The organism is Yoonia maricola (genome assembly GCF_002797915.1).
Lineage (GTDB): Bacteria > Pseudomonadota > Alphaproteobacteria > Rhodobacterales > Rhodobacteraceae > Yoonia > Yoonia maricola.
In genome coordinates, this window is record NZ_PGTY01000002.1 from 1 (window position 1) to 57113 (window position 57113).

At 55.7% G+C, this 57113-nt stretch carries 57 protein-coding genes and 1 tRNA gene (1 of these 58 running past the window's edge); 32 read left to right on the plus strand and 26 right to left on the minus strand.

Features of this window, described 5'->3' with window-relative positions:
- Positions 1-142: 142 nt before the first annotated feature.
- From BC777_RS10200 to BC777_RS10225, 6 genes are all read right to left on the minus strand, one after another.
- Positions 143-490: a helix-turn-helix domain-containing protein gene (locus BC777_RS10200; RefSeq protein ID WP_100368100.1), complete on the minus strand. Its 348-nt coding sequence runs from the start codon at positions 488-490 to the stop codon at positions 143-145.
- A 366-nt stretch (positions 491-856) separates the two neighbouring features.
- A complete protein-coding gene (gene yghX, locus BC777_RS10205) occupies positions 857-1744 on the minus strand; it encodes a YghX family hydrolase (RefSeq protein WP_100368101.1) in 888 nt (295 codons plus the stop codon).
- Positions 1745-1823: 79 nt separating this feature from the next.
- The gene (locus BC777_RS10210; protein ID WP_100368102.1) at positions 1824-2996 is read right to left on the minus strand and encodes a YHYH protein; all 1173 of its coding nucleotides are present in this window, start codon (positions 2994-2996) and stop codon (positions 1824-1826) included.
- Between the two features lie 95 nt (positions 2997-3091).
- The gene (locus tag BC777_RS10215) at positions 3092-4450 is read right to left on the minus strand and encodes an efflux transporter outer membrane subunit (protein WP_100368103.1); all 1359 of its coding nucleotides are present in this window, start codon (positions 4448-4450) and stop codon (positions 3092-3094) included.
- 50 nt (positions 4451-4500) lie between these two features.
- Positions 4501-7569: an efflux RND transporter permease subunit gene (locus tag BC777_RS10220; RefSeq protein WP_100368804.1), complete on the minus strand. Its 3069-nt coding sequence runs from the start codon at positions 7567-7569 to the stop codon at positions 4501-4503.
- 49 nt (positions 7570-7618) lie between these two features.
- On the minus strand, positions 7619-8845 hold the full coding sequence (locus tag BC777_RS10225; protein WP_100368104.1) for an efflux RND transporter periplasmic adaptor subunit: 1227 nt from the start codon (positions 8843-8845) through the stop codon (positions 7619-7621).
- 233 nt (positions 8846-9078) lie between these two features.
- On the opposite strand from BC777_RS10225, the gene BC777_RS19620 reads away from it, so the two are divergent.
- Complete coding sequence (locus tag BC777_RS19620) at positions 9079-9207, plus strand: hypothetical protein (protein WP_281251798.1); 129 nt, start codon at positions 9079-9081, stop codon at positions 9205-9207.
- Positions 9208-9266: 59 nt separating this feature from the next.
- Positions 9267-9902, plus strand: a complete 636-nt coding sequence (locus BC777_RS10230) for a TorF family putative porin (protein ID WP_100368105.1) — start codon at positions 9267-9269, stop codon at positions 9900-9902.
- 29 nt (positions 9903-9931) lie between these two features.
- Here the strand turns inward: BC777_RS10230 and BC777_RS10235 are convergent, their stop codons facing one another.
- From BC777_RS10235 to BC777_RS10265, 7 genes are read right to left on the minus strand one after another with little or no spacing between them, the layout of a single operon-like run.
- Positions 9932-10798, minus strand: coding sequence for a dioxygenase family protein (locus BC777_RS10235; protein ID WP_100368106.1), 867 nt, complete (start codon positions 10796-10798; stop codon positions 9932-9934).
- Between the two features lie 12 nt (positions 10799-10810).
- On the minus strand, positions 10811-12115 hold the full coding sequence (locus BC777_RS10240) for a TRAP transporter large permease (RefSeq protein ID WP_100368107.1): 1305 nt from the start codon (positions 12113-12115) through the stop codon (positions 10811-10813).
- Positions 12112-12678 (minus strand): TRAP transporter small permease subunit, encoded by a 567-nt coding sequence (locus tag BC777_RS10245; RefSeq protein WP_100368108.1) that lies wholly within the window; start codon positions 12676-12678, stop codon positions 12112-12114. The genes BC777_RS10240 and BC777_RS10245 overlap by 4 nt, the downstream gene beginning before the upstream one ends.
- Positions 12679-12707: 29 nt before the next feature.
- Complete coding sequence (locus BC777_RS10250) at positions 12708-13781, minus strand: C4-dicarboxylate TRAP transporter substrate-binding protein (RefSeq protein WP_100368805.1); 1074 nt, start codon at positions 13779-13781, stop codon at positions 12708-12710.
- A gap of 41 nt (positions 13782-13822) precedes the next feature.
- On the minus strand, positions 13823-14284 hold the full coding sequence (locus BC777_RS10255; RefSeq protein ID WP_168769135.1) for an OsmC family protein: 462 nt from the start codon (positions 14282-14284) through the stop codon (positions 13823-13825).
- A 10-nt stretch (positions 14285-14294) separates the two neighbouring features.
- Complete coding sequence (locus tag BC777_RS10260) at positions 14295-14960, minus strand: malonic semialdehyde reductase (protein WP_100368109.1); 666 nt, start codon at positions 14958-14960, stop codon at positions 14295-14297.
- Positions 14957-15841: a fumarylacetoacetate hydrolase family protein gene (locus tag BC777_RS10265; protein WP_100368110.1), complete on the minus strand. Its 885-nt coding sequence runs from the start codon at positions 15839-15841 to the stop codon at positions 14957-14959. Before BC777_RS10265 ends, BC777_RS10260 begins: the two co-directional genes overlap by 4 nt.
- Positions 15842-15931: 90 nt before the next feature.
- On the opposite strand from BC777_RS10265, the gene BC777_RS10270 reads away from it, so the two are divergent.
- From BC777_RS10270 to BC777_RS10285, 4 genes are all read left to right on the plus strand, one after another.
- Positions 15932-16318, plus strand: coding sequence for a YciI family protein (locus BC777_RS10270; RefSeq protein WP_100368111.1), 387 nt, complete (start codon positions 15932-15934; stop codon positions 16316-16318).
- A gap of 11 nt (positions 16319-16329) precedes the next feature.
- Complete coding sequence (locus tag BC777_RS10275; protein ID WP_245834299.1) at positions 16330-16992, plus strand: GntR family transcriptional regulator; 663 nt, start codon at positions 16330-16332, stop codon at positions 16990-16992.
- A gap of 77 nt (positions 16993-17069) precedes the next feature.
- Positions 17070-18368 (plus strand): malonyl-CoA decarboxylase domain-containing protein, encoded by a 1299-nt coding sequence (locus BC777_RS10280; protein ID WP_100368112.1) that lies wholly within the window; start codon positions 17070-17072, stop codon positions 18366-18368.
- On the plus strand, positions 18365-19858 hold the full coding sequence (locus BC777_RS10285) for a malonate--CoA ligase (protein ID WP_100368113.1): 1494 nt from the start codon (positions 18365-18367) through the stop codon (positions 19856-19858). Before BC777_RS10280 ends, BC777_RS10285 begins: the two co-directional genes overlap by 4 nt.
- A 1-nt stretch (position 19859) precedes the next feature.
- On the opposite strand, the gene BC777_RS10290 is transcribed toward BC777_RS10285, so the two are convergent.
- The 3 genes from BC777_RS10290 to BC777_RS10300 all read right to left on the minus strand — a co-directional run bounded on the left by BC777_RS10290 (position 19860) and on the right by BC777_RS10300 (position 23316).
- Positions 19860-20441, minus strand: coding sequence for a cupin domain-containing protein (locus tag BC777_RS10290; RefSeq protein ID WP_110590635.1), 582 nt, complete (start codon positions 20439-20441; stop codon positions 19860-19862).
- Positions 20438-22318, minus strand: a complete 1881-nt coding sequence (locus BC777_RS10295) for a TRAP transporter permease (protein ID WP_100368809.1) — start codon at positions 22316-22318, stop codon at positions 20438-20440. Before BC777_RS10295 ends, BC777_RS10290 begins: the two co-directional genes overlap by 4 nt.
- Positions 22319-22383: 65 nt before the next feature.
- Positions 22384-23316, minus strand: coding sequence for a TAXI family TRAP transporter solute-binding subunit (locus BC777_RS10300; protein WP_245834301.1), 933 nt, complete (start codon positions 23314-23316; stop codon positions 22384-22386).
- A gap of 288 nt (positions 23317-23604) precedes the next feature.
- Between BC777_RS10300 and BC777_RS10305 the strand changes: the two genes are divergently transcribed.
- The 11 genes from BC777_RS10305 to BC777_RS10355 all read left to right on the plus strand — a co-directional run bounded on the left by BC777_RS10305 (position 23605) and on the right by BC777_RS10355 (position 35631).
- Positions 23605-24588 (plus strand): YHYH protein, encoded by a 984-nt coding sequence (locus BC777_RS10305; protein WP_100368115.1) that lies wholly within the window; start codon positions 23605-23607, stop codon positions 24586-24588.
- A 428-nt stretch (positions 24589-25016) separates the two neighbouring features.
- Positions 25017-26006, plus strand: coding sequence for a glycosyltransferase family 2 protein (locus BC777_RS10310; protein ID WP_100368116.1), 990 nt, complete (start codon positions 25017-25019; stop codon positions 26004-26006).
- The gene (locus BC777_RS10315; protein WP_100368117.1) at positions 26003-27541 is read left to right on the plus strand and encodes a hypothetical protein; all 1539 of its coding nucleotides are present in this window, start codon (positions 26003-26005) and stop codon (positions 27539-27541) included. Before BC777_RS10310 ends, BC777_RS10315 begins: the two co-directional genes overlap by 4 nt.
- A gap of 52 nt (positions 27542-27593) precedes the next feature.
- On the plus strand, positions 27594-28442 hold the full coding sequence (locus BC777_RS10320; protein WP_133122541.1) for a hypothetical protein: 849 nt from the start codon (positions 27594-27596) through the stop codon (positions 28440-28442).
- 99 nt (positions 28443-28541) lie between these two features.
- Complete coding sequence (locus BC777_RS10325) at positions 28542-29264, plus strand: DUF4129 domain-containing protein (protein ID WP_168769136.1); 723 nt, start codon at positions 28542-28544, stop codon at positions 29262-29264.
- Positions 29261-30571: a hypothetical protein gene (locus BC777_RS10330; RefSeq protein WP_100368120.1), complete on the plus strand. Its 1311-nt coding sequence runs from the start codon at positions 29261-29263 to the stop codon at positions 30569-30571. The genes BC777_RS10325 and BC777_RS10330 overlap by 4 nt, the downstream gene beginning before the upstream one ends.
- Positions 30561-31517, plus strand: a complete 957-nt coding sequence (locus tag BC777_RS10335) for an AAA family ATPase (protein WP_100368121.1) — start codon at positions 30561-30563, stop codon at positions 31515-31517. The genes BC777_RS10330 and BC777_RS10335 overlap by 11 nt, the downstream gene beginning before the upstream one ends.
- 17 nt (positions 31518-31534) lie before the next feature.
- Positions 31535-32812: a DUF58 domain-containing protein gene (locus BC777_RS10340; RefSeq protein WP_100368122.1), complete on the plus strand. Its 1278-nt coding sequence runs from the start codon at positions 31535-31537 to the stop codon at positions 32810-32812.
- Positions 32812-33813 carry a stage II sporulation protein M gene (locus BC777_RS10345; protein ID WP_100368123.1) on the plus strand — a complete coding sequence of 334 codons (1002 nt, stop codon included), beginning with the start codon at positions 32812-32814 and terminating at the stop codon, positions 33811-33813. The genes BC777_RS10340 and BC777_RS10345 overlap by 1 nt, the downstream gene beginning before the upstream one ends.
- The gene (locus BC777_RS10350; protein ID WP_100368124.1) at positions 33810-34727 is read left to right on the plus strand and encodes an RDD family protein; all 918 of its coding nucleotides are present in this window, start codon (positions 33810-33812) and stop codon (positions 34725-34727) included. Before BC777_RS10345 ends, BC777_RS10350 begins: the two co-directional genes overlap by 4 nt.
- 112 nt (positions 34728-34839) lie before the next feature.
- Positions 34840-35631 (plus strand): hypothetical protein, encoded by a 792-nt coding sequence (locus tag BC777_RS10355; protein ID WP_100368125.1) that lies wholly within the window; start codon positions 34840-34842, stop codon positions 35629-35631.
- 68 nt (positions 35632-35699) lie between these two features.
- Here BC777_RS10355 and BC777_RS10360 read toward each other — a convergent pair whose 3' ends face one another.
- The 3 genes from BC777_RS10360 to BC777_RS10370 are packed head-to-tail and all read right to left on the minus strand — an operon-like array spanning position 35700 to position 38489.
- Positions 35700-36353 carry a GntR family transcriptional regulator gene (locus BC777_RS10360; RefSeq protein WP_168769137.1) on the minus strand — a complete coding sequence of 218 codons (654 nt, stop codon included), beginning with the start codon at positions 36351-36353 and terminating at the stop codon, positions 35700-35702.
- Positions 36354-36372: 19 nt separating this feature from the next.
- Positions 36373-37401: a Gfo/Idh/MocA family protein gene (locus tag BC777_RS10365; RefSeq protein ID WP_100368127.1), complete on the minus strand. Its 1029-nt coding sequence runs from the start codon at positions 37399-37401 to the stop codon at positions 36373-36375.
- Positions 37398-38489 carry an isocitrate/isopropylmalate dehydrogenase family protein gene (locus BC777_RS10370; RefSeq protein ID WP_100368128.1) on the minus strand — a complete coding sequence of 364 codons (1092 nt, stop codon included), beginning with the start codon at positions 38487-38489 and terminating at the stop codon, positions 37398-37400. Before BC777_RS10370 ends, BC777_RS10365 begins: the two co-directional genes overlap by 4 nt.
- A 123-nt stretch (positions 38490-38612) precedes the next feature.
- On the opposite strand from BC777_RS10370, the gene BC777_RS10375 reads away from it, so the two are divergent.
- Genes BC777_RS10375 through otnC form a run of 4 tightly spaced genes read left to right on the plus strand, consistent with a single transcriptional unit; the run spans position 38613 to position 41555 of the window.
- Positions 38613-38903 carry a putative quinol monooxygenase gene (locus BC777_RS10375; protein ID WP_100368129.1) on the plus strand — a complete coding sequence of 97 codons (291 nt, stop codon included), beginning with the start codon at positions 38613-38615 and terminating at the stop codon, positions 38901-38903.
- Positions 38900-39697, plus strand: coding sequence for an N-acyl homoserine lactonase family protein (locus BC777_RS10380; RefSeq protein ID WP_100368130.1), 798 nt, complete (start codon positions 38900-38902; stop codon positions 39695-39697). The genes BC777_RS10375 and BC777_RS10380 overlap by 4 nt, the downstream gene beginning before the upstream one ends.
- Entirely contained in the window at positions 39694-40914 is a 1221-nt protein-coding gene (gene otnK / locus BC777_RS10385; protein ID WP_100368131.1) for a 3-oxo-tetronate kinase, read from the plus strand. The genes BC777_RS10380 and otnK overlap by 4 nt, the downstream gene beginning before the upstream one ends.
- Positions 40911-41555, plus strand: coding sequence for a 3-oxo-tetronate 4-phosphate decarboxylase (gene otnC, locus BC777_RS10390; protein WP_100368132.1), 645 nt, complete (start codon positions 40911-40913; stop codon positions 41553-41555). Before otnK ends, otnC begins: the two co-directional genes overlap by 4 nt.
- Before the next feature lie 46 nt (positions 41556-41601).
- Here otnC and BC777_RS10395 read toward each other — a convergent pair.
- The 4 genes from BC777_RS10395 to BC777_RS10410 all read right to left on the minus strand — a co-directional run bounded on the left by BC777_RS10395 (position 41602) and on the right by BC777_RS10410 (position 45172).
- A tRNA-Thr gene (locus BC777_RS10395) sits at positions 41602-41677 on the minus strand.
- Positions 41678-41722: 45 nt separating this feature from the next.
- Entirely contained in the window at positions 41723-43195 is a 1473-nt protein-coding gene (locus BC777_RS10400; protein WP_100368133.1) for a heme biosynthesis protein HemY, read from the minus strand.
- Between the two features lie 11 nt (positions 43196-43206).
- The gene (locus BC777_RS10405) at positions 43207-44367 is read right to left on the minus strand and encodes a COG4223 family protein (RefSeq protein ID WP_100368134.1); all 1161 of its coding nucleotides are present in this window, start codon (positions 44365-44367) and stop codon (positions 43207-43209) included.
- Between the two features lie 94 nt (positions 44368-44461).
- Positions 44462-45172 (minus strand): uroporphyrinogen-III synthase, encoded by a 711-nt coding sequence (locus BC777_RS10410; RefSeq protein ID WP_245834303.1) that lies wholly within the window; start codon positions 45170-45172, stop codon positions 44462-44464.
- A 69-nt stretch (positions 45173-45241) separates the two neighbouring features.
- Here BC777_RS10410 and tsaD point away from each other — a divergent pair, with 69 nt between their 5' ends.
- Genes tsaD through BC777_RS10435 form a run of 5 tightly spaced genes read left to right on the plus strand, consistent with a single transcriptional unit; the run spans position 45242 to position 48431 of the window.
- Positions 45242-46324, plus strand: a complete 1083-nt coding sequence (tsaD, locus tag BC777_RS10415) for a tRNA (adenosine(37)-N6)-threonylcarbamoyltransferase complex transferase subunit TsaD (protein WP_100368810.1) — start codon at positions 45242-45244, stop codon at positions 46322-46324.
- Positions 46321-47283 (plus strand): NAD(P)H-dependent glycerol-3-phosphate dehydrogenase, encoded by a 963-nt coding sequence (locus BC777_RS10420; RefSeq protein ID WP_100368135.1) that lies wholly within the window; start codon positions 46321-46323, stop codon positions 47281-47283. The genes tsaD and BC777_RS10420 overlap by 4 nt, the downstream gene beginning before the upstream one ends.
- A complete protein-coding gene (locus BC777_RS10425) occupies positions 47284-47556 on the plus strand; it encodes a YciI family protein (RefSeq protein ID WP_100368136.1) in 273 nt (90 codons plus the stop codon). It abuts the gene before it with no gap.
- A complete protein-coding gene (locus tag BC777_RS10430; RefSeq protein WP_100368137.1) occupies positions 47556-47975 on the plus strand; it encodes an EVE domain-containing protein in 420 nt (139 codons plus the stop codon). Before BC777_RS10425 ends, BC777_RS10430 begins: the two co-directional genes overlap by 1 nt.
- A 60-nt stretch (positions 47976-48035) precedes the next feature.
- Positions 48036-48431, plus strand: coding sequence for a DUF1761 domain-containing protein (locus BC777_RS10435; protein WP_100368138.1), 396 nt, complete (start codon positions 48036-48038; stop codon positions 48429-48431).
- A 242-nt stretch (positions 48432-48673) separates the two neighbouring features.
- Here the strand turns inward: BC777_RS10435 and BC777_RS10440 are convergent, their stop codons facing one another.
- The 3 genes from BC777_RS10440 to ahcY form a co-directional block, all read right to left on the minus strand.
- Positions 48674-49015, minus strand: coding sequence for a DUF2853 family protein (locus BC777_RS10440; protein ID WP_100368139.1), 342 nt, complete (start codon positions 49013-49015; stop codon positions 48674-48676).
- 146 nt (positions 49016-49161) lie between these two features.
- Entirely contained in the window at positions 49162-49944 is a 783-nt protein-coding gene (locus BC777_RS10445) for an extensin-like domain-containing protein (RefSeq protein ID WP_100368140.1), read from the minus strand.
- Between the two features lie 6 nt (positions 49945-49950).
- Positions 49951-51336 carry an adenosylhomocysteinase gene (ahcY, locus tag BC777_RS10450; RefSeq protein WP_100368141.1) on the minus strand — a complete coding sequence of 462 codons (1386 nt, stop codon included), beginning with the start codon at positions 51334-51336 and terminating at the stop codon, positions 49951-49953.
- Positions 51337-51494: 158 nt separating this feature from the next.
- Between ahcY and adhP the strand changes: the two genes are divergently transcribed.
- The 6 genes from adhP to BC777_RS10480 form a co-directional block, all read left to right on the plus strand.
- Positions 51495-52523 carry an alcohol dehydrogenase AdhP gene (adhP, locus tag BC777_RS10455; protein WP_100368142.1) on the plus strand — a complete coding sequence of 343 codons (1029 nt, stop codon included), beginning with the start codon at positions 51495-51497 and terminating at the stop codon, positions 52521-52523.
- Between the two features lie 66 nt (positions 52524-52589).
- Positions 52590-53186: an HD domain-containing protein gene (locus BC777_RS10460; protein ID WP_100368143.1), complete on the plus strand. Its 597-nt coding sequence runs from the start codon at positions 52590-52592 to the stop codon at positions 53184-53186.
- Positions 53183-53677, plus strand: a complete 495-nt coding sequence (locus tag BC777_RS10465; RefSeq protein ID WP_100368144.1) for a GNAT family N-acetyltransferase — start codon at positions 53183-53185, stop codon at positions 53675-53677. Before BC777_RS10460 ends, BC777_RS10465 begins: the two co-directional genes overlap by 4 nt.
- Positions 53678-53791: 114 nt before the next feature.
- Positions 53792-55831, plus strand: coding sequence for a putative bifunctional diguanylate cyclase/phosphodiesterase (locus BC777_RS10470; protein WP_100368812.1), 2040 nt, complete (start codon positions 53792-53794; stop codon positions 55829-55831).
- 67 nt (positions 55832-55898) lie between these two features.
- A complete protein-coding gene (locus tag BC777_RS10475) occupies positions 55899-56510 on the plus strand; it encodes a ribonuclease D (protein ID WP_100368145.1) in 612 nt (203 codons plus the stop codon).
- Positions 56510-57113: the 5' portion of a KpsF/GutQ family sugar-phosphate isomerase gene (locus tag BC777_RS10480; protein ID WP_100368146.1), read on the plus strand. 365 nt of this gene lie beyond the right edge of the window; the window shows 604 of its 969 coding nt (coding positions 1-604); the start codon lies at positions 56510-56512; its stop codon lies off the right edge, out of view. Before BC777_RS10475 ends, BC777_RS10480 begins: the two co-directional genes overlap by 1 nt.

The following is a 57113-nucleotide window of genomic DNA, read 5'->3' on the forward strand; positions in this document are numbered from 1 at the left end:
ACCTCATTCCCCATCCGGGTCTTCACCTCGATGGCGACCCAACGCGGCGCGGGTGGGCGCGGCGCGGTGATCTTCGTCACCAGGTCAAGACCATGACCAGACCGGTTCTGAAGCTGTAATGTGCTGCCAAGGGTCATATCCTTCAGGTTAAACCGATTGGCCCCGACAGTGAAGGCATGATCAATCTGTCCCCCGCGCAGTGCTCGTAGGTGCGGCGGATCAAACCCGCGTCAACAAGCTCGGCCTTGATCCGCCCAACCTGCCGTTTCGATAGCCCAAAGATCTGAGCAAGCCGTTCCAGCGAATGCCACATTGCGCAAATTCTACCTTGAAAGAAGTCTGACTTCTGGCAGTTGTCGATAGCGAACACGAGATATTCTACGGCACCTTTAGAAAGACGGAGAGAACCTCTGGCTCGTTTGAGAAAGCGATTCAGTTGATAAGGAGTGATGTCTGTGGGCAATCCGCCGTGCGTCAGCCGTGCACTCATAACGCACCGCCTGACAGCCGATGGCCGCCTTGAATGCCGGTTGATTTAACGGCGGTTCTTGGGGTGCTATAGCTGGGAAAACTGGACGCTTTTGTTTTAGATTGGATTCCGGTTTCGGCTGCCGCGGTTGCCAAAACTGCCGATAAATTCAGTTTAATGTGGCATATGCCGCACTAAAGCTTCGCGATGTCTTGCAGAATACGTGGATAATCACCGTCCCTCATGAAAGCAGCCTGCCATGTCTGGCAGGCTGCTGCGTGAGTGGTACCCAGTGATAATTCTGTTAACTGTGGGACGACCTGCCAGTCTTTGTTCGTTTTGGCATAGCCAACATTATGTGAGTGTTACGCGCACAAAGTACATGTCCTATGAAAGATAGGTATTGAACCAACCGACGGTCCGTTCCCAAGCAAGCTCGGCCATCGCCTCGTCATAGCGCGGGGTGCTGTCGTTATGGAAACCGTGATTGGCGCCTTCGTAGATATAGGCTTCATATACTTTATCGTTGGCCTGCAACGCAGCTTCGAAATCGGGCCAACCTGCGTTAATCCGCTCATCCAATTCACCCATCTGTACCAACAGGGGCGCTTGGATCTTTGGGACATCCGCGCTTGCCGGTTGGCGCCCATAGAATGGCACGCCCGCTGCCAGTTCAGGGTAAGCCACTGCAATCGCACCAACCACACCGCCACCATAGCAAAAGCCCACGGCGCCGACGCTACCGGTGCTGTCATCACGCGCCAACAAATGTTCAAAGCCTGCGAAGAAATCATTCATCAATTCAACGCCATCAACGGTTTGCTGTAATTCACGGCCGTCTGCATCATTGCCGGGATACCCACCAACAGATGTCAGCCCATCAGGCGCCAGCGCCATGAAACCTGCCTTTGCCAAACGCCGTGCGACATCTTCGATATAGGGGTTCAGGCCGCGATTTTCGTGAATGACCAATACCGCGGGCAAAGGCCCTTCGACCTCTGCGGGGCGCACAAGATAGCCGCGCACATCGCCAGTGCCGTTGGGCGAGGGATACATGATATAGTCGGCCGTAATCTCTGGATCGTTGAACGACACTTGCTGGGCCATCGCGTAGTCGGGGCTAAGCATATTGAGCAGGGCCACGGCTGTAACGCCACCAACGGCGAATTTACCTGCACGGTCCAGAAACTCGCGTTTGGTGATCTTTCCGTGGGCGTAGAAATCGTACAGGTCAAGGAGTTCCTGATCAAAGTCTTTTGCAGTCATACGGTTCATTGTGATTCTCCTGTCGGTTGATCTTTAACTTTAAAGTACCATAAATATTGCCCACCATAGCTCTTTCCTCACGTTGCTGTCATTGACGCGGCGGCGGTGGCGGCAAAATCGCCTGCAACTCCTCCATCGTTACGCCGAGCCGTTCGGCGGCGATTGCCAGATCAGGTCGACCGCCGGCGGGGTTTTGCAAGGCCTCCATCAAGGTCTCGGTCGTGACGCCAAGTTCTGCGGCCGCCTCATCAAAGCCCGGTGGCACCCTGACCTGCCCAATCTCGCCCGGACGCGGCGGTTCGTGACGCCCGCCGTCAGCAGCGTTCTGGGCACCGATACCCGCAGATGCCGTTGTCACGAAATTATCCTGCGCCTGCACCCCCACAAGACAGGGCGGCAGGTTCGGAAATGCGGTTGAGGCATGATAGTGGTAGACTTCACCATCGCTGGTTTCACCGACGTGGCCGTTACAGGCATCAAGATCGGTCGGAATAGTGCCATCCAGTTCGGTGCTGCCATACATCGCGAACCCATCAAAAGCATAGCCAAAATGTCCGGCACTATCCTGCGTCAAAGCGCAATCGGCGGACACACCTTCGGTTTCAAACACTGTTTCAATATCGGTTGCCGTGGCATGCCAGTGGAACCAACCGCCCGGATCAATATGCCCACCACAGGTATCAAGCGCTGGCATATGGCCGGTTTGCAAAACGCTTGGCGCGTCCGAGAAAATCGGCGCGCCATCCAAGGCGACACCCACTTTGCCCACCGTGCCCAGAACTGTTGGCGCCTCTGCCATCGCCGGTGTGATCGGAAGCTGCATGGTGATGGTGACGGTCTCTTCTTGTGATACATTGATACAGGCGTGATCGACAGCGGGCTGTTCGGTGGCGATATCAACCACATGCACCGTCCCATCAGCATCAAAAAACGTATAGCCCTGATCGTCCAGCATCCGCAGGAAAGTCTCATCAATGCGGTAGAGGCCTGGATCGTCGCCATCCCAATCCCAAATCCCGCCAGCATCATCCAGCGTCGCGGGGCAGAATGGTCCTGTTTCAAGACCTTCGGGCAGGTAACCAACCGTGAATTCGTAACATGATGTGGCCGTTCCATCCTCTAACACGCAGTCCACCGTTTGGGGTTCGGCGGCAAAAGCTGTTTGCGCAAAGCTGTCCAGATCCGGATGTGCCACGGATTGGGTTGGAAGCGCTGTTGCGCAGGCAACCAATAGAAAGGCCGATACTTTCAGCTGTATCATTGTGAGCAGATCCTCATAAACAGCGTATGCGTTACGTATGAAACGCACGAAACTGCATATCCCGTCGAAAAAGTTGCAGTCAGGCTGTTATCAACTCATCCAGATGCGCCGATTTGCCAGCCGCGTCCGGCGGCAATCTGCAAGCTGATCCAGGCATTCGTCAGATCCTGCAGCGATGACGCGAGCGACAATTGCGCGGTTGCCCTCGACCGCTCTGCATCAAGAAGGTCAAGCAGGGAAATAGTACCAGCTTGATATGTTTGCGTGGATAATTCCAAGGCGCGTTCGTAAGATTCAGCCGCAGCCTGCCGCGCGACAACCTCGCGTTGTAAGCGCTGATAGTTGACCTGCGCTGTCTGCACATCTTCGACTGCGGTCAATACAGTGTTTCGCCATGTCAGTTCGGCCTGCCGCGCCTGCGATATTTCCTGATCGCGGGCCGCACGCAAAGCCGTTTGGTTCAACAGCGGCAATGATAAGGTTGGACCAAAGGTCCAGCTGGATGGATCAGACGCCGTGACTGTGCCGTCCAGATCAAGCGATGGGTATATATCCGCGGTCGCAACACCAATCGCCGCCGTGGCGGCAGCAATATCGCGTTCGGCTGAAATCACGTCGGGCCGGTTGCGTAAAAGGTCCGCTGGCACGCCTACCCCTGCATCACCTGCAACGCGGGGCTGCGGTGCGCCTTGCTCCAGCGCGGCTGTAATCGGGCCTGCCGGTTCACCCAACAGTGTCGCGATACCATAAACAGAGGTATAAAAACCTGCCTCAAGTGCCGGTAGATTGGCCAAAGCCTCGTTCAACAGGGCTTCGGCATTGACATAATCAAGCTCTGAAACCACACCCAGCTGTTGCTGCTCTCCGGTCAGTGCCACTGTTTGGCGGCGTGTCGCAATGCTTTCGCGTGTCAGCGCAATGGCTTCCTGATAATAGCGCGCATCAACATAGTTTCCGACCAGCGATGCCAAAAGCGCAAGCCGCGCTGTACCAACATCATAGACAGCGCCTTCAAGCGCTGCTGCGGCCTGTTCCTGGCCACGTCGCGCGCCACCGAAGATATCAAAAACATAGCTCGCCGCCAAAGTGCCACTATCCGAGGTGGTCCTGTTGGTTTCAGACGTGTCACTGACGGTTGATGATACCGACCCGCTACCGGTGATCTGCGCGGCCTGACCTGTGGCGCGGAGCGCGGCGTTGGCCTCATTGATCCGCTCTGTGGCGGTGCGCACATCAAGGTTCTGTGCCATCCCGCGCGCCACCAGACTGTTCAATGTGGCATCGTCAAGGCGCAGCCACCATTGCTGCGCGCTGGACTGACCGCTGGTAGTTGCGTCACCATCGACAAAACGGGACGGCAGATCGATGGATGGCGTTTGATAGTCCGGGCCAACGGGTGTGCAGGCGGTAACGCCAAGCGTCAAGATTACGGCCGACAAAGTGGTATGTTGCAAACGATCACCTCATGTTTGGATTGGGAAAAACGGCACGCTGATCGCGGGGATCATGCAGCAAGTTCGGCGTCCAGCCGCCGCATCTCTTCGGCTTGCGGTTTGGAAAAACCTGCAAGAAGCTTGTAGACAACAGGGGTGACAAAAAGCGTGGCCAGCGTGGCCAAACCCAGTCCGCCAACGATAACCCACCCCAATGAAACGCGCGCCTCGGCACCGGCACCTGTGGACAGGACCAGCGGCACACCCCCCAACACGGTTGATATCATCGTCATCAAGACAGGCCGCAAACGTTGCAGTGCAGCCTGTTCGGCAGCCTCGATGACGGACAGACCTTCGTTGCGCAACTGATTGGCAAATTCGACGATCAGGATACCGTTCTTGGCCATAATGCCCACCAAGAGGACCAAGCCGATCTGGCTGTAGACATTTAAACTAATCCCGGTGAAGGCCAAGGCGTAAATCGCGCAGGCCAACCCAAGAGGGACGGTCCCCACGATGATCAGACTGCTGACAAAGCTTTCGAACTGGGCTGCCAGAACGAGGATCACAATGACAATGGCAAAGCCGAATACCATACCCAAACCGCTGGAAGTTTCATCAAGGGTCGCGGCCTCTGACAATGGGATCAGCCCGGTGCCGGGTGGCAGGATCGGTGCGGCAGCCGCCTCGAGGCGTTCGATCCCGTCACGCAGGGCAAGACCGTCGGACAGTTCTGCCGTGATGACGATGGCGCGCAGTTGCTCTTCACGGTCAAGCGATGGGGCAACGGCCAACTCTTCCATAGATACGATAGAGGACATCGGGACCATACGTTCATCCGAGGCCTGTAGAAATATGTTCTCAAGGTCCGTCGGGTCGTCAATCGGATTGGCGGTCGAGATCAATTTGACCGGCACCGCGTTGCCGTCGATAAAGACCTCACTCACCTCATCGCCATCCAAAAACGCCTGCATGGCGCCTGACAGCCCGGTGATGTCGATGCCCAGATCATCGGCGCGCTCACGATCAATGTTGATACGTATCTGAGGCTGGGTTGTTTCATAAGATATCTGGACACGCCCCATATCGGGGTCTTGTTCCAGCGCATCCCGCAGCGCATTCGCGGCCTCTGACAAGACGTCATAGTCCTTGCCTGTGATCGCCATCCGCAATCCTTCACCCCCGCCCCGAATACCAAGCGAATTGGGCTGAATGACAAAGGCCCGGACGCCATTCACACTGCCGATCAGCTGGTTCATCTCGGCGACAATCTCGTCCTGTCCGCGCGCGCGATCTTCCCATGGGGCCAACGTCATCACCATGAACCCTTCGTTGCTGCCGCCACGACCTGCGATAGAAAAGATGTATTCCACCTCACCGCTGTCCCGGAAGGGCTGCAAGAGCGCTTCGATCTGGCGTTGCTGGCTATCGGTATATGCAAGGCTGACACCTTCAGGCGCGCTGACCCGCAGCAAGGCGACGGCACGATCCTCTGGCGGCGTCAGTTCTTCGTCAAGCGTGCCGTAGGTGACGAAAGCCGTACCGGCAAACAGGATTGCGACAGCCAAGACGACCATTGGTGCAGCCAGACAGGCGCGCAGGATTGCTGCATAAGAATTTCGACATGCAGCACCAAAGCGCGCGACCGGACCATTGTTTATAGGGCCTTCGGACCTTGGTTTTCCCGACAACAAACGCGACGCCAGCATCGGACACAATGACAACGCCACAAAGGATGACAACGTGACGGCGATGGCCAGCACATAGCCAAATTCGCGAAACAGCCCGCCCGACGTGCCGGGCAAGAACGACAGCGGCACAAAGACCGCGGCTAGGGTTGCCGTCGTGGTGATCACGGCAAAGAACACCTCACGCGTGCCACGCACGGCGGCAGCACGGGCGGGCATGCCCGCGTCGCGTTTTTTGACGATGTTTTCCAAAACGACAATGGCATCATCCACGACCATCCCGGTTGCCAGAACAAGGGCCAGCAGCGTGATGATGTTGATAGAAAACCCGGCTAGCCAAATCCCCCCCACAGTCCCAACCAGTGCCACGGGCAGCGTGAGCGCCGGGATCAGCGTGGCACGCGCATTGAGCAAGAAGACATAGATCACACCCACCACAATTGCGATTGCAAGGCCAAGGGATTTCAGCACCTCGGTGATGGCCCCGCTAATGAAAACGGCATCGTCGCTGGTCACATCGACCTGCACATCATCAGGAAGCGTATCGTTCAAACCCTCCACCACATCATCGACAGCATTGGAAATAGAAAGCGTATTTGACCCAGCCTGACGAATGATACCCATCCCGATCCCGGTATTACCATTGGCGCGCAAAGCCGAGGATTCCTCATCGGGCCCAAGGCTGACGACAGCGATGTCAGCCAAACGGATATCATCGGCAATGATCAGCTGTTCGAACTCTTCCGGCGTTTGCAGCCCCGCAGTGGCGCGCACTGTGAAATCCTGTCGGCTGCTTTCCAATGAACCGGCCGGCACATCCAGCGCCACGTCATCCAGGGCATCGGTCAAATCCGCGATGGTCAATCCGCGTGTCGCCATCTGCGCCTGATCAATATCAATCAAAAAGGTCTGTTCACGTTCGCCATAAACCTCAACATCGGCGACGCCTTCAACAGCCGACAGCTGATCGACGATCTCATCATCAACCAGATCAGTCAGCGCATCGATTTCCATCGTCGCGGATGTCACGGCAAGACGTATGATTGGCTGCGAATCTGCATCTGCTTTGACGATGCTTGGGTCGTCATCAATTTCATCCGGCAAGCTGTTGGTGATCCGGCTCACTTCGTCGCGCAAATCTGATGCGGCGACGTTCAGATCGGTGCTTGTGGTGAATTCAACGGTTACGCGGCTGTCTTCGTAAGACGATGACGATGACATGGATTTCACGCCTGATACCTGCGCCGCCGCCGATTCAATGATGCTGGTGACTTCCTGATCCATCGTTTCAGCAGACGCACCGGAATAAGAGGTCGATATGCTGATCGTCGGGCTATCCACCTCGGGCAACTCACGGACAGCGACGCCGGAGAGGGCGGCCAGACCGCCGACAAAGATCAACATGTTGACAACAATGGCCAGAACCGGACGACGCACGAACAGCGCCGTCATATCAGATGTATTGGATGCAGACGCCGCAGGATTTTGATGTGCCACTCTGCTAGCCTCCGGTCGCTGTTGGCGTCTGAACGACGAGATCGGGGCGATCTTCGTCGACACCTGCAACATCATCGCTTGGCCCGGATGCGCCTTGCACCACCACGGGCGCACCTTCACGCACGTTCAGCATGCCTTCGGTAATGGTCTGTGTGCCTGTGGCGATCTCTGCATCGATCAAAACGGTATCGGCGTTGCGTTGCACGATACGGACAGGGGTGCGCGTGGCCATATCATCCGCCACCACCCAAACATAAGACCCCTCAGCATCCCATTGCACCGCCAACGGATCAACGGACGGGTAGGTATCACCTTCAAAGGCCATCGCGATTGAAAATGACATGCCCGGCCGCAGGACATCACCAGTGTTTTCGATGATAGCACGCACCTGCAACGTCCGGCTGTCTGTTTCCACCCGGCTGCCGATTGCAGAAATAGTCCCGGAAAATGGCGTGCCCGACAGCGCAAGCGAGGTGGCGGTAACAGGCTGGCCCAGGGCGACCATACCTGCAAAGCGTTCTGGCACCCAAAAATCCACGACAACCTGTTGCCGGTCATCAATCAAGGCAATCTCGGTATCGGTGCTCACGTAATCGCCGACCTCAACCGGCACGATCCCCACACTCCCGCCGATTGGCGCAAGGACGGTCCGCTGTGCCAGGGCGACCTCTGCTTCGCGCAGGGCAAGGACCGCGTCATCGCGTTCTGACAACAATGTGTCCAATTCGGTCAGCGTCGCCGCGTTTGATTGGCTGAGGCTTTCGTAGCGCGTATAGGTATTTTCCGCTGTACGCAGTGCAACGATGGCCCGGTCGCGGGTGATTTCTTCGCTTTCGGAATCCAACCGGGCCAGTACATCCCCTGCGGCGACAACGTCACCAGAAGACACGGTCACCTCTGTCAGCACACCAGTGTCGAGCGGCACAACGGATACTGAGCGCAGCGCCTCACTTGTACCGACGGCCTGCAGTTTTGCGCTGACAACACCGGTCGCGACAGGGGCCGTTGTAACGATAGTCGCGCGTGCGCCACCACCACCGGGTGGTCCGCCACCGTCCCTTTCGGTTACGTCCGCGGACACATTTTGCGGCTCAGCGACCATCGCGAGAACGTTGTCGGAAACGCCCAAACGCCCAAGGACTGCGTGTGATGTCGGATAATAGCGGGCCATGGCAACCGTCGCGCAAACGACAATAACACCGGTCAGTCCGACTTGTTTGAAAAGGTTCATGGTCACGTTCCGTCGTTAGAGTTCCAAGCCAACCAAGATCAAGGCAACTGATTTCACGTAACAGCAACTGAAGACGGCAATATCTTGAGCTGCGACACCAGACAATCATTGGGTTCCATACCGATACAGACATTCTACGCTGCATCGCCGCATTTCCGTCGTCACATAAACTTGCTCAGCATATTATCGCTTGGATCGCGGCGACAATCGCCGACAAACACCGTGGTCCAGTGATGGCTCTTGTCTCCGTCGAGCATCACAAAAAGGTGAACCAAGCAGGTCCGAAAGAGTGCCGTAAGGTCAACGCCAATGCGTTCAACAAGCACGAAAACAAGACAGATCAGCCCATCACGATGGACTGATCGAACGTTATCGCGCTTGCGTGGTGCAGCGCGTTCCCAACAGAATGGAGCTTACAAACATGCAATATAAAGCAGTCTTACAAGTATTTGCCGTCACGAGCACATTCATCGTGCCGCAAATCGGCACCGCCGATACGTTGACATTCGGTACTGATCTTGAATTGGAAGTAGACAACGACAACAGCACCATTACCGCCACACCCTATCTGGAATATGCGACAAACTTCGGCGTTTACGTCGGTGCTGACGTATCGAATGAGGACAGCGATACCGATGACTACTCTGTCAGTGCCTACATCGGGTATGGTGGGGAAGTCGGGCTTTTCACCTACGATCTCTATTACGGTCACTACTACCTGAACGAAACCGGTGATGATGGCGAAGAGGTCATCGCGACACTTGGCTACCCGGTCTTTGGTGGTCTGACCATGGAAACCGCGCTGATTTCTGACCTTGATGACACAGAAAGCCTGGAGCAAAGTTTTTACTATGCGCTGCCTGCGGCCTATGAAATCTCGGGTGCTTATGAATTCGTGGATGGCGAGCATACAGATGATTGGGATTTGGGTGTTTCAAAAACCCTCACCGAGGAAATAGCGCTCGACCTGCGCTATTACGATTCTGAGGATGACAGCCCATCTGTCGCCATGACGGTTTCTTATGCAACCGATGTCGCCGGGCTATTCGGCGGGTAAGATCAGCCCATGAGGTGCTTGCTGCGGCGCTACTCCTTGGCAAGCACCACATTAAACGCAACCGCTAGAAACGGTGCATCAACCTTCCCTGATAGGGCCATACCGTCGGGGAAGTCACCCGCATCTTTTTCCCGGTATGTCATGACCAGATCGTCACGCACACCAAAGACCGTATCCTGATCAAGGTAAGGGTCATCACTGGGAAAGACTTCGGTGACCAAAGTGCGATAGCCTGGCGCTTTCACGATGAAATGCAGATGCGACGGCCGCCATGGGTGGCGCCCACAGGCCCGCAAAATATCACCGACAGGCCCGTCGGTTGGCACGGTATATTCGACTGGCTTGACCGTGGTGAACGCGTACCGCCCATCATCCCCGACGGTCATCAAACCGTGGAACGAAAACGTATCCTGTGCCTCGTCCTGACTGGCGTAAAGCCCATTTGGCGCCGTTTGCCAAATGTCGAGTTCGGCCCCCGCGATGGGATTGCCGTCCGTATCCTGGATGATGCCTTCGGCCAACAAAACAGGCCCGCCAAAATCGCGCTTCATATCGCCGCCCACAGCCAAGGGTGGGGCGCCCGATACGTGGAACGGACCCAAAACCGAAGATGATGTCGCCTCTGGGCGCGAGTGCAGCATGTCGACCAGCGATGACAGGCCCAGCACATCAGATGCCAAGACAAATTCGTGCCGGTCTTCCGTCTCAATTGCGGCGCAGCCTTCAAGAAAGGCGATACCTTGCCGCCATTCATCGTGGGTCAGGTTCGTCTCGCGCGCGAAATCATGCATGTGCTGCACAAGTGCACCAAGAATTTCACGGGTCCGCGGGGGCATGTCATCAGCCATGTAGCCTCTGAATACATCCGTGATGTTGTCTTTGGTCACGTTACGCATGAGCAGGTTTCCTTAAAGCAAAGCAAGACTGAGGATCGGGAATTCGATCAGGATGAAGAGGACGATCAACATCACAAAGGCGAAGGGCAGCGCGCCCATGAACACATCCTTTAGCGATATGCGATCGTCATCGAGCGTCGATTTGATAACAAAACACGATATGCCCAAGGGCGGGGTCAAAAGGCCGATTTCAGCCCCGACCACAGTGATGATCCCAAACCAGATCAGCGACATATCAAGCGCTTCGACAAGCGGCAGGAACAGCGGCACAACGATCAGGATGATTGATGCTGTGTCAAGGATGGTGCCCAGAAAGATCATCAAGAGCACGTAAAGCAACATGATCGTCCAGAAAGTTGCAGAATTGCCCGCAAGCATATCCTGTAACTGGTTGGGCAAGCCTGCAAGGCCAAGCATCCGACTGTAGATCGAGGCTGCTGTAATCAGGAAAAGGATCGCGGCGGTGATGTGCCCGGTCTCAAGAAGCGCATCCCAAAAGCCTTTCAGCGTCATCGACCGGCGGGCCAACGCGATGATCAGCGCCACAAGAGATCCTGTTGCCCCGGCCTCTACCGCCGTCATCCAGCCGGTATAGATACCACCCAAGACGATGGTAATCAGGCCAATCGTGGGAAGCGTCTTTGACGCGATCTCACGCCCGGTCATCCATTCGGTGTCTTCCACCACACGACCACCAACGAAGTCGGGGGTAAAGCGCCCCATGAACCAGATGGCCCCGACGTAGGCGATGGCCAGCATGATACCGGGGATCACCCCGGCCAGAAACATATCACCGACCGATTGTTCTGCCACAAAACTATAGATAATCAACATCGCAGATGGCGGGATGATCATTCCCAGCACCGACGACCCGGCGACCACGCCCACGGCAAAGCGTGGATTATAGTCCTGATTGATCATTTGCGGCACAGAGACTTTGGTAAAGACCGATGCAGATGCAATAGACGATCCCGTCACAGCGGCGAAAACCGCATTGGCCCCAACGGTCGCCATGCCGATGCCGCCTTTGACCTTGCGAAAGCGCATGGTCATAACTTCGTATATATCGCGGCCCAGTCCCGCTTTGGACACGATTAATCCCATGAAGGTAAATAACGGGATCGTCGCAAAGCTATAGACCATAGCGCTATCTTGCACAGCGATCTTCAACAGGTTCAGCGATAGTGTGAAGTTGTCGCGCATCAACCAAATGGACACCAGCGACACCATACCTAAGGCGATAGGGATATAGACGCCGGAGTAAATCAAAAAGACGATCGCGATGACCGAGATGATGCCGATCTCAATGGGGGTCATGGTTTGGTCCCGCCTGCGTCTATGTCGTCATGTTCTGGCACGCGGATCAGCTGAGGCCGGTCTTGTGCGGTGATCACTTTGAGAACAAAAATCAAACAGGCCAACGCGCTACCACTGGCGATCACCAGCTTGATGGGCCACCACGGAACGGTGAAAAGGCCGGGAATGCCGAAGAAATCCTGCGTGTCCCACATCTTCAGGAATTCGGGGAACATAATATAGGCAATGAGCCCCATGAATATCGCCGATATCGCGTTGATGATGCGGCGCAAGTTGGCCGTCAGACCCGGCTTGCGGCTGTGCAGCAAGTTCAGGAAACCATCCGAACGTGTCAGCCGGTCAACGCGCACTACATCAGCAAGCTGTAGAAAAACAATGAACACGACCGACAGCTGGACGATTTCATAGGTGCCTCTCAGCGGCGCGTTGAACACGCTGCGCGCGACCACATCCACGTTAAGAATGACCACCAACATCAGCACAGTCAGTGTGCCCGCGACGTTGGCGGCAATGGCAAGGGAGTGGGCGACCCGCGTCAGGCCAACCAGTGCAGAATTTAGCATAATGATGGCCTTCTGTCGGGTCGTCCGCGTTACTCTTGCGTCCAGTTACGGACGCCGGTGAAACCGGCAGCTTCCAATTTAGCCAGATAGGCTTCCAGCATTTCGGTGCCGGGTTCCCCATTGTCATTCAGTGTGGTGGCCCATTCCTGCGCAATATTTGGCATAGCACCTGCCCAAGCTGCACGCTCTTCTTCGGACAGATCAACGATTGTCCCGCCTGCGGCCACGTAGGCAGCTTCTGCTTCGGCTGCGCGATCCATCGCAATCCCTGCAAGATGGTCACGATAGTCAATCGATACGGCCTGCAGCACTTCTTTGACTTCATCAGGCAGATTATCCCAATAATCCTGATTGACGGTCACGGTCTTGGAATTCACAGCCCCCAGATCAGCGCGCAGCATATAGGGTGCCACTTCGGAGATTTTAAAGGTTGCCGCTGCTTCAGGCCACAACATGCCCGCATCGGCCAGACCGGTCTGCATCATATTGTAAAAATCAGTCAGACCACCGCGCACACCAGCCGCGTCCTGAATACCTTCGAGGTAACGCAGGTTCATACCGGCACCAGCGACCTTCAGACCTTCCAGATCAGCAATGCCACTCACTTCGTTGGTCAAGAACACCTGATAGCTGTTCAGCACAACGCCAGTTGCAAGATAGACTTGGTTCTGGGCTGCGAATTCGTTTTGCATCGCAGGGAATTCACGTGCGATTTCGTCAACCGCCTGTGCCACAGCGCGCGCGTCTGAAGATACGAATGGCGTGACAGCGGCAAGCCCCTGACTTGGTAGTTTGGATGAGTGGAAGATCGTCGTAACAATGCCGATGTCACCCAATCCCAACTCGATCCCTTCCAGAACGCCACGGGGTTTCACGATGGAACCGCCGTAGTTTTCCTGCCAATCCATCACGTAATTGCCGGTTTCAGCCAGGCGACGGTCAACTTCGGGAATAAAGAAGTCGGTGAACTCTTTCACCCATAGTGCACGGTCAGGATAGCCGTCGATGACAACCGCCGAAATCGTCTCTTGCGCCGCGACAGGGATCGCCGTCACCGTTGCAACGGCGGCACCCATCAGTGTGCGTTTTGTCCAGTTCATCATGTGTTTTTCCTCCCAGAAAAGTGGGCGCTTTGCCCATTTGATTACGCGTTTGTCTTCACCCACTTCACGGTCAGGTCGGTTCCTGCCGCTTCAAAAAGTTTGGCAATCGCGCAGTATTTTGCAGTTTCCACCCCGACCAGATCCAACTCCTCTTGGTTGGCCGGGGTGATGCAGTTCACGGTGAGTGTGACTTGTGGGAATGGTACGTCGATCTCTTCCTCCATGAGAACGCCGCGCCGGTCGAACTTGCAACTTGCATCAATTGAAATTTCACCGAGATCGATACCAAGACGGGCCGCATTTTTATGCCCGATGACATTGGTACAGGCGATCAGCGCCGTCATTGCCGTCTCGGTAGGTGTGGGGCCAAGGTTTGTGCCGCCCCGCTCGGTGGGTTCATCGATCACAACATGCAAGTCACGGATAGGGATTTCCGTGCGCGCATGTGTCGGGCATTGCGCAGTTGCGCGATAAGTGACGACGGTTTTTGGTTTCACAGCCATCGATCTATCCCTAAATCACGCTGCACACTTGGTCGAAATCAAACCGTGGCAGCTTTTGAAACAGGGCCGTTTCATCCGCATAGCCGATATTGCAAAGGAAGTTCGATTTCAGGCTGGTGCCCGCAAAAAACTCTTCATCCACAATCGCGTTCGAAAACCCCGACATTGCGCCGACATCCAGTCCAACGGCGCGGGCGGCGATCATGAAATAGGCACCCTGCAGCGTCGCATTGCGATAGGCTGTATCTTCGCAATAGGCCGCATTGCCATCAAACAAATGGCGGCGGTCCTCATGCGGGAAAAGAAACGGCAGTTCGTGCCAGAAATTCATGTCCTGTGCGATGATCGCCGTAACAGGCGCGCCCATCATCTTGGGCACGTTCTGCGGTTTGAGCGACTTTGCCAGACGTTCCTTGCCCTCAGGCGATTTGACGAAGACAAATCGCGCAGGCAGCGTATTCATTGATGTCGGACCGTTGATGGTAATCTCGTAGATTTCCTCTAACAGGCCATCGGGTATCGGCTTGTCTGTCCATGCGTAATGCGACCGTGCATCGCGTAGGATCAGATCAATTGCATCATCGGAAAGACGCGTGATGCGCTGACGCAGATCCCGGTGATCCGCCTGCGCTTTGGCCCGCAATGCATCCAGTTCTGATCCGGTAGGCGCATTCATTCCGCGGCCGCCACGGTAGCTTGGTCTTTTTCATCGACAATCGGGTTCGAACAAATGCCGATCCCTTCAATTTCGATATCCACAACCTCGCCGGGAACCAGCCAACGTGGGTTGGGTTTCTTGGCGTGACCCACACCCGGCGGCGTGCCCATTGCAATCAGATCGCCCGGTTCGAGTGTGGTATATTCAGAGATCGTGGCAATCGTCTGCGCCACTGACCAGATCATGTTGCCAGTGTTGGAGGACTGCAAAATCTCTGTTCCGACGCGGCTTTCAATCTTTAAGCCCGCAGCACCTTCTGGAACCTCATCAGGTGTGACGACATAGGGGCCGATGGCACCTGTGTTGTCAAAGTTCTTACCCGGCGTCCACTGATGCGTCTTGCGTTGGTAGTCGCGGACAGATCCGTCGTTGAACACGGTATAGCCAAAGACGTGGTTCAAGGCGTCAGCTTCGGAAATATGCCGCCCGCCCTTGCCGATGATGAACATTAACTCGGCCTCATAGTCCAGCTTGTCTGAACAGGATGGGCGCACCAACGGGGCGCCAGCCGCCATGATCGAATTCTTGCCGCGCATGAAAAGCGCGGGATAGTCAGGGATATCATACCCGCCTTCTTTGATGTGGTCGGTATAGTTCAGACCAAGACATATGATCGTCCCCGGCTCAGCCACGGGCAGCGCTGGTGTAATCGAAGAGACGGCGACGCGTGGCGCGCCCTGCATCTTGGCCGCCAGTGATTCTGCGAGCATCGGATCAGCAATCAGAGCCATCAAATCTGGACCAACTGCAGCGTCAAGGGCCGTAAGATTAACGGCTTCAGCACCTTCGACAGCAAAAACTGCGGTCCCGTTTGATGTATCACCGACGAGATATTTCATGCTTTCAATCCTTGTAAGTTTGAGTCTTTTCTGCCTACAATATCATCATAAGTCAATAAATATCGATTTTTTAGTCGAAGGAGAAACGCGATGGTCGCTTGGGCTGACTACAAGGCAGAGGCGCAATCGCGCGGCGCGCTGGCACTGGAACTTTATGTTGCCGTGTCCACTCCGGTCAAAGAACCGCAAGACGTCAAAGCGGCCCTGCCTGATCATTTGGCCTATCAGGCGGAACTTGAGCGGGCAGGTTCCTTGGCATTTGCTGGGCCCATGTCAGATGACAGCGGTGATCATATGCAGGGAACCGGGATGATCATCTATCGCGCGGAAAGCCTTGCAGACGCGCGGGCGCTTGCGGATGCCGATCCGATGCATGTAGCTGGTGCACGAAGCTATGTCATGAAACGTTGGTTAATCAACGAAGGATCTTTTAACGTGGCGGTTGGTCTATCTACGAAACACGTCACCCTGACCTAGGAGATCACTGCATGAATATGCTGGATGGCACGAGCAGCACGGAAACATCTGCAACGCGGGCAGCCTATCTGTCATTGCGAGACATGATCCTTGTGGGAAAGCTTCCGGCAGGCGAGAAACTGAAGATCGAACAGTTGCGCAAATTGCTGGATACCGGTGCCTCTCCCGTCCGAGAGGCGCTGAGCCTGCTGACGTCGGACATGCTGGTTGAACGTATTGACCAACGGGGTTTTCGTGCCGCCCCTGCGAGCCTAGCCAATTTTGAGGAAATCCTGACCCTGCGCTGCACGCTAGAGGATATGGCCCTGCGTCGGTCGATCGCGCATGCCACGGCCGCATGGGAAGAGCGCCTTGTCTTGGCGCACCACCGCATGAAACGGGTTGCAGGAACGGACGCCTTTGAAGAGGCACACAAGTTGTTCCACATGACACTGCTCAGCAACGCGCAATCGCCTATGCTGGAAAGGTATTGCAGCCAGCTTTATGACCTGAATATCCGCTATCGCTATCTGGCGGCAGGCGGGGCGCGCTACCAAAGTCGGGATATTGCGGCCGAACATGTCAGCATTTTGGATGCCGCCGTGCAGCGTGACGCTGATACGGCGTCTATCGCTCTTCTGCATCACTACCGCCTAACTGGTGAGTATCTGTCTACCCAGCTCGCTGATCTTTAGTTTTGCCGATATAAAATAATCATTTGTAAAAATATCGATATTATGAAAGGATTTTCGCAAGTAGCGGAGTAAGCCCTGTGCAGCGCAATCGATTCCTTGGCGATATCCTATCGACCCTGCTTGATCGCAGTGGCGTGCTGCGCAGTACCAACGATACCCGTGATATATTCGCGCTGTGTCACGCGCTCCTGTCCGCAGAAGGCACAGTGTCTGGGCATACGCTCGCCGCGACCGTTCTGGATCGCTATCAATCACTGACGCTTGATGAAAAACGCGCGTTTTTTAAGTTTCTGAACGAAGAATTGGATATCAACCCAACTGCGCTGATGGACCTCGCACAGATTTATGCGGACACGCCGACGCCAGAGGCGTTCAAGTCCCTGTCTCAGGCAGCCGAGCCGCGACGCCAGGAACTCCTGCGGCGCCTCAATCAGCCAATCGGTGCCACAGCCGCCATCGTTGCGATGCGTGTTGATTTGCTAAACATCATGAAGACGGCACCTGAACTGGCGCGCACAGATTATGATTTCGTGCACCTGCTGCGCAGTTGGTTCAACCGCGGCTTTCTGGTGCTCAAAGCGATCGATTGGGACACACCAGCGCGCATTCTTGACAAGATCGTCGCCTATGAGGCCGTGCATCAGATTGATGACTGGGATGACCTGCGCAGGCGTTTGTATCCGCAAGACCGACATTGCTTTGCGTTCTTTCACCCAGCCATGCCGGATGAACCGCTGATTTTTGTTGAAGTCGCGCTGACGAAAACCATCCCGACCAAAATCACGGATGTCTTATCAGAACAAAGGCCCCCATTAGCAGTTGAAGATGCAAAGGTTGGCGTCTTTTATTCGATTTCCAACTGCCAAAAAGGGCTTGCCGGGATCAGCTTTGGCAATTTGCTGATCAAACAGGTAGTGGCTGAACTATCACAAATGTTTCCGCACCTTGACGAATTTGTCACCCTGTCCCCGATACCCGGTCTGAACCGCTGGTTGGCGACACAAACAGACGATCCTGATCACGGTCATATCGCCACCGCGATCCTGGATCAAAGCGCTGCACCCAAAGATATCCGCGCTATGGCCGCCCGGTATTTGCTGACGGCCAAACGCGATGATGGGATGCCCGTTGATCCGGTCGCGCGGTTTCACCTTGGCAATGGCGCGGCGGTCTTCGACGTTCACGCTGACGCCGACCCATCTGAGAACGGTCTCAAGCAATCAAGCGGTGCGATGGTGAACTATCATTACGATCTCTCTCAAACCCAGCGGCACCACGAGGATTTCGCCTTGAAGTCCATCGTAACCGCTGCAAAATCCGCGCAAAGCCTATCCACGGCTGCACTCTCGCGAAAACCCAAGGAAACGTCATCGTGACGAATACACTTTATGACGCGCTCTTCGCGCGGCATGCCCAGAACAGCGCAATCTTTATCACTCAGGACGACGGCACCAACGTGACCTATGCCGCCTTTGTAGCGCGCATTGCACAACTGGCACATGTTTTGACAGGCGCAGGTGTCAGGCCGGGGGACCGGGTCGTGGTGCAGGCACCCAAGCTCACCGATACCATTGCCCTTTACGGTGCAACCCTTCAGGTGGGGGCTGTCTATCTGCCCTTGAACACGGCCTATACACAAAGTGAGTTGGATTATTTCATCACTGACGCCGCACCGGCCCTTGTCGTGTGCGATGCGCGCGTTGAAGCCGAGATTGCCGGTATTGCTGGCCAAACCCCCGTTTTAACGCTCGCCACGGATGGGACCGGATCATTATCGGTGCAGGCACATGACCGGCCCACGACCTTTCGAACTGTGGTACGCGGCCCTGATGATCTGGCCGCCTTGCTTTATACATCGGGCACGACCGGGCGATCAAAGGGGGCAATGCTGAGCCACAAGAACCTGCTTTCAAATGCGCAAACGCTGACGGATCTGTGGCAAATCACCGATGCTGACCGTCTGATCCATGCCCTGCCAATTTTTCATACCCATGGATTGTTCGTCGCGCTGAACACCGCGTTTTTGGCCGGTGCGCAGGTGCGGTTGATGGCCGCGTTTGATGTCGACAGTATCCTGCAAGAGCTGCCATCATCCACGCTGCTGATGGGCGTGCCCACATTTTACACCCGTCTGCTGAATGATACGCGCTTCACCGGTGATCTGGTCAAGAATATGCGGTTGTTTGTGTCAGGCTCTGCCCCGCTTTTGGCTGAGACGCATACAGCATTTGAGGCGCGGACCGGCCACCGTATCCTTGAACGCTATGGGATGACCGAAACCAATATGATCACGTCCAACCCGTATGATGGCGAACGTGTGGCTGGCACTGTTGGATATCCACTCCCCGGCACGCAAGTACGGATCACCGATAACGGTGCTCCTGTTGCCGCAGGAGAAGTGGGCATGATCGAAGTGCGCGGCGACAATGTGTTCCAAGGCTATTGGAACATGCCCGAAAAGACGGCGGAAGAACTGCGCGCGGACGGTTTCTTCATTACAGGCGATCTGGGTATACAAACCGAAGATGGACGCATTTCCATCGTTGGACGTCAGAAGGACCTTATTATTTCGGGTGGCTACAATATCTATCCAAAAGAAATCGAAGATGTGATCAACGATATCGACGGCGTGCTGGAAAGTGCTGTCTTTGGTATCCCCCATCCTGACTTCGGGGAATCTGTCCTGGCTTCAGTGGTGCTAGATAATGATGACGTCACCGCAGATAGCATTGCGTCGCAGGTTGCACCGCTGCTTGCGCGGTTCAAACACCCGCGTCGCTATATTTTAACAGATGCGCTGCCGCGCAATGCGATGGGTAAGGTGCAGAAAAACGTCCTGCGCGCCGCGCATAGCGCAAAGGCTTGACCTAGCGGTCGGGAATACCCTTGCCACCACCTGACTGTGTGACGCCATCGATCAAGACGAACATCATCGTGCAAGGCTCTGTGCCGCGGTTTGCCCAAGCGTGGTTGGTGCCGCGTTGCACAACGACATCCCCAGCTTTTAACAGCACATCGTCTTCTTCGTTATCCATCAGCATCCATATTTCGCCATTCATAACGATGCCATAGTCAACGCTGTCCGTGCGGTGCATCCACGGGTGCCGCCCGCCTTGCACAACATTTGCGCCCGCGCCCATTTCGGCAAAGGCGGCGGCCCCGTCTTCGCTGGACAACCGGGCCATCACCTCTGGGTCTTCGGGCATGAATTCCACACAGCGAAAGACAGACCCATTGGTCGGAGGATGCAGGATAAAATCCCCGGTGCAGGTCTCAGTCGGGCCATCATATTCGGCGGGTGTTTGGTCGGTGAGCCAAAAGTTGGTCAGACGCACACCGGGACGGTTGGGCCGTTCAAGGATTTGACTGGCGATTTGGTCACTTTCGATGATGGCTACGCCTTTGTCGTCATGTCCGGTAACAACGCGGCGGTATTGCTTGTGGGTCATGGTGTTGCCTCATCTTGGGTTGTTGGTTGGGTGCGGCTGACAAAGATGACGCCTGCAAAAAGGATCAGACCGATCACAGCACTGATCAAGCCTTGGAATAACAGGCAGAGGCCTGCGATCGCCATGATCATCCGTAAAAGTGGTGACAGGGATGCGTTCAAACATCCAATGATTGCCACAGCAATCGCAAAGGTGCCGATGGCTGCTGTGAGGACTGCGGCCGCATTCTCAAGCAGTGTGCCGGCCATTAACAGGCCAGGACCATAAACAAACGCAAAGGGTAAAACGAATGAGGTCGCGGCATAGGCCGCAGCCGTCCAGCCGACCTTGTTCACATTCGCCCCCGCGATACCACCCGCGACGTAAGACGCCAGCGCCACTGGTGGGGTGATGGTCGAAATGCAACCGTAATAGAACACAAAGAAATGCGCCGTCAGAACCGGGACACCCAATTTCACCAGCGCAGGTGCCACGACCGTCGCCAAGATCAGATAGGCCGCCGTCGTGGGTAGCCCCATACCCAGAATAATCGATGTCACCATCGTAAAGAACAGTGCCAGAAACAAATACCCGCCCGACGCCACATCAATCAGCGTGGCAATCTTGGACCCCAGACCGGTGACCCCAAGGACGCCCGCGATAATACCTGCCGCAGCACAAGCCGCCGAGATCGTGACAACAGAACGCGCACCCTCGGACACGCTGGTCGCAAGTTTGGCGAAAAAGGCCGCGTCCACTTTGCGGTTCCAGACGATATCCCCGGCAATCAGCACTCCCATCGCCCAAAGCGACGCCATGAAAGGTGAGTATCCCAACAGCATCATGGCGATCAGGGTGCCAAACGCCGCGATGAACGGGCCGCCGTCCAACAGTACTTTCCAGAGTGGCGCGTCACTGCCCGACAGATCAGCCGTATTTGGCATGATGCCCGACTTGACCGCTTGCAAATGCACAACCATGAAAGCCGAGCTGAAGAACAACAGCGCCGGAACAATCGCCGCCAGCATTATGGCTGTGTAGGGAACTCCCACAATCTCGGCCATGATAAAGGCTGCAGCCCCCATGACAGGCGGCATAATCTGCCCACCCGTAGAGGCCACAGCCTCAATCGCGGCGGCCTGATGTGGCTGATACCCTTCGCGTTTCATGATCGGGATCGTCACGGTGCCCGTGACCGCCACATTGCCCGCGGCAGAGCCGCTGACCATACCAATCAATGTGGAAAACAGGACCGCCGACTTTGCAGACGCCGCCCGCAAGCCGCGCGTGCAGCGGTTGGATAGTTCAAAAAAGAAATCGCCCGCACCAAAGTTGGACAGAAGCGCGCCAAAAATCGTGAAAACGATAATATAGGTTGCCGCCACGCCAACAGGGATCCCATAGATGCCTTGGGTATCAGTTGTCAGCACCAAGACGATCCGCTGCAACGTGGCCCCGCGCCCTTCCAAGACACCGGGCAGGTAGGGGGCGATGAAAGGGTAAAGGAAGAAGACAAAGGTGATGCCGGCGAGGATCCAACCGATGCCGCGCCGTGCCGCTTCAAACACCACGGCTAGCAAGACAATACCGGCAAGGTAATCCATATCGGTGGTGATGCCGCCGCTAAAGGCAATCGCCTTCCAGCGTGTCAAAAGATGTGCACTTGCCGCGACAGTTGCCACAACCAGCAGGCCTGACAGCACCGCATTCAACCGCGTGCCCGCCAGTTTTTCACTGGTCGGTTTGATGACAAACAGCAAGGATAAGGCAAGCATCAAATGCGTCACACGCATCGGCATGGTCGAAATTGCGATAACGCCTGATACGACCATCAGATGATAAGCGCCAAGGGCGAGACCCGCCAAAAAGACCGCATTTTTTAGGGTAAGTTTACCCATCAGTCCCGACATCCCGGCCCACCCTTCAGACGAAAAAGGGGCCCGCAATGGGCCCCAAATCTTGTTTAGTTCGCGTCGAAATAAGCCTGCGCACCGGCGTGCAGCGGAATAGCCAATTGCGTAGACATCGCAGGATCAATCTGGCGCGCATTTGCGTTTTCGGCCTGAAGCTCTGGCAGATTGTCAAAGATCGCACGGGTCACAGCCTCGACCGTGGCGGCATCCAGTGAATTTGGGGCAACAAGCATGTTGTTCACACCAATCACAGTCCCACCCTCGGCTGTGCCATAGACATCTGCTGCAATTTCAACCGGGACATAGGCCCCATTCGCGTCCAACGCCGCATCAAGCATGCCTTCGGAGAATGAGATGAACCGCAAATCAGCACCGGCAGTCGCCTGCATCACCGCACCTGCCGGGTAACCGGACAAGGCCAGCGCAGCATCGACGGTGCCGTCAGTCAACTGACTGAAACCATCTGAATAGGACACAAAGCTTGGTGTGATGTCTTCAATGTCCATATCATGCAGCGGCATCAGAAAGTTGATAAAACCCAAGGTCCCGCCACCCGCCGGACCGACGGCCACGCGTTTGCCTGCAAGGTCTTCGAATGTCTGAATGTCGCTGTCTGCCAGCACCATCATGTGCAACACGGACGGGTGCAGTGCCGCGACAGCGCCAATATCAATCGGACCAGCAGCCGTGTAAGGCCCCTTACCGGCCACGGCCAGAACGGCAAGGTTGTTGTTTGTAATCGCAATCTCAACCTCGCCAGTGGCGATCAGGTTGGGGTTCTGAACGGATCCACCTGTCACAATCGGCACCATTGAGATGTCGTTGCCCGCATGCGCATTCACAACGTTAGAAATGCTCTGTCCCATTGGGTAAAAGGCGCCGCCAAGCGATGCGGTTCCGATCCGAAGTTCCTCTGCTCCGGCGGTTGCCGCACAAGAGACAAGCGCCATAACGCCGAGCGCGCGTTTGATTGGGTTTAACATCGATTCCTCCCTCATTTCAGTGGCAAGGATAACGAAGTCAGCCAATAAAGCTATATAAAAATCGATATTAAATAGAAAAGGCAAATAATATCACTAAAACCACGACGCTGAGCAGAGCGGTGGAACAGGATCGCCCAAAAGAGCTTCCAGCCTCGTTTAACTTGATAACAGTGTCAGACGGTGGGACGATGCCGTTGTTGCTGCAATGATTGGCCTTGATAGAACATTGTTGCGCCCAGCGCGGTGCCTGACGCTCAGGATAGACGCAGTTTACAAACGGAGAGTTAAATGAACCGTAGTTTCATAACCGCAATTGTGATCACCGGATGCGCAAGTATCGCACATGCTCAGACCGACGACAGATTGTCTGAAATCAGCGGGTTCTTCGCATCGGCGGATGTGATTTCCGGGCCAGAGATTGTTGACTGCACCCTGTCCGGCGGGACCGAAACATCTTGTTTTTCGATCACGCTTGGCGGGGACCCATTGGATTATACGCCGGGGCCATGGTGCCCGACCAACATTTCGGATGGCGCAGATGCCGGCGGCATCTGGCTGGAAAACGGTGAAGTTTACGACGTAGATGGTGACTTCATCGCCAACCTTGCCGAATTCTATGGCGACAGCAATTGGCAGCTTTTTGATGAAGAAACCGGGGAGGTGCGCTTCACCGGCTCGCTGGAAGCTTGCGAAGCTGCAGCACGGCCTGACGTGGCCGAAGAATACCAAAATTACTGTGTTCAATGCTTGCCAGAATATATCTCCGAGGACTCAACATTGACATATGTGATCCCTCTGGAACCCGTCGCCTCTGATCGCCCAACAGAGACGCGGATGTCAGGTTCTGGCGTTGCATATAATGGGGTCCGGTTTGACGCCCCGGCACCGGTTGATGCAATCCTCAGCGCCTATACGATTGCGGCGTTTGATGATTGTGGTGGGCATGTGAACCCGTTTGTGGGCTATCATTATCACGCCGTAACTGATTGTCTGGAAAACAGCCCGGCACCGGTTGAGAACGACAGCCTGGGCGCGCCCATTGGTATCGCTATGGACGGCCACCTGATCTATCCGCATTTGCTGGCTGATGGGTCACATCCTACGGACCTCGACGCCTGCAATGGTCATTTGAATGCGGATGGCAGCTATTATTATCATGCAGGGGCGGCAGGCTCTAACGCCATCCTTGGCTGCCTTGCAGCAGAGGCCGGGTGCATGCTGGAAGACGAGGACGGTGTTTGCGATGCATCGGCGCGTATACCACGCCCATAAGTCCCGCGATCGCCACAACCCTCGTTCTGTCAATCAGGGATGATCCGCCGATAGCCCGTCTTGACTACTTATTTCCTTTGCAGGAATGTACGAACCTCTTCGCGCCGGCCTCGTGTCTGTCATATCGACCCACGCCACCCTTTTAGGGTGGGGGATGTCAACATGCTCTGGCGAGGACGTCGGAAGGTTTGGCACCGGTGTCGCGATAGAGCGGATCGGAGAAACAACGCAGTCATCTTTGCAGCTGAAATTCGAACGCCAGTTCTATAAACACGAAATGCGCCAATGGCCGAGGACAGCAGTCACTGCCATCGTGTCTCTTTTGCCTCACGCACTGAATTGCAAGACCTTTGCCCTTTTCTTTGGACATGTTAGCGGTTTGAATACTGCATACCGAACAGAGCAAAGAAGGCAAGCGCGGATCTATTATGAAGCTGATTGTACAGATCCCCTGCCTTAACGAGGAGGCAAACCTCGCGCAGGTGATTGCCGATATTCCTGATACCATCCCAGGGATCACGACAATCGAGACGCAAATCATTGATGATGGTTCAACCGACCAGACTGTAGCTATCGCCGAGCAATTGGGCGTGACCTATATTTTGCGGAACAGATCCACCCGTGGGCTCGCCTATAGTTTTCAGATCGGCATTGAAAACGCGCTTCTGCAAGGGGCTGATATTATCGTGAATACGGATGGGGATCACCAGTATGACAGCGCCAATATCGCCGACCTTGTAAAACCAATTGTCGCGAATAAAGCCGATATCGTTTTGGGCGACAGGCAGCCGTCGAAAAACCTTACGTTTTCGCCTATCAAACGCGGGCTGCAACGCCTTGGCAGCTATGTCGTCAGCAATCTGGCAAAGGTGGATATTTCTGACGCGGTTTCCGGCTTTCGTGCCTACTCGCGCGAGGCAGCCCTCGGTATCAATGTCATGACCCGCTTTAGTTATACCACTGAAACGCTGATCCATGCCGGACAGCAAGGGTTCACCATTACATCTGTTGTCGTCAACACCAATCCGACAGAACGCCCATCCCGTCTGTTTTCGTCAATGCGTTCTTTCATATCCAAGCAGGCGGCCACAATTCTGCGCAGCTATGTCATGTACCGTCCGCTCAACGCATTTCTGTCTTTGGGGGCAGTGATGATCGGCATCGGGTTGATCCCTATTTTGCGGTTTCTCTATCTCTTTTTGGCTGGTGAAGGTGAGGGAAATATTCAATCGCTCGTCTTGGGCGGTGTTTTTCTGCTGGCGGGATATATCACCGTCATTCTAGCCTTGCTCAGCGATACGATCGCTACAAACCGGCAACTTCTGGAGCGCGTTCTGCGGAGGGTTCGTGCCATTGAAATGGCGCAAGACACATCCGAACAACCCGTCACAAAGAAACGGAAGGCCAAACAGGCATGATCAAGAACCGTTCCCTGTTATGCGCATATCTTTGTGCGTTCTTTGGTGCTGTCATCTATGCACTCTTGGCCTTTGGCATCATCTTGCCGCAGCCCTATGGGGTGTTCGGCACCGATATATATGACGCCTATTTTTACCGGCTTCTTGAGGGACGTTTCGATCTGCCGTTGCGGATGTTGACTTTTGAAGGGCATTACGCCTCTGACGGCACAGGCATGCTTTATCATGGTGTTGCGCCGCTCCTGACGCGCGCTGTGCTGTATCCGTTTGTAACCCTGCATACATTTCCAACGGCGGCACTTTCGATTTGGTTGTGGTCGGCGACCGGTGCTGCAATTTATCACGCAATCACTTATAAAGTCATAAGCAAATACGCTGGCCCGATATCGCTTGGGTGGTCAATTTTTATCGCTATCGCCGTTTGGATCGCGGCACCCGGACTTTTCCTTAGCAGTACGATAGTGCTTTATCACGAACCGTTCAGTATCGCCTTCGCCGCGACGGCAGGAACTGTGTACATTCTGATCTGCGTTGCTTTGTTTGATATGCCAATGCGGCGCGCTTTGATCCCACTTGCTCTTCTAGCGGCATTGCTACTGCATACCCGCCCGCATGTGGCGGTGGGTGCATATGCGGGTATCGTTGTCCTGATTGGTCTTGCCCTGCGATACGATGCGAGGCGTGCTGTTCTTCCTGTGGCGGCCAGCCTTGTTCTCTTGGGGGCAATTGGGCTGTCATTTCTGGAATTGAATAAGGCCCGTTTTGGATCAGCGACGCAATTCCATGGTCAAATTGATGAAGAAAATCCAGAAGACGTTATTGAATATGGGCCTGTCTTTTTCGGTACAGATTACATTGTCACTGGACGCGGTGTTGTGTTCAAGGAACATGGCCGTTTCCATCCATGGCGGATTATCCCAAATGGGCTGCTTTATGCCCTTGATACACCATTTTTCTATGATGAAATCGACACGTTACATACCAAAGCAACTATAGCAGTCTCAGGTCAGGGTCATATCGAATTCCCGCGTTTTGGGATGATTCATGTCTGGCCAGTCTGGCTTTTTGCGGCGCTCATAGGCATGGGCCTTTCTCGGCCAAGGATCACCGGTGGTATGAGGGCTTTGCCAGTTCTGGCCGTCACAACCATCGCCGCTCTTTTTATTCTAAGCTATCCAACGGTTACCCTTCGTTACAGGTTCGAAGTCTGGCCACTCTTGGTGACGCTTGCCCTGTTAAGTTTTCCAGGATGCGTCAATCGATTTGGAACAGGCTTTTTGAAGTCGCAGCGTGTCATCGGCCTTAGCTATGTCGTACTTGTGACATCACTCATATTTGCAATGGCAGTATCGTACATTCTGGTGAGAAGCTATCGGGCCATTCCCGGAGCGGTTTACGAGCCATGGAGCATGGAGTTCTGCGCCGAAAGAATAGCACATAAGGCGTTTTCACCCGATGATATCGACCGCCTTTGCACCAGCCCCGACAGCGTCTTCCAGGAATGGGAAGACAGGCGTGACACCCCGGATGCCTAAGGCTGGCACTCGCGATGGCTTAAAGCGTCTTGGGTTTTGGGTCGGGCGGGCAATGACTGTTTTGGGTCTTGGGTTTGTCGCGTGGATGCTTTGGTCACAATGGGGCCAGATCAACGCACGCGAGCCGGTAACGTTTCATTTGGCTTTGGGTACTGTGTGCCTTGCGATAGCCTATGCTGCGATGATGGTGCTGCAGGCATTAAACTGGACGACAATCCTGTTCACGCTCCTTCCTGATCCAGCGCCGCGGGCGCATTTGTTCTTGTCCTATACGAAATCTCAAGTCGCCAAATACCTGCCCGGCAACGTCATGCATCTGGCCAGCCGCCATCTTTATCTGCGCGAATTGGGCCTGCCACATCTGCCATTAGCCAAGGCTTCTTTGTGTGAAATGGTCCTGCAACCGGTCCATGCTGCCATAACAATCTGCCTGATTGCCGTGTTCATGTCAGGTTTGACGGTCGCCGGATGGGATGTCAGCGGTCTGGCCCCCTATGCTCTTGCCGGGCTGGTCGTGATCAGCTTTGGTCTCATCTATTGGCTATGCAAACCCTTGATCTGGGCCGCATCGCTGGTCATCGTGCGTGGTATTGTTTTCATGCTAAGCTTGGGAACGATCTTTGCCTTGACCCTCCAATTGGTCAGCGCGGATTTTGTCGGCTTTGCTGTGCCGGTTTCAATCATCGCTTGGCTGATCGGTTTTCTGACACCGGGTGTGCCTGGGGGGATTGGCGTACGTGAAGCTGCAATGATCGCCTTGCTAACCGGCCCTTTGCCTGCCGACGACGTATTGATTGCAGTGATTGTATTCCGTTTTGTGACAACCATCGGGGATCTGCTGATATATCTGGCCGGAAATCTATTTGCGGCCTATATGATGCCGCCAAAATCTGCGGAGTAGGCGAAGCTGGCGTATTCTTGTCACAACGTCACTTTTCCGTTGCAGAGACGGTCACAACCTGTTTGCAGCCCTGTTTTTAACACGCGTATGAATAGCATTATGCGTCTGCTCTTTCTGCCCTTCTTTCTCGCCTCATCCTTGCTTTGCGCCCCTTATGCTTTGGCACAGGATGCAGTGTTGACGACGCCAGAGCTTACTGAAGCAGGTGAAGCCTATCTTGATGCGGTGTCGCGTCAGCGCATTGACAGCGATGTAGTCTACTTTGATCCAACCGCAGAGGCACCCGCCCTAACAACACAAGAACAGCTGGCCGCGCTCGAAGAGCCGGATCGCGGTTCCCCAAACTTGAATGCCCCACGACAGGCCTGGCCCTATGGCTTGGTTGCGGCGATCATTCTGATCGCAATCATTCTTGTCTTCGCCCGGTTTGGCGGGAATATGGGGATCATGCTGCAACCCTCATCCGACAACCCGCATGCCGCGCGCAGAGGGCCAAGACACGCGCGGACCTCTGCGGCAGACATCCAACCCCGCAACCTGTCTGAAATCACGGGCATGGCGGATCGGCGCACAGCCCTGGTGGCACTGGCGCAGAACGCGTTGCGCAAGGCGGTCACGGCCAATGGTCTGCTGCTACGCCAAAGCTGGACCGACCGCGAGGCGCTGCGCCGCCTTCCCGCGGATCAGCGCCACCTGACTGCCCTGCGCGAATTGATCCGCGCCAGTGAACGTGTCCAATTCGGCGGTCGCGATGTGACAGAGCCTGAGTTTGCCCATCACGTCACACAGATCACACCCCTCTTTCGCGAGTTGGCATCATGAGCGAAACAGCACCCACCCCAGAAACGGCAAAGCAACGCCCGGAACTGATCCTGATCGCCATCTTTGTCGTGATCGGCCTCGCCGTGCTGTTCTATTTTTCCAGCCAGCAACAACAGCAATTGCGCAGTTCAGCGTCCGGGATGGATGGTCTACAGGTTTGGCTGAAATCCGAAGGGCATGACGCACAAAGCTTTGCCGGTGGTTGGACAATTAACGCTGAAACGCTGGGTCTGCTGATCACCCCACTTTATGACACCGATATCGATGATGACCGCACACCGCCCAGCACCAAGGAAGAGCTGCTGTTCCAACAGGACGAGTTTGACCTTTGGACCTGGCAAATTCAGGACCGCGCGGCGTTGGTACAAACCATGGTCGTGCTGCCCAAATGGCGCAGTGGTGTGCGGCTTACCGGCCTCAGCCATCCGGCTTTGCTGGTGGATCGCAACCGGACACAAGCGACGCTTGAGCGCATTGCTGGAAACGACATCGGTGCTGTTGGCCATATTCCGCAACCGTTCAGTGATTTCACCTATCAAACGCCGGAAGGCGACCGCCTGACGGCGCGGTTCTATGTGGCGCAGGTATTTGAAGGGCGTGGATGCGATCCGATTATTGGTGATGTCGGTGAGATGATCTTAGGTTTCTGCACTGTAGACGGTACGGGCGATGATATTCTGGTTCTCTCTGACCCTGATCTTTTGAACAACCACGGTCTACGTTTGGGCCAAAACGCCCGGATTGCCGAAAGCCTGCTGCCACAACTGGCGCAGGATGGCCGCATCCTGATCGATTACAGCCAAGATATCTGGATCACCCAAGAACGAGAGGTCGTGCAGCATGAGCGCAGCTGGTCTGACTTCCTGCGCTATTTTGACTATCCTTTCTCGGTTCTGTGGGGTGGTGGTCTGATCCTGATCCTGATCACCTTTTGGCGCGCAGGTCTGCGGTATGGCCCGATTGTTGATGCGGTCTCAAAACTCAGCGCGCGTAAAGGGCAGGCGATCAGCGCACGCGCCAAGCTGATGCGCATGACCGGGCAGGATGGTGCTTTGCTTGATGACTATGTCACGGCACGGATGAGCGCAGTAAGCAGTGCGCTTTTCGGCCCTGTGATCTCCGGCGCGGCAACTAAGGAACAAGCCTACCTCAAGCATATGAAACGCCTGAACCCGAGTTTGACAGATAAACTCACCGAGCTGTTGGACGAAATGCGCGACCTGCCGCCCCATCTGCCGGCCTCTGCCGCCATTTCCTATGTCGAAGCCTTTGAACTTACTTTGGAGCAACTTGCCCATGACACTTGAAACACTCAGCGCCCGCGCAGACGCCTTGCGCGCCGAGATCGGCAAAACCGTGAAAGGGCAGGAAGAGATCATTGATCTTTTGCTGGTCGCCCTTTTTGCGCGCGGTCATGTCTTGCTAGAGGGACCACCGGGAACCGCCAAGACCCTGCTGGCGCGCAGTTTTGCGGCAGCCTTTGATCTGGAGTTTGGACGCATCCAGTTTACACCAGACCTGATGCCGGGTGATGTGTTGGGCACCTCGATCTTCAACTTCCAGACCAATGATTTCACGCTGACCAAAGGGCCGGTGTTCAGTCAGGTCTTGCTGGCAGATGAAATCAACCGCGCACCCCCGAAATCGCAAGCAGCCCTGTTGCAAGCGATGAATGAACGTATGGTCAGCATTGATGGCACCGATCACTCATTGGGTGACGAATTCCTTGTGGTTGCGACCCAGAACCCCATCGAACAGCAAGGCACCTACCCGCTGCCCGAAGCGCAGTTGGACCGTTTCCTGTTCAAACTGGTGGTGGATTTCCCGCCGCAGGATATCGAAATGGCGATCCTGCAAGCCCACGCGGCAGAACCGATTGAAACGCGCGCCACGATGGATGCCCAAGACAAAGTCATGGATGCGACGATCCTTGCAGAATGCCGCACGATCATCGATGGCATCATTCTGCAGGATGACATCCTTGCCTATATTCTGCGACTGGTGCGTGCGACACGAGAGAACAACGAGATTTCTTATGGCGCATCTACCCGTGCCGCTGATGCAATTGCCAGCGCAGCGCGGGCGACCGCCGCATTGGCAGGCCGTGACTTCGCGATCCCTGACGATGTGAAGGGCCTGTTTGTCCCCGCCTTGCGTCACCGCATCGTGCTTGGCCCCACGGCAGAGATTGAAGGACGCGGGCCTGTCCAGATCCTTGAAAACATCCTTGATCAAGTAGAGGCCCCCCACTGATACGCCCATCGCGCAGATTGCTGACAGTCGGCGGGGCCGCCCTGCTGATCTCGATGTTGATCGCCTTTGTTGGCGATGCACCTGCCGCTGCTGCGGCAGCACTGTGGCTGGTATTGGGCATCGCTGTAATCGCTGATCTGGTGATGTCGCGCTCTGGGCGCAAAGAAATCACGGTCGATTACCCGTCAGAGGTGTTTGTGGGCGAAACGGTCGATCTGAAACTGACTGTCGGCAATGCCCCTGCAACACTTGTAGGTCAGATCGACTGGCCGGACGGCATCAGCGGGCAAAGCGACATCGCGTTCCAGACAGATGATCAGGGGACGGCGCGCGCCATCATACCCTGCCGCGCGGTGCGCCGGGGCGCTTGGACTTGTGAGCATCTGTGGCTGATGTGGACCTCGCATTGGGGTTTTTTTGAATATGTACCAAAGCTGACATTGGGCGCGGAATTGCGGATTGTGCCCAACATCAGGTTGGTCGAATCCGGGCAGATTACGACCTCGGTGAACTCAGCCCTCTTTGGCGTCAAAGAAAATCGCGCTGTTGGGGAGGGGTCGGAGTTCCACCAGTTGCAGGACTTTGTGCAAGGTATGGATGTGAAGAGCATCGACTGGAAACGGTCAGCCCGCAAACGATCTTTGGTCGCCAAAGAACTGCGTGCAGAGCGCAACCACCATGTCATCATCGCCCTGGATAACGGGTATCTGATGCGCGAGGAAATCGGCGGCATGCCCCGGATCGATCACGCTATCACAGCCGCCTTGGCGACCGCTTGGGCCGCGGCCATCGGTGGTGATCTGGTCGGCTTCTACTCTTACGACGTCCGCCCCCGTATTTTCTCGGCCCCCACGGCGGGCCGCAAAGCCTTTGCCCGCCTGCGCAGCCGTACCGCTGATCTTGACTATGTCAGCCGCGAGACGAACCACACGCTTGCGATGACAGAACTGAACGCACGCACACCGAAACGTAGCCTAATCATCATTTTCACCGATTTCGTCGATACCACATCGGCGGAACTTCTGATCGAAAACATCGGCATTCTCGCCCGCCGTCATCTGGTAATTTTTGTCACCATGCGCGACCCCGAACTGGAACAGATGGTGGCCAAAGCCCCAGAAAGTATGGACGGTGTTGCCGAACTGGTCGCTGCAAACCAATCCATCGATGAACGCCGTATCGTAATGGAACGTCTGACCCGCATGGGTGTTACTGTGGTTGATACAGAGCCGGGCAAAGTAACCGCAAAACTGATCTCGCATTACCTTGAAATCAAAGCAAAAGAGCTGATCTGATGGAAGAACCGACCGATCTTATTCGCTCTGCCCGGTTTCGCAAAGAACGCGAGGCGGATTGGTTGCGGCTTGAAGAACTGGCGACGAAAGCGGAAACGCAAGGCCTGCGCCGAATGAGCTTTGGCGAGGCGCGCGATCTGGCCGCCCTTTACCGCGAGGCGACGACATCGCTGGCGATTGCGCGGGAAATCTCGCTCGATAAGGGGCTGCTGTCGTATCTGGAGGCACTGACGGCCCGCGCCTATCTGTCGGTTTACGCACCGCAAGAAAGCGCGCGCGGTGTGATTGGCCGGTTCATGCGCAAAAGTGGGCCCATCGCTATGCGCAAATCATGGTTTTTTGTACTGCTGGGGTTTCTCAGCATGGGGCTGGGCGGTTTGGCGGGATACCTGCTCTACTTTGATGATCCGTCTTGGTTTTATGTGCTTATGCCCGGAGAACTTGCCGGTGGGCGTAGCCCGGACGCCACGACAGGTTATCTGCGGTCAGTGATCTATGACGACGACCCGGATGCATCGGGGTTAGGCGCTTTTGCGACTTATCTTTTTTCGCACAACACGCGGATTGCGATTTTTGTCTTTGGGCTGGGTGTGTTCCTTTGCGCCCCGGCGATCCTGCTGACCTTCTATAATGGTCTGATCATTGGCGTCTTTTTTGCGCTGCATGTGGACCGCGGCCTTGGGTGGGACCTGTTCGGCTGGCTCTCGATCCATGGCGTAACCGAGCTTTCGGCGATCTGCATCGCCTGCGGTGGTGGTATCCAATTGGGTGCAGCGGTGCTCTTCCCCGGACAAAGCACGCGAGCAGAAGCCTTGCGGATTGCAGGGCGGGATGCGGCAAAGTTGGCGATTGTTGCCGCACTTATGCTGGTGGCAGCGGCCTTTATCGAAGGGTACGGGCGCCAGCTCATCCAGGACCGCAATGCGCGGTTGATCATAGGCTGGACCATCGGTGGCCTTTGGCTGATGTGGTTCGTCCGTGGCGGAAGGGCGCAGGCATGAAACGGCAACGAAAGGCGAAAGCGCCAGCGCCAGCGCCTGACCCCAACGTGTTGTTGCCGCCCGAAGGCGTGCCTTTGCACTTGGCTGTCTCTGGTATGGGCGCGCGGTTTGGGGCGCAGATTACAGATATCTTGATCACAATGATCGGTGCCATTGCGTTGGTCGTCCTGCTTGCGGTGATGAACCTGACCTCGCCGCAAACGCTTTGGGCGATCTCTGCGCTGCTCTTTTTCATCATACGCATCCCTTATTACGTGCTGACGGAACTGGCATGGAACGGGCAGACCATCGGCAAACGCATGATGAAGATCAAAGTCGTTTCGCGCGATGGTCTGTCGCTCAGCGCGCATGCGCTGGTCGTGCGTAACCTGATGAAAGAGGCCGAGATATTCCTGCCTGGCACGCTCTTGCTGACATTGGACGCGGCATCGCCCGTCGCATCACTGATTTCGCTCGGGTGGATTGTAGGCACCATCATGGTGCCGCTACTAAACAAGCGGCGGCAACGTTTGGGTGACATGATTGCGGGCACCTATGTGATCGACCTGCCCACGCCGATCTTGTTGAAGGACCTTGCCCAGTCGGTACCAAAGCCTGTGAAAGACAAATTTGTGTTCCTGTCACACCAGTTGGACCACTATGGCGCTTTGGAACTACAAACGCTGGAGGATTTGCTGCGCGCGCAGGAAAACAGGCCAAGCATGCAAACCAATGCGCGTAACAAGGCCACACTCGATTCTGTGATCGCGAAAATCCGCAATAAGATCGGCTATGCTGATAAAGTGGCACCTGCAGATAGCGTCGCCTTTTTGCGCGCCTTCTATAACGCCCAGCGCGCGCATCTTGAGCAAAAGCAGCTTTTTGGGGAACGGCGGCAAGATAAGTTTCATGCCGATAAGGCCGAAAAAGACTGATGCATATTTGCTGCAATAGCGGACAGAGCCCAAGGCATTTCCGTCATGCAGTCTGGAACCCACACGCCAAAAGCTGCACATTCCAATATGAACTGCCAATAGGACCTTTTTCATGACAAGCACACCTTCCACTGGCCAAAAAACGCCCCTTGGCGTTGGCGGCATCGTCTCCAACAGCTTTTCGATCCTGTTCCGCAATCTGATTGCGGTCATGATCGTGGCATTTATTCCTTCACTGATTGGACTGTTGGTGTCTGTCGCCATGAACGGCGTCGGCCTGACACTTGGCGTTGATACCGGGGAACCACTGGCAGTTGGATCACCTGCAATGATTATTGCTGGCGTTGTTGTGCAATTTGCCATTCAAGGTCTGACAATCGCGCTATTGGTGCAGCTTGCATATGATGCCAAGCTTGGTAATGCGATTACCCCGATCGCCTATATCTCGCCGGCGATCAAAGCCATTGTACCGATCATGGTGTTGTCGATAGTGATTGCTATTCTAGCTGGTATCGGTTTCGCGCTGCTGATTATCCCGGGCCTATACATCTATGCCGTTTTCTGTGTCACGACGCCTGCGATCATGATTGAGCGGGCAGGCTTTGGCGGCATGGGCCGCTCTGCCGCGCTGACAAAGGAATATCGTTGGCCCGTAGTTGGTGCATTGATCCTGCTGGGCATCTGTACCATTGGTTTGGGTATCATCACCACTTTCCTTGTTTCGGCCATTGTACCAATCATTGGTCTGAACACGGCAGGCTTTGGCATTGGTATCCTGTTGTTCGCACTGGTGAACGGGCTGACTTATGGTTTGTCAGGCATCGGTGCGGCGTTGATCTATGCGCGCCTACGCGACATCAAAGAGGGCGTCAGCGTTGATAAACTGGCCGCAGTCTTTGACTAAGACACGTTCAGCGTAAATCCAAAGAGCCCCATTGCCGACGTTGGCAATGGGGTTTTTTTTAGGATCTGTCAGATGAAACGCAGTCTGTGCTTTTCAAGCACATCGACAATAATCTCTTTGGCATGGCGGCGATGGGCGCGGTGGGTTTGACCCGCTACATCGCCATGACCATCCCTGATCGCTTGAAACACCTTGCGATGATCTTCGTTTGATTTCGTTGGCAGTGGTCTGAGTGCCAGTGTGATCGCGCGGGCACGGCGGACCTGATCACTCATCATATCGACAATGGCTTGGACCCTGCCATTTCCGCCCAATCGGACCAGTTCCTTGTGAAACCGATCATCGGCCTCGGACCAGGCATCAAGATCGCCAGCGGCGATGGCCTTATCCATATCGTCGATGGCTGCCTCCAGAGGGGCAAGCGCGCTTGGGGGATGTCCTGCGGTGGCCGCGCGCTCTGCCGATAGGCTCTCAAGCTCAGTCAGCACATCATAGATGTCGGCCATATCGCTAGGCGAAATGGGCAGGATGCGGACGCCCTTGCGCGGTTGTAGTTTCAGCAACCCTTGCCCTTCCAGCATCAACAGTGCCTCGCGCACGGGCGTGCGGGACATGTTCAACTGCATCGCAAGTTCAGTCTCAAGATGATTGGACCCTGCCGGCAGATCGCCTGCAAAGATCATCTCGCGTAATTTGCCAAGGGCACGCAGGGTGTTTGACATCGGCTTTTCCGTCACGGTTTCACCCTTCGATCCTTTGTTTTTGGCCGGTGCGGGCGGAGGTGTAGATTTGCTCCTCGATCCGTATGACTTGCAGGTAGTCCTCGGCCCGGTTTTCCAACGGCAACCCATCCAGCACGCCGCTGACAACATGGGCTTGTAAGGCGTGCACGCAGTCACCGCCAAAGCCGTCCCATGTGTCGGCTGCCAATAGCGTCGTTTCCTGCGCCGCCGCAAAGGCACGCAAGGTGACTGATCCATCGCCATGCAGCTGGATCGTTCCTTGCGTGCCTTCAACCAAAGCTTCACCCATGGTACGGCGCAAATTGTCAGCGCTATGATCAAGATGGCGGTTGCCATCAAGCAACGCGCGTACCCCGTTGGGATGGTCAAACAGGATATAGCCTGCGTCCTCCCCCGCAATGGCAGGGTTGATCTGGCGTAGATCGGCATAAACCGCTTTGGGGTTGCCCAACAGATACCGAAACGTATCGACCCAATGCACCCCGGTTTCATGAACCAGAAAGCGTGGCATTTTTTGAAAATAGGGTTGTCGGTCAAGATAGGCGTCCGGACCCTGCCCATCGCCGGGGCGCAAGCGGAATGTCACCTGATGCACATCACCAACGGCCCCCACCTCAAGGGCAGCCTTGATCGCGCGATACCATGGCTGGAAGCGGAAGTTTTCATGCACGATGATTGTGGCACCTGCGGCATGCGCCGCTGCGACGACGGCTTGCCCTTCCGCCAAATCACTGCAAAAGGGTTTTTGGCAGATGATCCATTTCACACCGGCACCAAGCGCGTGATGGATGGCATCAGCCTGCGCGTGGGGGGGCAGGATGATGTCTAATAGATCAGGAGACTGTTCATCCAGCATCTCAACCAGATTGGTATAGGCGGGCAGACCGGTTGCGGCCGCCTTTGCCATGTCGTGATCGCAGGCGCCCACCAAAGTGGCCCGTGCCATACGTGCCCAACTATCATAGTGGAACTGGGCAAAATACCCCGCACCAACACAGGCCACCCGTAAGGTGCCACCATGTGTCATGCGATCGACAGCGCGTCCAGAACCGCGCCTGCTGCATCATCGGTGCCATAGATTCCACCCAAATCGCGGGTCAGTATGTCACCGGATGCGACGACCGCCTCAACCGCTTCGCGCAACCGCGTGCCATCCGTGCGCATCGCAGCATTGGCATGTTTAATCCCCAGCCAATCCAGCATCATGGCCGCCGAAAGGATCATGGCGAAAGGGTTCGCAAGGCCTTGGCCCGCAATATCCGGGGCCGATCCGTGACAGGGCTGAAACACTGCATGGTCCAGCCCGATGTCAGCAGAGGGGGCCAGCCCAAGGCCCCCCATAAGCCCGGCCCCAAGGTCTGACAGGATGTCACCGAACATATTCTCCGTGACCATCACATCAAAATCCCAGGGTTTCTGAACCATCCAAAGTGCGGTCGCATCTACGTAAGCGTGGTCTGCATTGATGTCAGGGTGGTTTGCAGCCTCCGCATCAAACATCTCGCGGAAGAAAGCGAATGCGCGAAAGACGTTCGCTTTGTCGACGCAAGTCACCCGGCCCTTGCCGCGGCCAGCGTCTTTGCGCGTCTTTGCCAGATCAAACGCAAAGCGAAACAGCTTTTCCGAAATATCACGGGTAATCAGCAGCGTTTCACGCGCCTCGTCCTTTGTGACTTCTCCACGTCCTTGGGTATGAAATAAGCCTTCGGTGCTTTCGCGGATCAGCACAAAGTCAATCTGATGCCCTGGGGGCATGCGCAGCGGCGTGTGCTGCCCCGCACGGACAGTCACAGGGCGCACCCCAGCGAAAAGTGTCAGCGCCTTGCGCAGGTCGATCTGTGGCGAAATCTCTGTTCCATCATCGTAGCGCACATCGGGCAGGCCCATCGCAGACAGCAGGATCGCATCGGATGATCGGGCTATCTGCATTGAGGTCTCAGGCAAAGCATCACCTGTTTTTGCATAATGCGCTGCCCCAGCAGGTGTATCTGTAAAGGTGAGCGCATAGTCGTCAGACGCATCCGCCATCTGCCGCAGTATCTTCACCGTCGGGACCATGATTTCAGGGCCGATCCCGTCGCCATGGAAGGTTGCGATATTGAACATCGTCGTCATAAACGCCCTTTGCATGCTGCAATTTCATCGATGGCATATGTGGTGTGAACTAATCGAATCGTTGACAATCCATACATTAATGCATGCATTGTAAAATACAATAAAGGTAGAACAGAGATCAGCATGTATGCCGTTGTCGTGACATTTCAGATTGTGCCCGGCAAAATGGGTGCATTCCTGCCGCTTATGCGGGAAAACGCTGCCACATCGCAGAGGCAGGAAGACGGATGTCACCGGTTCGATATCTGTACCGATCCCGCGCACCCGAACGAGGTTTTCCTTTACGAATTATATAGCAACCGGGCCGCTTTTGATCTCCACCTGACCAGTGACCATTTTAAAGAATTCGATACGCAAACAACGCAAATGATTGCCGCAAAGTCGGTGCGTACATTTCAGGACGTCACGACATGAGCGATTGGGAAATCTACGCCATCAAATATGCAGAACGGAACGCACGCACCCGTGCCGACAGTTTCATTTTTGATGATAACCATGATGCACCCCACCCGATGGATTATTTCATGTGGGTCTTGCGGCGGGGACCCGAAGTTGTCTTGGTTGATACCGGTTATGATACTAAAGAGGCAGAGGCGCGTGGCCGTCCCATTCGGCTTGATCCGGTTGCGGCACTTCAACCGCTTGGTTTGCAACCCGACGACATCACCCAAGTCATCGTCACCCATCTACATTATGATCACGCGGGCGGCTTGCATCTGTTTCCCAATGCAACCCTGCATCTGCAAAGCGCCGAGATGGCCTATGCCACTGGCCCTTGCATGTGCCATGACACGCTCAAGATGCCCTTCACAGCAGGACATATCTGCGAAACGATCAAGCGGCTCTATGCCGGGAAGGTCGTGTTCTACGATGGCGATGCGCAGGTCACTGACGGCGTGGTGGTCCATTGCATTGGCGGACATAGCCGTGGCTTGCAATGCGTGCGCGTACGGACGCAAGCGGGTTGGATGGTGCTCGCATCCGACGCCAGCCACTATTACGAAAACGTCTTTGCCCGAAAACCTTTCCCAATCGTGGTTGATCTGCAAAACATGCTTGATGGGTTCGAGACGTTACATCGCCTCGCCTCTGACCCTGGCCTGATCATACCGGGACATGACCCCTTGGTGCGCAGCTATTTCCCGCAAGCCATGGCACCGCATATCCACAGGCTTGACACAGGGCCAATCAAAGCGGTGCGCTCATGAAGCTGGGGATCATCGCAGACGATTTTACCGGCGCGTCAGACATCGGGCTGACACTGGCAGAAGCGGGCATGGCGGTCGCGCAATTCATCGGCGTGCCCGCTATCAAGGCTGACCCCAGCTTGGACGCAGGTGTGATCGCCCTAAAGTCGCGCACAGCACCCGTCGAAGAAGCTGTCACGGAGTCCATTGCGGCATGCGATTGGTTGTCCGCCCAAGGGGCTGAACAGATTGTCCTGAAAGTCTGCTCTACCTTCGATAGCACCGCAGAAGGCAACATCGGACCCGTCCTTGATGCGCTCGCCAAAAGGCTTAACGCGGGCTCCGTGATCGTTTGTCCGGCCTTTCCTGAAAACGGGCGCAGCGTGTATCAGGGCCACCTCTTTGTTGCTGACAAGCTGTTGAACGAAAGCGGCATGCAGGACCACCCGCTGACACCAATGAAAGACGCAGACCTGCGGCGAGTTCTGGGCGCGCAGTCAAGCCGAGAGGTTGGGCATATCCCTACATTGACCGTTCTGCAGGGGGCGGGGGCGATCAAGGCGGCCCTCACCAACGATGCGCATATGATCACTGATGCGATTACGGACGCGGATTTGATAGCGGTTGGTCAGGCCGCCAAAGACTTGCCTCTGCTTTGCGGCGGTTCTGGAATTGCCATGGGGTTGCCCGCAAATTTCGGACTAGCGGCTGCGGCACCAACTTGGCAGGCCATCACTGGGTCAGGGGCTGTCCTTTCCGGCTCTTGCAGTATTGCCACCCGAAATCAGGTGGATAGTTTTATGGCCGACGCCCCAAGCTTTCAGATCAGTGCGGACCGTGCGGTTGCTGGTGAGTATAACGTCGACGAAATCGCAGAGTGGGTGTTGGCGCAAGAACAACCACCCCTTGTCCATTCCTCTGCCGATCCCGTGGTCGTGCAGGAAGCGCAAGATGCACATGGGACGGGTGTTGCAGCGGCGGCTATTGAAAAGCTCTTTGCCCAACTCGCACCCGCTATCGTCGCGGGCGGCGTGCGCAGGTTGGTTGTTGCAGGTGGTGAAACATCAGGCGCAGTTGTGACCGGCCTTGGCGCAAACACACTCACCATCGGGCCGCGCGTGGCGGCAGGCGTGCCCTTGGTGCGCTTTGGTGACATAGCCCTCGCACTCAAATCTGGCAACTTTGGTGACCCCAATTTCTTTGCCGAAGCGTTGACCATGATGGAGAGATCCGCATGACCGAAATCACCAAGCTCCGTGAAGATATCTGTGTGCTGGCCAAGTCGATGTTTGACCGCGGCCTCACCTGTGGGTCATCTGGCAACATCTCGGCCCGGCTGTCGGACGGAACCGTTCTGGTGACGCCCACAGGGCGCGCGATGGGCTTTCTTGACCCCGCTCAGATCAGTCATCTTGATCAGGATTTTAACCTGCTGTCCGGTGATCCACCAACGAAAGAAACACCGCTGCACGCTGCTTTTTATGAAACACGCAGCAGAACAGGTGCTGTCGTGCATCTGCATTCAACGCACGCGGTCGCACTTTCGATGTTGCCTGAAACAGACCCCGATAACGTGCTGCCACCACTGACACCCTATACGATCATGCGGCTTGGTAAGGTTCAGCTTTTGCCGTTCTTTTTGCCCGGTGATCCGGGCATGCGGGACGCGGTGCGTGGATTGGCGGGCAAAAGGTCTGCCGTGCTATTGGCCAACCATGGCCCTGTCGTTGCAGGCAAAGACATCTGGGCGGCCGCTTTCGCAATGGAAGAGCTTGAGGAAGCAGCTAAGCTGGCCATTTTAACACGCGGTATGGATCCGGCGAGGCTGACGGCGGCGCATATTCAGGCGATCGTCAAAAAGTTCGATGTGGATTGGTAAGTGGCGCAAACAGAACCGTCTAACGTCTGCTTTTTCAACCGGGATTTGGTGCCGCTGATAGGACTTGAACCTACGACCCCATCATTACGAATGACGTGCTCTACCAGCTGAGCTACAGCGGCGTACCGGGTGGTCTCATAGCATTGGGCGATACCCTCGAAAAGAGTCTATTTCGCCTCTTGTTCGTCCACAATAACGGCGTCTTCACCTTCCAAGACAACAGCTTCTTCCACCACTTCGGTAGATGGCAAGGCCGCCTCCTTGGCTTGACCGACGATCAACGGCAGCATTTCAGTACCGGCAGGCATGGCCACCTCACTGGCAGGTGGCGTTTTCCAGGCCATCGTGTCGAAGGATCCGCAGTTGTCGCAGGTTGCCGCCCATGTTGCATGGATATGTTGGCAGTTTTCGCAAATCCATTGTGGGCCGCGTGGGGCGGTCAGGGCTTTGGTCAACCAGCCACGTACTACAGAGTCATCAGCACCCTCGCCCCGCTCGATCGCAGCCATCAAGGTCAGGTTACGGGCGGTTGGCTCTGTCTCAACCAGGTCGCCCAGCGCGCGTTTGGCTTCCGGGAAATTCTCGGCCGAGATATATAGTTCAGCCATCAACATCTTTGTTTCTGGATGACCAGCGCTGGTTTTGGTGAGGGTCTTGAAGCGTTTCAGACGCGCTTCGGTGCCTTCGTCGGGCGCAATCTCGGCAAAAGCGGCGGCGATGTCAGGATGCGGTTGTGCGTTCCAGACCTTTGTCAAAACACGGGTCGCATAGCGGGCGTTGCCCTCGCCGATGTAACCGCGTGCCGCCATGATCGCCGCTGGGATCAGATCGGGGGACAAACGGTTCGCTTCAATCGCAGCCTCACGCGCCTCAATCGTTTTGCCCTCGCCCAGAATGTCGCGCGCTTCTGACAGGGCAAGCACCGCATCGCGCCGTTTGTGGACATCACGTGGCAAACCACCAGATTTCAACTTGGCCCCAAGCGTTTTGCGCGCACCGGCCCAATCGGATTTTTCGGCCTGCAATCGCAGCAGAATATCTTGCGTTTCCTCATGCTTTGGTTTCAGCGCGAATGCCTTTTGCGCCAACGCCATCGCAGTATCGGTGTCACCCTCGGTCAGCTTTTGCTTCATGATCCCGCGAACACCAACAAAACGGGTTTTGTTATCGGCCAGCAACTTTTTGTAGGTCTCTTCTGCCGTTTTACGATCACCGGTCATTTCGGCAGCCTGCGCCGTGAGCAGATTGGTCAGTTGCGGCTGTTGCAGGTATTTGTCGGCCCGCGCCGCCTTGGTCATCGCAAGATGCCCTTCACCAGAGGCAAGCGCCATCATCCCTTCGCTCAGCGCCTCATAACCTTTGCGCTCGCGGTTACGGTCAAAATAGCGCGAAATCGCGGTTTCATCACCGTTGAGAAATTTGAATGTTGCGACACAAAGCGTCAACAGTTTCAGCCCCAACCAAACGGCGACAATAAGCGCAACACCTGCAAAGACCATCTCAAGCGGGCTAAGTGTGAATTCCTGACCAGCGACATCAACTGTCGCCCCGCCATCCACTTCCATCAACTGCGTGCCACCGTATGTTAGCGCGGTCACGGCAAGGACAAATGCCAGTATTTTAATGAGAGACCAAAGCATCAGGTTCGCCTTTAGTTATCTGAAAGGGATGTAGAAAGAATATCGACAGCGGCAATCGCATTCGCGCGTGTTTCGGCCAGGCCCAGCCACTCTGACATCTCGGCGCGGGCGACTTCGGGTAGCGCACTGATCTCGGCCAATGCATCCGACAAACGCCCAGTGCGCACCGCAGCTTCGGCGCGAGACAAGACCGCATCGGCGCTATCGCCTTCCTGCGGCGTGGTAGAGCGGACATCGAATTGATTACGCATAAACGCGCCAAGGCCCGTTGTTTCTTCACCAGAGACGCCTTCACTGCGCGCGGTTGCAAGGGCAGCGCGCGCCACTTCGGGGAACTGGTCCTGCAGGCTGGCCAGTGTCGGAACGCCATCTTGCACCGCGATCAGCGCATCAGGGGCGCTTTCGCCCAGCGCCTCTTCCAGATCGCCTAACGCGGCCCCGATCGGTGCGCCGCTTTCAAGCCCGGTCTGCACGCGGGCAAGCGCAGCACGGGCCGCCGCATTGCGTGCGGCTGCGGCGGCGTTTTCCTCGATTGACGCGGCTTGCGCGCGCGCTTCGGCCAATTCGGTTCGCGCGGCATCTGTCATTTCAGCGATCTGGGCGCGCAGGGCGTCGATCTCATCCGCGACGCCTTCACCGGCGGCTTGTGATACGCCGCTGCCAACAGGGCGTTCCTCTAGGGCAACGACACGTTCTGTGATCTCTGCAAGCTGCGTGGTAAATTCAGCCTGTGCAGCTTCGATACCGCTCAAATCAACTTGGGGTACGGCTGTCAGCCGCTGCTCTAGCGCTGTAATGCGCGACGACTGCGCGGCCAACTGCTCAGAGAGCGTTGTATCCGATTGCGGTCCGGCAAACGTGGCAACGACAAAACCGATGACACCAGCCAAAAGCCCACCAAGCAGAAGCGGAAAGACCCCCCCTTTTTGGGCAGGCGGTGCGGCTTTCACCGGTTCAGGCTGCGGTGCAGGTGTCAGTTTTTCAACAGGCGGGACAGTTGGTGTGGCTCCTGTCTTGTTCATTTCAGGTGCCGCTTTTGCATGCACCTCAGCGGGAATCACATCGATCATGGGCTTTGATGCCAAAACCGATTCGGGCTTGGCTGCATCCGCTTTTGCTGCATTTTGTGGTTTTGCTGGTGTCTTGCGACCCTTGGCTGGCTGTTTTGCCACGTTTTTACCCTTTCAGCACCGCCACCGGCCAGACCGGCAGATGATCACTTAGACTATCGCGCATCTGCCAGACCCTCAAGCGATCCACCCTGACCTAGCTGCGACCAATTTGCGCCCTTAACATCTCTAGCACCGCTGCAAGCATTGCGCTTCCGTCAGGGCGATCTGCGACTGTGATCTGCCTTGATATATTTGGCGAGACCGCTGATTTCACCGCTTCACTCAGGGCGATTACAAGAGTCGGTGCCACAAATGGCCCTTTGTCGTTCAATATGGTCGCGCTTCGTGGCGAGAACAGGGGGAAAATCACCGTATTCTGCGCAGCGATCGTCGATTTAGCCTCTGGCGTCAGCGCCAGCGCCTTTTGGTCGTAGGCAACAACATCAGCGCAGGTAATCCCGGCAGCGTTAAGCCGGATGCTGATATCACCACGGGCATGCATCCCGCGAATATGCGCCAGCTTGCCTTTGGGCCGCGCCGCGATGACATCCGCGACCAGCCCATCCGCATCGCCGGGACCGACAATCGGATCAAAGCCCGCATCATGCGCCAATTTAGCCGTCTTCGGCCCCACGCACCATGCGTTAAGCCCTTGCGGCAGTCCAAACTGCCCAGACGCAGAGACTCCGTTGGCTGAAGTAAAGATAACCGCATCCGGTGCAGGGCATGTGACCTTGACCGACACAATTTCAATCAACGGGGAAACGATAATGTCCACAGGGGGGCCATCCCAGCCTGCCCGTAGTTCCGCAGCAAAGCTTTCGCTTTGGGCCTTTGGACGGGTCAGGATTACAGTCGGCATCATTGAGGCACCATTGTTTGCGCGCTGCGGCAATGTTACCTCGCATTGATCGACACGCAACCGGAACGCATGATGACTCAGCCCCTGACACTTCTTGGCATCGAAAGCAGCTGTGATGATACCGCCGCCGCTGTTGTGCGCGGGCATGACGTGTTGGCGTCGGTTGTTTATGGGCAAACATCACTACATGCCGATTATGGCGGTGTCGTGCCAGAAATTGCGGCGCGGGCGCATGCCGAAAAGCTGGATCATTGCGTGGAAGAGGCACTGGTAAAGGCGGGTCTAGGGCTGGCTGACCTTGACGGGATCGCTGTCACCGCTGGCCCTGGCCTGATCGGTGGCGTGCTGTCCGGTGTTATGTGCGCCAAAGGGCTGGCTGCGGCGACAGGGTTGCCCTTGATCGGGGTGAACCATCTCGCCGGGCACGCGCTGACGCCGCGATTGACCGATCAGTTGGTCTATCCTTATCTCATGCTGTTGGTTTCAGGCGGCCACTGCCAGTTTTTGATCGTTAAGGCGCATGACAGCTTTCAGCGGATCGGCGGCACAATCGACGATGCGCCCGGCGAAGCTTTCGACAAAACCGCCCGTTTGCTGGGCTTGCCGCAACCGGGCGGCCCTTCGGTCGAGAAGGCTGCAAAGTCGGGTGATCCAAAACGCTTCCCCCTCCCGCGTCCGCTGCTGAACCAGCAGGGCTGCGATATGTCATTCTCTGGTCTCAAGACTGCGATCCTTCGGGCACGCGATGGCGTTGTCGCACAAGAGGGTGGGTTGAGCGTGCAGGATCAATCGGATCTGAGCGCAAGCTTTCAGGCGGCTATCACCGATGTGCTGATTGAAAAGACACGGCGCGCGCTGGGCGAATACCTCAAGCTCAACCCAGAAATACCGGCATTTGCCATCGCCGGTGGCGTCGCTGCGAATGGTTCTGTCAGGGACGGTCTTAAGGCACTTTGTGCTGGATTAGACACTGATTTTGTGGCCCCCCCTTTGCATCTTTGCACAGACAACGCCGCCATAATCGCCTATGTGGGAATCGCGCGTATGACCGCTGGCGAAACCGATGATCTGACCCTCTCGGCCCGCCCCCGTTGGCCCTTGGACCAGCAAGCAGCACCCATGCTAGGGTCAGGTAAAAAAGGTGCGAAAGCATGAAAATCGGGATTGCAGGCGGCGGGGCGTTCGGAACGGCATTGGCTGCTGCCTTGGCGCTGGATGGTCATGATATTCAGCTTTGGGCACGTCATGCCGAAGCGGCTTCAGATATGCAAAACACGCGCAGCAATCCGAAGTTACCGGGCGTCGATTTACCTCAAAATATTTCTATTTCCGGTGAATTAGAGCCGCTTTTCATATGCGATACGATCCTTCTCGCGATCCCAGCGCAAACATTGCCTGCTTTCCTGACCGAGCATCTTGCGCACCTTGACGGCAAGAACCTCGTCGCCTGCTGCAAAGGCATTGATCTCAAACGCATGACCGGCCCTGCCAGTACGATCCGCGATATTGTACCGGGGGCTGTACCTGCGATGCTGACTGGCCCCAGCTTTGCCGCCGACATCGCGCGCGGCTTGCCGACGGCACTGACATTAGGCTGCGCAGATGACGAGATGGGCGCGATGCTGCAGACCGCCCTCTCGACGACAAGCTTGCGGATTTACCGCACAACAGACACTGTTGGGGCGGAATTGGGTGGCGCGCTTAAGAACGTGATGGCGATTGCGTCTGGTATCGCCATCGGTGCGAAGCTGGGTGAAAGCGCGCGGGCGGCGCTGATCACACGAGGTTTTCCTGAAATGCAGCGTCTGGCGCTGGCACTGGGCGCGCAGCCGGAAACGCTTTCGGGCTTGTCAGGATTTGGGGATTTGGTGCTGACCTGTACATCGGACCAGTCGCGGAATTATCGCTACGGTCTTGCGATTGGCACTGGATCAGACTTCGATCAGAACACCACCGTCGAAGGGGCGGCTACCGCTCGCGCCGTGCGTCAGTTGGCCAGCGAGCTGGACATTGATATGCCCATTTGTACTGTGGTGGCCGACCTGACCGAAAACAAAACAGACGTGGCAACCGCGCTGAATACGCTGCTCTCGCGTCCTTTGAAGGAAGAATAAATGCGCTTCGCCCTGATGACGAAAGACAAACCCGGCGCGTTGCAAACCCGGATGGACAATCGCGAAGCTCATTTGGCTTACATCGCCGACACCGGCGTGGTCGAGATGGCTGGCCCCGTTCTGGATGACGAGGGGCAGATGTGCGGATCATTGATCGTGCTGGATGTCGATGATCTGGCGGCGGCGCAAGCCTGGGCCGACAATGACCCTTATGCCAAAGCGGGTCTGTTCAGCGACGTTACCCTGCGCGCCTGGAAGAAGGTGATCGGCTGATGGCCTATTGGTTGTTCAAATCAGAACCGGATGTCTGGGGCTGGGACGCCCAAGTCGCCAAAGGCGAGGTTGGCGAAGAATGGGACGGCGTGCGCAATTATCAGGCGCGCAACAATATGCGTGCGATGAAGCTGGGCGAGACGGGTTTCTTCTATCACTCGCGTAGCGGGTTAGAGATTGTCGGCATCGTGGAGGTTTGCGCCGAAGCACACCCCGACAGCACCACCGATGATGACCGCTGGGACTGCGTTGATGTCAAAGCTGTGCGCCCCTTTACCAAACCCGTCACACTAGAGACGATCAAAGCCGATCCGCGCCTTGCAGATATGGTTCTGGTGAACAATTCCCGCCTGTCGGTGCAACCTGTCACAGATGAAGAGTGGCAGATCATCTGCGCATTGGGTGAAACAACACCCTAGCCTGCGACATTTTGGCAGCTATGATATCTTCATCAGAGCAAAGCTCAGGGGGAGGGAAAAATGGGTCTTTTATCTGTTATAGTCGCGACCGTCGCCGCATTTGCATTCGGTGCCGCCTACTACATGATCTTGTCAAAGCCTTGGATGGCCGCAGCCGGGATCGAAGTTGGCGCTGATGGTAAGCCAGTCAATGCCGAAAGTCCGGTGCCATACATCGTGTCATTCATCTGCATCATCCTGGTTGCGGGCATGATGCGCCATAGCTTTGCCTTGTCCGGCATCGACACCTTTGCCAAGGGTCTGCAATCAGGCCTTGGCGTTGGGTTGTTCTTCATCACGCCATGGATTTTCATCAACACGGGCTATTCCAATCGACCGTGGAGGCTTGCCGTGATTGATGGTGGTTACGCCACTGCGGCTGCTACGATCATCGGCGGCGTCTTGACGTTGTTCTAGGTAAATAGAGAGGGTTCGGACCTGCACCGAACCCTCTCTCACCCCGCGTGCTCCATCTCCACCACACGCAACTGAAACTCTGGTTCGGACCATTCTGGCCCATACGTTGTCTTAACAGGTGCCGGTTGATTCACGCAAATACTAAGCGCTTCGAAATCCATTCAAATCAGCGATAACTGCGTCCTTTTAACGCAAAACGCCCACCTGATTGGCGGGCGTTTCAAAGGAAATCTGGTGTTAGCTTAGCCGTAAACGGCCTCTTTGCCAAAGTGCTTTGTCAGCATGTAATAGACCACGGCGCGGTACTTGTTGCGCTCGGACTGGCCGTATGTGTCAAGGACGGAAGCAATCGCCTTATCAAGGTCGGGGCTGTCTTTCAGCCCAAGCTTTTTCATCAGGAAGTTGGTCTTCACGGTTTCAAGTTCGGCAGGCTGGCTGCTTGCAACTGTTGAGGCGTCTGCATTGTAAATTGCGGGACCGCAACCGATCGTCACCTTCGTGAGAAGATCCATATCTGGTGTCATACCGCATTTGTTCTTCAGGTCGTCCGCGTACTTTGCAATTAAATCGTCTCTTTTACCCATGAGAATGTCCCCGATGTTTGTTTTCTTGTTTCAATAGTGGCGCATTGCACCCCAGTAGGCGCACGTTAATGGGACTGACCATACGACGTAAAGAAAAAAGCCGATCCAGCGGCAATGTTTCGCTTTTGGCAGAAATGAAGCCGGCATCACCGGCACAGCCCCCACCCACGCGATTGCAGATGAAAGTGATCAGCATGCAGCCTGTTATAATCCGGCGAAAGTGTGAGGTTGAACCAGTCGCAAGCCCCATCACGGACCGCCCGCAAAAATGCGGCCTCGGCCCCTTGCCCTTCCCAATCGGCCAGTAGTCTGATCCTTGATCCGTCTGACAAACCGAACCCGGCAATATCGATCGCATCCGCCGTGGCATGCGTACTCATCCGCTTAGATGGTCCATTGGCGGTCCGCATGACCCGGCAGTTGTAGCTGCCAATATGATCAATACTGCTGACCGATGATCCAAGGAACTTATCGGCCGCAGGCTGCACGCTGTGCCGCTCCCACATGGCAAGCCGGAGCGCGATAGCGCAGCGTGTTTCGACCGGATTCAGCCGTGCCTGACCAACGGCGCGCAAATCGACACGGTCCCGAATAAAACACTGTTCCGTGTCTGCAAGCGGTGCCAAAGGTTGCAAGGCCGCAAAGCCATCCAACGTCGCAAGGCACTGATCCTCAGAAGCGACAGCACGGTTCAGCTTCCAACCTGTCAACAGTGTCACGGGATCACTGATCCGCAAAGGCTGTGTCGGGTTCCATTCGCGCGGTAGCGGCGTGTCTGGATTTACCATCCCCTGATATCCAGCAAAGGCTAGCAACACCGCCACAAAAAAAACAGCGAGGCCGTTTATCACGGCACCGCTGCGTTCACCTTTCTTTCGCTGCTTTTCAGCGGCCTGCTGCGCCATTTGCTGACGTTTGGCATGCCGCATGCGCGCTTAGTACCGGTAATGCTCTGGCTTGAAGGGGCCTTCGACGGTGACGCCGATGTAATCCGCCTGCTCTTTCTTCAGTTCAGTCAGTTTCACGCCGATCCGGGCCAGATGCAGACGCGCGACCTTTTCATCCAGATGTTTGGGCAGGATATGCACGCCGATTTCATAAGCGTCGCCATTGTTCCACAGTTCCATCTGCGCCAGCACTTGGTTGGTGAAAGAAGCGGACATCACGAAGGATGGATGCCCGGTTGCATTGCCAAGGTTCAGCAAACGACCCTCAGAGAGCAGGATCAAGCGGTTGCCAGATGGCATCTCGATCATATCGACCTGCTCTTTAATGTTGGTCCACTTGTGGTTCTTAAGCGCTGCCACCTGAATTTCATTGTCGAAGTGGCCGATATTGCCGACGATCGCCATATCCTTCATCTCGCGCATATGCTCGATGCGGATCACGTCCTTATTGCCGGTTGTGGTGATGAAGACATCGGCTGAATCCAGCACATCTTCCAGCACGACAACTTCAAAACCGTCCATCGCAGCCTGCAACGCACAGATTGGGTCAACCTCTGTCACCTTCACACGCGCGCCGGCACCGGCCAATGACGCAGCAGAGCCTTTGCCCACATCGCCATAACCACAAACGACAGCCACCTTACCCGCCATCATCGTGTCGGTCGCACGGCGGATGCCATCGACCAGCGATTCTTTGCAGCCATACTTGTTGTCGAACTTCGACTTCGTGACGGAATCGTTCACGTTGATCGCCGGGAACGGCAGTTGGCCGTTCTTGTGCAGATCATAAAGCCGGTGAACACCAGTTGTTGTTTCCTCGGACACCCCTTTGATCGCATCGCGCGTCTTGGTGAACCAACCGGGGCTGGCGGCCATACGTTTGGCGATTTGCTTTTTGATAACTTCTTCTTCCTCGGACTGCGGCACGGGGATGATGTCTTCGCCCGCTTCCGCACGCGCGCCCAACAGCACATAGAGCGTGGCATCACCACCATCATCAAGGATCATGTTGCAGCCTTCAGGGAACATGAAGGATTTGTCCAGATAGTCCCAATGCTCTTCCAATGACTGACCCTTGATCGCAAACACAGGTGTACCGCCAGCAGCAATAGCGGCGGCCGCGTGATCTTGCGTGGAAAAGATGTTGCATGACGCCCAGCGCACATCGGCACCAAGGGCTGTCAGCGTTTCGATCAAAACCGCAGTTTGGATCGTCATGTGCAAGGAGCCGACAATCCGCGCGCCTTTCAGCGGCTGTTTGTCACCGTATTCCTCGCGCAGCGCCATCAGGCCCGGCATCTCTGTTTCGGCGATATCCAGCTCTTTGCGGCCGAACTCTGCAAGGGCGATGTCCTTGACGATATAGTCTTTCATTGCTGCCTCCTCGGCGCGCGGTTGATAGGTTTGCGTGGCTGATAGCAGGGCTTTCGCCCTGCGACAATGGCGTCGATGTCGCGCTCATTGAGCGATGTCAAAGCCAAATCGTATGCAGGCCTTATGAGAGAATCGTTAACCCAATATGGAGTAAGCCAATGACACTGCCCAAAACCATGAAGGCCGCCGTTGTCACAGGATTAGGTGCGCCCCTTGATATTCGCGAAGTCCCGGTCCCCGAGGTTGGCTCTGGTCAGGTTCTTATGCGGGTCCGGGCCAGCGGTGTCTGCCACACTGACCTGCATGCTGCCATGGGCGATTGGCCGGTCAAACCCACCGCCCCTTTCATTCCTGGGCATGAAGGCGTGGGTGAAGTGGCCGCCGTTGGCGATGGTGTGACCCACCTTAAGGAAGGCGACCGGATTGGCGCGCCATGGCTGCATACGGCTTGCGGGCGATGCGAACACTGCGTCGGCGGCTGGGAGACCCTGTGCGAGAGCCAGCAAATGACGGGCTATAGCGTTGACGGCGGCTATGCTGAATATGTCCGCGCCGATGCGAACTACGTCGGGCGTCTGCCAGATGGTCTGGAGTTTGGTCCCGCTGCACCAATCCTGTGTGCAGGTGTCACAGTCTACAAAGGCCTGAAGGAGACCGACACCAAGCCGGGCGATTGGGTTGCCATTTCCGGTATCGGCGGGCTCGGCCATATGGCGGTACAATACGCCAAGGCGATGGGCCTGCATGTGGTGGCTGTTGACGTATCGGAAGACAAACTCAAGCTCGCCCGTGACCTTGGCGCGGATTTGGCACTGCACGCTGTCGATCAAGATCCTGTCGGCGAAATCCAGACCCAACTGGGTGGCGTGCACGGCGCGCTTGTGACTGCTGTGTCCAACAGCGCGTTCTCTCAAGCCGTCGGTATGATGCGGCGCGGCGGCACCTTGTCACTTGTTGGCCTGCCACCTGGCGATTTCCCCCTGCCGATCTTTGAGGTCGTATTGAAAGGCATCACCGTGCGCGGTTCCATCGTTGGCACACGCAATGATCTGGCTGAAAGCCTTGCCTTTGCTGGTGATGGCGCTGTCGCATCCCATTTTTCATGGAACAAGCTGGAAAACATCAATGCAATCTTTGACAAGATGAAAGCGGGTGGAATCGACGGACGGATTGTTCTGGAAATCTAAAGCGCCTGCTTTACGCAATGCGCGCACCGCTTTATGTCCACAATCTAGTGTATTGGCGGAGCGGGCATGGCAAAAGCACAACCCAGAGCGTGGCAGCGGATGCTTTCAGGGCGCAGACTTGACCTGCTGGACCCTACACCCGTCGATATCGAGATTGAAGATATTGCCCATGGCCTTGCATTTGTTGCGCGCTGGAATGGGCAGACCAAGGGTGATTTTGCTTACTCGGTGGCAGAGCATTCCATTCTGGTCACACAGATTTTTCAACGACAACAGCCCAAGGCCCCGGCCAAATGGCAGTTGGCTGCCTTGCTTCACGATGCCCCGGAATACGTCATCGGCGATATGATCAGCCCGGTGAAAGCCGCCGTTGGCCCGGGCTATGGCGCATTGGATGATCGGTTGACGGCGGCCATTCATTTGCGGTTTGGACTGCCAGCGCAAATTCCGGTTTCGGTCAAAAAGCAGATCAAGAAGGCGGACAAACTATCAGCTTGGCTGGAAGCGACCCAAATCGCAGGCTTTACCCAAGCGGAAGCCGATAAATTCTTTGGCAAACAAGACCCCGCATTGGCAAGCAACCTGCAGATTGCGCTCAGGCCACCGGTCACAGTCCGCGATGATTACACTGCACTATATCACAAACTGGCGGCCACCTTATGATTACTCGTCCTGCAATACCCGCTGATGCACCTGATATGACCGCCTTGCTGAATGAGATTATCGCTATTGGCGGCACCACAGCTTATACGACGCCGCTGACCGAAGAGCAGGTGCTGCGCGACTATATCACGCGGGAGAGCCTTATCAGCTCTCACGTTGCTGAAGCAGACGACAGGGTTGTCGGCTTTCAATGGCTGCGTTGGGCCGATCCGGAATGTGATGGCATGCCTAAAGGGTGGGCCATCATCGCCAGCTTTGTCGCGACAAGTGCCGCGGGCAAAGGCATCGGAAAGCACCTTTTTGCGGCAACCGCTACCTCCGCGACAAAAGCGGGCGTCACGACGATTGATGCCACGATCCGGGGTGATAACACATCAGGCTTGCGTTATTATAGCGGTCTTGGATTTGAGGATTACGATCGTCTGACCGATATAGAACTGTCCGATGGAACAGTCGTTGATAAAGTCCGCAAAAGGTTTGAAATCAGCTAGGGCCTGTGGGCGTTCCCCAATACGTACTGGCATGAGACAGATTAGCCGTTCTATCGCAACGGTCCCTTAATCAATTCAGGATCATACTCCGGCACTAATGCTGCAGGAATCATGATGCTCGCAACCCGAAACCAGGCTGAACAGGCAACGTCGCGCCTTTTCCTGCGCAAGCCAGATCGGCTCTGGCTGCACTACTGCTTTGCGTTGGTGATTGTGTTGTGTCTCATCATCGCCACCTATGTCTTAAACCGCGGCATGGTCGAACGCGGGTTGGTCGCTGCCAATGGCATTGCGAAAAGCAATGAACATATTCTTCTGGGGCAAGACATCGTAACGATGTCTGACGATATGGTCGTCACAGATGAAACAGATACAGCCACCTTTAACAAAACTGTCTTGCGGTTCGAAACCGTCTATGCGGACATCGTCGGCACGCAAATCCGCTCTGATACGTTAAATGATCATTTTTTCGGACAGGGTGAAAACCTGAACCAAAACCTGCGCGCCTTTGTTGCCACAGCCATGCAATTCTCGGATGCGCCACCTGAAAATCGACAAGACCTCAATATCCGTCTGAACCGCATTTATAACAGTGGCCTACAGACCCAATTGCGATTGACGACAAAACTCTTGGCCCAGCAGATTGCGGGTGAAGCGGCCCATTTTATGACGTTGCAGCGTGCAATGCTTGCCGCATCGGCTGTTTTAATTGTCGCCGAGGCGTTATTTATATTTCTGCCTGCACAACGATCCGTGCAGTCCAGTTTGCGCGCAATGCGGCAAACCACAAACGAATTGCGCGCATCCCAATCGCAACTTGAAAAAATGAATGCGCAGTTAGAACACACAGTCAGGCATAACCACCTGACCGGCTTGCCCAATCGCAAATCTTTGACAGCGTATTTGATGGATGGGGCATCTTCAAAGAAGATAGGCCAGTGCAGCCTCCTGCTTGTTGGTCTGGATGATTTCAAATCGGTCAATGATATGATGGGGCATGACTATGGTGATGCGCTTTTGATCGCGGTTGGTCAGGCATTAAAAAGCTGCATTGACCACGAAGATCTGGCCGCCCATGTCGGCGGCGACGAATTTGCTATTGTCTCAAGAGAGGCGACACCCCATCTGATCCAACGCATCATGACATCGTTTGACGACCCTTTTGAAATCAAAGGACGGCGCATCCCGATCCATGCCAGTATCGGCTATATTGAGATCAGCGATTGTGCCAAGGCACCGCTTGATATTCTGGCGGATGCGGAAATTGCGCTGCAATTTGCCAAAAATAATGGGGGCGGCCGCGTGCAAGCCTTTACCCAGCATCTGCGCGACGACCTCAGCATGATGCAGCAACTGCAACTGGATCTGACAGATGCGATCCGCAACGGCGAAATTGAACCATGGTTCCAACCGCAAGTACGCCTTGCAGACGGACGTTTGCACGGGGCAGAGGTGCTGGCGCGCTGGCGTCACCCAACACGTGGTTTACTGACACCTGATGTATTTTTGCCCGCGGCAGAGCGGGCAGGGCTGATGATTGACCTTGATCATGCGATCTGGCGCTCGGCCATGGATCACGCCAAAGACTGGGAGGTATCAGACGTTTGGCGGCCCGTCATTTCGTTGAACGCAGCCCCCGATACGATCTCTGATCCACATATGCTTGAGCGTTTTCTGCTTACACTGCAACGCTCTGGTCTGGACGCGGATCAGGTCATCGTTGAGGTGTTGGAAACCACGCTGATCAACGGCAAGGATGATATCGCCGCGATCAACATCGACAGTCTGGCCGATTGCGGCATAGCACTTGAGTTGGACGATTTCGGCACAGGCTATGCTTCGCTGTCCAAACTGACGCAATTGCCTTTGGCCGGGATCAAGCTGGACCGCTCGCTCGTGGCGCCACTACCAGATCAGGCGGCAGATAGCGTCGTGCGGGCCATTCTGGCGCTTGCGACGGAATTGGGTTTGCACGTCATTGCCGAAGGCGTTGAAGAGGATGAGCAAGCCGCCCACCTGAGCGCGCGCGGCTGTGGCGTTGGGCAGGGGTACGGTTTTGGCAAACCGATGCCAGCAGGTGAGTTCACGCGCTGGCTGCAAATACATGCCAAAACACAGCTGCAGGCCGGACCCGATATGGCACGTTTCGCCTGACCCACTTGAGGATTATCCAGACAAGCCGTATCTGAGGCAGGCAAGGCTGACCAGAAAAGGGCGACACATGGCCAATCATCTTTACCAAAACGATCTGCCCGATGGGTTGGACCTTGGCCCTATCGTTGCAATTGATTGTGAAACGATGGGCCTGAACCCACATCGCGACCGGTTATGCCTGATCCAGATGTCAGGCGGCGATGGCAATTGTCACCTTGTTCAGGTGACACCAGGGCAAACCGCGGCACCGAACCTTTGCGCGATGCTGGAAAACCCTGACGTGTTGAAACTGTTCCACTTTGGTCGTTTCGATATCGCTGCCTTACTGAACGCTTTCGGCGCGCTGACTGCCCCGGTTTATTGCACCAAGATCGCGTCGAAACTTGTTCGCACCTATACGGACCGCCATGGGCTGAAAACACTACTGCAAGACATGGCTGGGATCGACATCTCAAAACACCAACAACAAAGCGACTGGGGCGCGCCGGAACTAACCGATGCGCAGCTTGATTATGCCGCTTCTGACGTTTTGTATCTGCACCAGCTGAAAGAGAAATTCGACGTTCTTCTGGCCCGTGAAAACCGCACAAAGGTCGCGCAATCCTGCTTTGATTTCCTGCCCACGCGGGCCAAACTTGATCTGGCCGGCTGGCCCGACACAGATATTTTTGCGCACTGATGACTGATCACACAAAATTCGTATCAGCCGCACGGCGGGTGATCACCGAAGAAGCGCAGGCTTTGTCGGTGTTGTCCGACCAGTTGGGTGACAGCTTTGGCGACGCGGTCGAACTGCTGTTGAACGCGCCGGGCCGCGTCATTGTCAGCGGCATGGGCAAATCAGGGCATATCGCCCGCAAGATCGCTGCGACTTTCGCCAGCACAGGCACGCCAGCACATTTCGTGCACCCCGCCGAGGCCAGCCATGGCGACCTGGGCATGATGACACGCGGGGATGTTGTGTTGGTGCTATCCAATTCTGGCGAAACGCCCGAACTGGCCGATCTGGTCGCCTATACCCGCCGCTTTGGCATTGCGATGATCGGGGTTGCCAGCAAACCCAAAAGCACGCTGTTGCAACGCGCCGACGTCGCGATTGTGTTGCCGAACCTGGGCGAGGCTTGCGGCACCGGCGTTGTCCCTACAACATCGACCACGATGACATTGGCGCTGGGCGATGCCCTTGCCGTCGCCCTGATGGAGCACCGCGATTTTACGCCAGAAAATTTCCGCGAGTTTCACCCTGGCGGCAAGCTCGGCGCGCAGCTGTCCAAAGTGTCTG

Excerpts from the sequence above, each read along its gene's own strand:
- BC777_RS10295 (WP_100368809.1), bottom strand. The coding sequence starts at position 22,318 with ATGGGTAAACTTACCCTAAAAAATGCGGTCTTTTTGGCGGGTCTCGCC.
- BC777_RS10375 (WP_100368129.1), top strand. The coding sequence starts at position 38,613 with ATGTATGCCGTTGTCGTGACATTTCAGATTGTGCCCGGCAAAATGGGT.
- BC777_RS10230 (WP_100368105.1), top strand. The coding sequence starts at position 9,267 with ATGCAATATAAAGCAGTCTTACAAGTATTTGCCGTCACGAGCACATTC.
- BC777_RS10400 (WP_100368133.1), bottom strand. The coding sequence starts at position 43,195 with ATGCTTTGGTCTCTCATTAAAATACTGGCATTTGTCCTTGCCGTGACC.
- BC777_RS10310 (WP_100368116.1), top strand. The coding sequence starts at position 25,017 with ATGAAGCTGATTGTACAGATCCCCTGCCTTAACGAGGAGGCAAACCTC.
- BC777_RS10350 (WP_100368124.1), top strand. The coding sequence starts at position 33,810 with ATGAAACGGCAACGAAAGGCGAAAGCGCCAGCGCCAGCGCCTGACCCC.
- adhP (WP_100368142.1), top strand. The coding sequence starts at position 51,495 with ATGACACTGCCCAAAACCATGAAGGCCGCCGTTGTCACAGGATTAGGT.
- otnC (WP_100368132.1), top strand. The coding sequence starts at position 40,911 with ATGACCGAAATCACCAAGCTCCGTGAAGATATCTGTGTGCTGGCCAAG.
- BC777_RS10210 (WP_100368102.1), bottom strand. The coding sequence starts at position 2,996 with ATGATACAGCTGAAAGTATCGGCCTTTCTATTGGTTGCCTGCGCAACA.
- BC777_RS10235 (WP_100368106.1), bottom strand. The coding sequence starts at position 10,798 with ATGCGTAACGTGACCAAAGACAACATCACGGATGTATTCAGAGGCTAC.
- BC777_RS10245 (WP_100368108.1), bottom strand. The coding sequence starts at position 12,678 with ATGCTAAATTCTGCACTGGTTGGCCTGACGCGGGTCGCCCACTCCCTT.
- BC777_RS10220 (WP_100368804.1), bottom strand. The coding sequence starts at position 7,569 with ATGACGGCGCTGTTCGTGCGTCGTCCGGTTCTGGCCATTGTTGTCAAC.
- BC777_RS10240 (WP_100368107.1), bottom strand. The coding sequence starts at position 12,115 with ATGACCCCCATTGAGATCGGCATCATCTCGGTCATCGCGATCGTCTTT.
- BC777_RS10440 (WP_100368139.1), bottom strand. The coding sequence starts at position 49,015 with ATGGGTAAAAGAGACGATTTAATTGCAAAGTACGCGGACGACCTGAAG.
- BC777_RS10475 (WP_100368145.1), top strand. The coding sequence starts at position 55,899 with ATGGCCAATCATCTTTACCAAAACGATCTGCCCGATGGGTTGGACCTT.
- BC777_RS10320 (WP_133122541.1), top strand. The coding sequence starts at position 27,594 with ATGACTGTTTTGGGTCTTGGGTTTGTCGCGTGGATGCTTTGGTCACAA.
- BC777_RS10460 (WP_100368143.1), top strand. The coding sequence starts at position 52,590 with ATGGCAAAAGCACAACCCAGAGCGTGGCAGCGGATGCTTTCAGGGCGC.
- BC777_RS10465 (WP_100368144.1), top strand. The coding sequence starts at position 53,183 with ATGATTACTCGTCCTGCAATACCCGCTGATGCACCTGATATGACCGCC.
- BC777_RS10275 (WP_245834299.1), top strand. The coding sequence starts at position 16,330 with ATGAATATGCTGGATGGCACGAGCAGCACGGAAACATCTGCAACGCGG.
- otnK (WP_100368131.1), top strand. The coding sequence starts at position 39,694 with ATGAAGCTGGGGATCATCGCAGACGATTTTACCGGCGCGTCAGACATC.
- BC777_RS10355 (WP_100368125.1), top strand. The coding sequence starts at position 34,840 with ATGACAAGCACACCTTCCACTGGCCAAAAAACGCCCCTTGGCGTTGGC.
- BC777_RS10410 (WP_245834303.1), bottom strand. The coding sequence starts at position 45,172 with ATGATGCCGACTGTAATCCTGACCCGTCCAAAGGCCCAAAGCGAAAGC.
- BC777_RS10260 (WP_100368109.1), bottom strand. The coding sequence starts at position 14,960 with ATGAATGCGCCTACCGGATCAGAACTGGATGCATTGCGGGCCAAAGCG.
- yghX (WP_100368101.1), bottom strand. The coding sequence starts at position 1,744 with ATGAACCGTATGACTGCAAAAGACTTTGATCAGGAACTCCTTGACCTG.
- BC777_RS10330 (WP_100368120.1), top strand. The coding sequence starts at position 29,261 with ATGAGCGAAACAGCACCCACCCCAGAAACGGCAAAGCAACGCCCGGAA.
- BC777_RS10325 (WP_168769136.1), top strand. The coding sequence starts at position 28,542 with ATGCGTCTGCTCTTTCTGCCCTTCTTTCTCGCCTCATCCTTGCTTTGC.
- BC777_RS10255 (WP_168769135.1), bottom strand. The coding sequence starts at position 14,284 with ATGGCTGTGAAACCAAAAACCGTCGTCACTTATCGCGCAACTGCGCAA.
- BC777_RS10365 (WP_100368127.1), bottom strand. The coding sequence starts at position 37,401 with ATGACACATGGTGGCACCTTACGGGTGGCCTGTGTTGGTGCGGGGTAT.
- BC777_RS10200 (WP_100368100.1), bottom strand. The coding sequence starts at position 490 with ATGAGTGCACGGCTGACGCACGGCGGATTGCCCACAGACATCACTCCT.
- BC777_RS10345 (WP_100368123.1), top strand. The coding sequence starts at position 32,812 with ATGGAAGAACCGACCGATCTTATTCGCTCTGCCCGGTTTCGCAAAGAA.
- ahcY (WP_100368141.1), bottom strand. The coding sequence starts at position 51,336 with ATGAAAGACTATATCGTCAAGGACATCGCCCTTGCAGAGTTCGGCCGC.
- BC777_RS10420 (WP_100368135.1), top strand. The coding sequence starts at position 46,321 with ATGAAAATCGGGATTGCAGGCGGCGGGGCGTTCGGAACGGCATTGGCT.
- BC777_RS10425 (WP_100368136.1), top strand. The coding sequence starts at position 47,284 with ATGCGCTTCGCCCTGATGACGAAAGACAAACCCGGCGCGTTGCAAACC.
- tsaD (WP_100368810.1), top strand. The coding sequence starts at position 45,242 with ATGACTCAGCCCCTGACACTTCTTGGCATCGAAAGCAGCTGTGATGAT.
- BC777_RS10370 (WP_100368128.1), bottom strand. The coding sequence starts at position 38,489 with ATGACGACGATGTTCAATATCGCAACCTTCCATGGCGACGGGATCGGC.
- BC777_RS19620 (WP_281251798.1), top strand. The coding sequence starts at position 9,079 with ATGGCTCTTGTCTCCGTCGAGCATCACAAAAAGGTGAACCAAGCAGGT.
- BC777_RS10445 (WP_100368140.1), bottom strand. The coding sequence starts at position 49,944 with ATGCGGCATGCCAAACGTCAGCAAATGGCGCAGCAGGCCGCTGAAAAG.
- BC777_RS10315 (WP_100368117.1), top strand. The coding sequence starts at position 26,003 with ATGATCAAGAACCGTTCCCTGTTATGCGCATATCTTTGTGCGTTCTTT.
- BC777_RS10300 (WP_245834301.1), bottom strand. The coding sequence starts at position 23,316 with ATGTTAAACCCAATCAAACGCGCGCTCGGCGTTATGGCGCTTGTCTCT.
- BC777_RS10225 (WP_100368104.1), bottom strand. The coding sequence starts at position 8,845 with ATGAACCTTTTCAAACAAGTCGGACTGACCGGTGTTATTGTCGTTTGC.
- BC777_RS10250 (WP_100368805.1), bottom strand. The coding sequence starts at position 13,781 with ATGATGAACTGGACAAAACGCACACTGATGGGTGCCGCCGTTGCAACG.
- BC777_RS10360 (WP_168769137.1), bottom strand. The coding sequence starts at position 36,353 with ATGTCAAACACCCTGCGTGCCCTTGGCAAATTACGCGAGATGATCTTT.
- BC777_RS10435 (WP_100368138.1), top strand. The coding sequence starts at position 48,036 with ATGGGTCTTTTATCTGTTATAGTCGCGACCGTCGCCGCATTTGCATTC.
- BC777_RS10270 (WP_100368111.1), top strand. The coding sequence starts at position 15,932 with ATGGTCGCTTGGGCTGACTACAAGGCAGAGGCGCAATCGCGCGGCGCG.
- BC777_RS10335 (WP_100368121.1), top strand. The coding sequence starts at position 30,561 with ATGACACTTGAAACACTCAGCGCCCGCGCAGACGCCTTGCGCGCCGAG.
- BC777_RS10430 (WP_100368137.1), top strand. The coding sequence starts at position 47,556 with ATGGCCTATTGGTTGTTCAAATCAGAACCGGATGTCTGGGGCTGGGAC.
- BC777_RS10470 (WP_100368812.1), top strand. The coding sequence starts at position 53,792 with ATGCTCGCAACCCGAAACCAGGCTGAACAGGCAACGTCGCGCCTTTTC.
- BC777_RS10265 (WP_100368110.1), bottom strand. The coding sequence starts at position 15,841 with ATGAAATATCTCGTCGGTGATACATCAAACGGGACCGCAGTTTTTGCT.
- BC777_RS10380 (WP_100368130.1), top strand. The coding sequence starts at position 38,900 with ATGAGCGATTGGGAAATCTACGCCATCAAATATGCAGAACGGAACGCA.
- BC777_RS10305 (WP_100368115.1), top strand. The coding sequence starts at position 23,605 with ATGAACCGTAGTTTCATAACCGCAATTGTGATCACCGGATGCGCAAGT.
- BC777_RS10290 (WP_110590635.1), bottom strand. The coding sequence starts at position 20,441 with ATGACCCACAAGCAATACCGCCGCGTTGTTACCGGACATGACGACAAA.